This is a genomic window from Ruminococcus bromii, from assembly GCF_002834225.1.
Taxonomy (GTDB): Bacteria; Bacillota; Clostridia; order Oscillospirales; family Acutalibacteraceae; genus Ruminococcoides; species Ruminococcoides bromii.
In genome coordinates this window covers 1-57,671 of record NZ_NNSR01000032.1, presented here as the reverse complement: position 1 = coordinate 57,671, position 57,671 = coordinate 1, and the positions used below count along the sequence as shown (strand labels likewise).

The 57,671-nt window shown below is 41.9% G+C and carries 42 protein-coding genes and 1 rRNA gene (1 of these 43 running past the window's edge); 35 read left to right on the top strand and 8 right to left on the bottom strand.

Annotation, left to right across the window (positions count from 1 at the left end; translation table 11 throughout):
- A protein-coding gene (locus RBATCC27255_RS03205) for a bifunctional riboflavin kinase/FAD synthetase (RefSeq protein ID WP_101028717.1) crosses the window boundary here: on the top strand, nt 1-384 show its final stretch. Its footprint begins 549 nt before the window's first position; 384 of the gene's 933 nt are visible here — the last part of the coding sequence; its start codon lies beyond the left edge, outside the window; its stop codon occupies nt 382-384.
- A gap of 372 nt (nt 385-756) precedes the next feature.
- Here RBATCC27255_RS03205 and RBATCC27255_RS03200 read toward each other — a convergent pair whose 3' ends face one another.
- Both RBATCC27255_RS03200 and RBATCC27255_RS03195 read right to left on the bottom strand, forming a co-directional pair.
- A complete protein-coding gene (locus RBATCC27255_RS03200; RefSeq protein WP_101028716.1) occupies nt 757-1,572 on the bottom strand; it encodes a DUF4037 domain-containing protein in 816 nt (271 codons plus the stop codon).
- Nucleotides 1,573-1,615: 43 nt separating this feature from the next.
- Nucleotides 1,616-3,025: an MATE family efflux transporter gene (locus RBATCC27255_RS03195; RefSeq protein WP_101028715.1), complete on the bottom strand. Its 1,410-nt coding sequence runs from the start codon at nt 3,023-3,025 to the stop codon at nt 1,616-1,618.
- A gap of 266 nt (nt 3,026-3,291) precedes the next feature.
- On the opposite strand from RBATCC27255_RS03195, the gene RBATCC27255_RS03190 reads away from it, so the two are divergent.
- From RBATCC27255_RS03190 to RBATCC27255_RS03140, 12 genes are all read left to right on the top strand, one after another.
- Complete coding sequence (locus tag RBATCC27255_RS03190; RefSeq protein WP_101028714.1) at nt 3,292-3,885, top strand: LOG family protein; 594 nt, start codon at nt 3,292-3,294, stop codon at nt 3,883-3,885.
- Nucleotides 3,878-4,051 carry a DUF6472 family protein gene (locus RBATCC27255_RS10400; RefSeq protein ID WP_169923223.1) on the top strand — a complete coding sequence of 58 codons (174 nt, stop codon included), beginning with the start codon at nt 3,878-3,880 and terminating at the stop codon, nt 4,049-4,051. Before RBATCC27255_RS03190 ends, RBATCC27255_RS10400 begins: the two co-directional genes overlap by 8 nt.
- Before the next feature lie 367 nt (nt 4,052-4,418).
- Entirely contained in the window at nt 4,419-5,237 is an 819-nt protein-coding gene (locus tag RBATCC27255_RS03185; protein WP_101028713.1) for a hypothetical protein, read from the top strand.
- A gap of 156 nt (nt 5,238-5,393) precedes the next feature.
- Nucleotides 5,394-6,200, top strand: a complete 807-nt coding sequence (locus RBATCC27255_RS03180; protein WP_101028712.1) for a hypothetical protein — start codon at nt 5,394-5,396, stop codon at nt 6,198-6,200.
- 114 nt (nt 6,201-6,314) lie between these two features.
- Nucleotides 6,315-7,136 carry a hypothetical protein gene (locus RBATCC27255_RS03175; RefSeq protein WP_101028711.1) on the top strand — a complete coding sequence of 274 codons (822 nt, stop codon included), beginning with the start codon at nt 6,315-6,317 and terminating at the stop codon, nt 7,134-7,136.
- Between the two features lie 63 nt (nt 7,137-7,199).
- Nucleotides 7,200-7,943: a signal peptidase I gene (locus RBATCC27255_RS03170; RefSeq protein ID WP_101028710.1), complete on the top strand. Its 744-nt coding sequence runs from the start codon at nt 7,200-7,202 to the stop codon at nt 7,941-7,943.
- 312 nt (nt 7,944-8,255) lie between these two features.
- Nucleotides 8,256-9,791, top strand: coding sequence for a hypothetical protein (locus tag RBATCC27255_RS03165; protein WP_101028709.1), 1,536 nt, complete (start codon nt 8,256-8,258; stop codon nt 9,789-9,791).
- A gap of 93 nt (nt 9,792-9,884) precedes the next feature.
- The gene (locus RBATCC27255_RS03160) at nt 9,885-12,431 is read left to right on the top strand and encodes a coiled-coil domain-containing protein (protein ID WP_101028708.1); all 2,547 of its coding nucleotides are present in this window, start codon (nt 9,885-9,887) and stop codon (nt 12,429-12,431) included.
- A 9-nt stretch (nt 12,432-12,440) separates the two neighbouring features.
- On the top strand, nt 12,441-13,445 hold the full coding sequence (locus RBATCC27255_RS03155) for a hypothetical protein (protein ID WP_101028707.1): 1,005 nt from the start codon (nt 12,441-12,443) through the stop codon (nt 13,443-13,445).
- Nucleotides 13,446-13,472: 27 nt separating this feature from the next.
- Nucleotides 13,473-15,389 carry a hypothetical protein gene (locus tag RBATCC27255_RS03150; protein ID WP_101028706.1) on the top strand — a complete coding sequence of 639 codons (1,917 nt, stop codon included), beginning with the start codon at nt 13,473-13,475 and terminating at the stop codon, nt 15,387-15,389.
- A 28-nt stretch (nt 15,390-15,417) separates the two neighbouring features.
- Entirely contained in the window at nt 15,418-18,612 is a 3,195-nt protein-coding gene (locus tag RBATCC27255_RS03145) for an InlB B-repeat-containing protein (RefSeq protein WP_101028705.1), read from the top strand.
- Between the two features lie 35 nt (nt 18,613-18,647).
- On the top strand, nt 18,648-19,892 hold the full coding sequence (locus RBATCC27255_RS03140; RefSeq protein ID WP_101028704.1) for an Ig-like domain-containing protein: 1,245 nt from the start codon (nt 18,648-18,650) through the stop codon (nt 19,890-19,892).
- Nucleotides 19,893-20,027: 135 nt separating this feature from the next.
- On the opposite strand, the gene RBATCC27255_RS10280 is transcribed toward RBATCC27255_RS03140, so the two are convergent.
- The gene (locus tag RBATCC27255_RS10280; protein ID WP_169923222.1) at nt 20,028-20,420 is read right to left on the bottom strand and encodes a hypothetical protein; all 393 of its coding nucleotides are present in this window, start codon (nt 20,418-20,420) and stop codon (nt 20,028-20,030) included.
- 15 nt (nt 20,421-20,435) lie between these two features.
- On the opposite strand from RBATCC27255_RS10280, the gene RBATCC27255_RS03135 reads away from it, so the two are divergent.
- The 5 genes from RBATCC27255_RS03135 to RBATCC27255_RS03115 all read left to right on the top strand — a co-directional run bounded on the left by RBATCC27255_RS03135 (nt 20,436) and on the right by RBATCC27255_RS03115 (nt 27,745).
- Nucleotides 20,436-21,179 carry a signal peptidase I gene (locus tag RBATCC27255_RS03135; protein ID WP_101028703.1) on the top strand — a complete coding sequence of 248 codons (744 nt, stop codon included), beginning with the start codon at nt 20,436-20,438 and terminating at the stop codon, nt 21,177-21,179.
- A 225-nt stretch (nt 21,180-21,404) separates the two neighbouring features.
- Entirely contained in the window at nt 21,405-22,217 is an 813-nt protein-coding gene (locus RBATCC27255_RS03130) for a Cof-type HAD-IIB family hydrolase (protein ID WP_101028702.1), read from the top strand.
- 261 nt (nt 22,218-22,478) lie between these two features.
- On the top strand, nt 22,479-24,734 hold the full coding sequence (locus RBATCC27255_RS03125; protein WP_101028701.1) for an alpha-amylase family glycosyl hydrolase: 2,256 nt from the start codon (nt 22,479-22,481) through the stop codon (nt 24,732-24,734).
- 287 nt (nt 24,735-25,021) lie between these two features.
- Nucleotides 25,022-26,386 carry a citrate/2-methylcitrate synthase gene (locus RBATCC27255_RS03120; RefSeq protein WP_101028700.1) on the top strand — a complete coding sequence of 455 codons (1,365 nt, stop codon included), beginning with the start codon at nt 25,022-25,024 and terminating at the stop codon, nt 26,384-26,386.
- Between the two features lie 594 nt (nt 26,387-26,980).
- Nucleotides 26,981-27,745: a zinc ribbon domain-containing protein gene (locus RBATCC27255_RS03115; protein ID WP_101028699.1), complete on the top strand. Its 765-nt coding sequence runs from the start codon at nt 26,981-26,983 to the stop codon at nt 27,743-27,745.
- A 68-nt stretch (nt 27,746-27,813) separates the two neighbouring features.
- Here the strand turns inward: RBATCC27255_RS03115 and spoVAC are convergent, their stop codons facing one another.
- The gene (spoVAC, locus tag RBATCC27255_RS03110) at nt 27,814-28,269 is read right to left on the bottom strand and encodes a stage V sporulation protein AC (RefSeq protein WP_101028698.1); all 456 of its coding nucleotides are present in this window, start codon (nt 28,267-28,269) and stop codon (nt 27,814-27,816) included.
- A gap of 114 nt (nt 28,270-28,383) precedes the next feature.
- On the opposite strand from spoVAC, the gene RBATCC27255_RS03105 reads away from it, so the two are divergent.
- From RBATCC27255_RS03105 to RBATCC27255_RS03090, 4 genes are read left to right on the top strand one after another with little or no spacing between them, the layout of a single operon-like run.
- Nucleotides 28,384-29,547 carry a cysteine desulfurase family protein gene (locus RBATCC27255_RS03105; RefSeq protein WP_242958566.1) on the top strand — a complete coding sequence of 388 codons (1,164 nt, stop codon included), beginning with the start codon at nt 28,384-28,386 and terminating at the stop codon, nt 29,545-29,547.
- A 41-nt stretch (nt 29,548-29,588) separates the two neighbouring features.
- Nucleotides 29,589-30,770, top strand: a complete 1,182-nt coding sequence (gene thiI / locus RBATCC27255_RS03100) for a tRNA uracil 4-sulfurtransferase ThiI (RefSeq protein WP_101028696.1) — start codon at nt 29,589-29,591, stop codon at nt 30,768-30,770.
- 23 nt (nt 30,771-30,793) lie between these two features.
- Nucleotides 30,794-32,746 carry a class B sortase gene (gene srtB / locus RBATCC27255_RS03095; protein ID WP_101028695.1) on the top strand — a complete coding sequence of 651 codons (1,953 nt, stop codon included), beginning with the start codon at nt 30,794-30,796 and terminating at the stop codon, nt 32,744-32,746.
- Between the two features lie 11 nt (nt 32,747-32,757).
- Nucleotides 32,758-33,177, top strand: coding sequence for a hypothetical protein (locus RBATCC27255_RS03090; protein ID WP_101028694.1), 420 nt, complete (start codon nt 32,758-32,760; stop codon nt 33,175-33,177).
- Between the two features lie 321 nt (nt 33,178-33,498).
- Here RBATCC27255_RS03090 and RBATCC27255_RS03085 read toward each other — a convergent pair whose 3' ends face one another.
- Nucleotides 33,499-34,344, bottom strand: coding sequence for a metallophosphoesterase (locus RBATCC27255_RS03085; protein ID WP_101028693.1), 846 nt, complete (start codon nt 34,342-34,344; stop codon nt 33,499-33,501).
- 241 nt (nt 34,345-34,585) lie between these two features.
- Between RBATCC27255_RS03085 and RBATCC27255_RS03080 the strand changes: the two genes are divergently transcribed.
- The gene (locus tag RBATCC27255_RS03080) at nt 34,586-36,463 is read left to right on the top strand and encodes a polysaccharide biosynthesis protein (protein ID WP_101028692.1); all 1,878 of its coding nucleotides are present in this window, start codon (nt 34,586-34,588) and stop codon (nt 36,461-36,463) included.
- Nucleotides 36,464-36,481: 18 nt separating this feature from the next.
- On the top strand, nt 36,482-38,311 hold the full coding sequence (glmS, locus tag RBATCC27255_RS03075) for a glutamine--fructose-6-phosphate transaminase (isomerizing) (RefSeq protein WP_101028691.1): 1,830 nt from the start codon (nt 36,482-36,484) through the stop codon (nt 38,309-38,311).
- Nucleotides 38,312-38,546: 235 nt separating this feature from the next.
- On the opposite strand, the gene RBATCC27255_RS03070 is transcribed toward glmS, so the two are convergent.
- Complete coding sequence (locus RBATCC27255_RS03070) at nt 38,547-39,386, bottom strand: DNA-3-methyladenine glycosylase family protein (RefSeq protein WP_101028690.1); 840 nt, start codon at nt 39,384-39,386, stop codon at nt 38,547-38,549.
- 241 nt (nt 39,387-39,627) lie between these two features.
- Here RBATCC27255_RS03070 and RBATCC27255_RS03065 point away from each other — a divergent pair, with 241 nt between their 5' ends.
- The 5 genes from RBATCC27255_RS03065 to RBATCC27255_RS03045 all read left to right on the top strand — a co-directional run bounded on the left by RBATCC27255_RS03065 (nt 39,628) and on the right by RBATCC27255_RS03045 (nt 44,117).
- Entirely contained in the window at nt 39,628-40,119 is a 492-nt protein-coding gene (locus RBATCC27255_RS03065; protein WP_101028689.1) for an HD domain-containing protein, read from the top strand.
- A 266-nt stretch (nt 40,120-40,385) separates the two neighbouring features.
- Nucleotides 40,386-42,623, top strand: coding sequence for a formate C-acetyltransferase (pflB, locus tag RBATCC27255_RS03060; RefSeq protein WP_101028688.1), 2,238 nt, complete (start codon nt 40,386-40,388; stop codon nt 42,621-42,623).
- Entirely contained in the window at nt 42,623-43,378 is a 756-nt protein-coding gene (gene pflA, locus RBATCC27255_RS03055) for a pyruvate formate-lyase-activating protein (protein ID WP_101028687.1), read from the top strand. The genes pflB and pflA overlap by 1 nt, the downstream gene beginning before the upstream one ends.
- Nucleotides 43,379-43,534: 156 nt before the next feature.
- A complete protein-coding gene (locus RBATCC27255_RS03050; RefSeq protein WP_101028686.1) occupies nt 43,535-43,765 on the top strand; it encodes a hypothetical protein in 231 nt (76 codons plus the stop codon).
- A 133-nt stretch (nt 43,766-43,898) separates the two neighbouring features.
- Complete coding sequence (locus RBATCC27255_RS03045; protein ID WP_101028685.1) at nt 43,899-44,117, top strand: hypothetical protein; 219 nt, start codon at nt 43,899-43,901, stop codon at nt 44,115-44,117.
- 21 nt (nt 44,118-44,138) lie between these two features.
- Here RBATCC27255_RS03045 and RBATCC27255_RS03040 read toward each other — a convergent pair whose 3' ends face one another.
- Together RBATCC27255_RS03040 and rrf are read right to left on the bottom strand one after the other, a co-directional pair.
- Nucleotides 44,139-45,206, bottom strand: a complete 1,068-nt coding sequence (locus tag RBATCC27255_RS03040; RefSeq protein WP_101028684.1) for an FkbM family methyltransferase — start codon at nt 45,204-45,206, stop codon at nt 44,139-44,141.
- 119 nt (nt 45,207-45,325) lie between these two features.
- A 5S ribosomal RNA gene (gene rrf, locus RBATCC27255_RS03035) occupies nt 45,326-45,442 on the bottom strand.
- Nucleotides 45,443-45,746: 304 nt separating this feature from the next.
- Between rrf and RBATCC27255_RS03030 the strand changes: the two genes are divergently transcribed.
- From RBATCC27255_RS03030 to RBATCC27255_RS03005, 6 genes are all read left to right on the top strand, one after another.
- Nucleotides 45,747-46,982: an ATP-binding protein gene (locus RBATCC27255_RS03030; RefSeq protein WP_101028683.1), complete on the top strand. Its 1,236-nt coding sequence runs from the start codon at nt 45,747-45,749 to the stop codon at nt 46,980-46,982.
- A gap of 17 nt (nt 46,983-46,999) precedes the next feature.
- Complete coding sequence (locus RBATCC27255_RS03025) at nt 47,000-48,277, top strand: peptidoglycan-binding protein (RefSeq protein ID WP_101028682.1); 1,278 nt, start codon at nt 47,000-47,002, stop codon at nt 48,275-48,277.
- Nucleotides 48,278-48,604: 327 nt separating this feature from the next.
- Nucleotides 48,605-50,560 (top strand): hypothetical protein, encoded by a 1,956-nt coding sequence (locus RBATCC27255_RS03020; RefSeq protein ID WP_101028681.1) that lies wholly within the window; start codon nt 48,605-48,607, stop codon nt 50,558-50,560.
- A gap of 27 nt (nt 50,561-50,587) precedes the next feature.
- Entirely contained in the window at nt 50,588-51,853 is a 1,266-nt protein-coding gene (locus RBATCC27255_RS03015; RefSeq protein ID WP_101028680.1) for a dihydroorotase, read from the top strand.
- 197 nt (nt 51,854-52,050) lie between these two features.
- Complete coding sequence (locus RBATCC27255_RS03010) at nt 52,051-53,031, top strand: aldolase catalytic domain-containing protein (protein WP_101028679.1); 981 nt, start codon at nt 52,051-52,053, stop codon at nt 53,029-53,031.
- A 319-nt stretch (nt 53,032-53,350) separates the two neighbouring features.
- Nucleotides 53,351-57,517 (top strand): Ig-like domain-containing protein, encoded by a 4,167-nt coding sequence (locus RBATCC27255_RS03005; protein WP_101028678.1) that lies wholly within the window; start codon nt 53,351-53,353, stop codon nt 57,515-57,517.
- Nucleotides 57,518-57,671: the final 154 nt, after the last annotated feature.

Sequence of the window (57,671 nt, the reverse complement as noted above, 5' to 3'; positions counted from 1 at the left end):
TTTTCTGCCGTGATCACCCACGGAAAAAGACTCGGCAGAGAACTCGGCACTCCGACAATCAATCAGAAACTTCCCGAAAATCTTGCCGTGCCGAAATACGGCGTTTATGCGTCTGCCGTTACGCTTGAAGACGGAAAGGTCTATTGCGGTGTGACTAATATCGGTGTAAAGCCGACAGTCGGCGGAACGAAACTTTTGAGCGAAACATGGATGCCTGACTTTCACGGTGGTGAAATATACGGTCAGACAGCCGATGTCCGTCTGCTTGATTTCATTCGTCCCGAAAAAAAGTTTGACAATATCACCGAATTAAAAAATGCCATAACCGACAATGCAGTTACGGCAAAAGAGATTTTTGGTGAGATGTATAGATACGGAGCCTGAAGTAAGCGTAGTATTTATCTATGGTTGACATCGCAATTTCAGCTTGATACAATATGATACGAGAATACAAGGAAGTTTAAGGCGGTTAGCACTCCCGAAAGGGGGTGATATGCATGACTGAATCGGTTTTGCTGATAATTTTACTTATAGCACTCGCAGAAGTCATCAATAGCATAAAAAAATAATCGCCCGACAGCCTCAAATATCGGACGATTATTTTATATTCGTTTTAAAACTTTGGGACTAACCGCTTTTAACGGTTTTCCTTGTGTTCTTATTATATATTATGCAAAAAGCAATGTCAATATTCCATTTGAATTTTATATGGCTGAAAATGCTGAGCGGTGACGGAACTTTCCGACACCGCTTTTTTTATTTGAATTCATCATTAAGAATTTCATCAAGGTTATTGACCATTGCTGTGACGATTTCGTATGAACCGCCGTCTGAGATTGACTTCATAAGAGCGTTTATGTTTTCTTCAAAATTCTTCGGCAAGAGGGTACAATACTTTTTGCAGAGCTGAACCTGTCTTTTCTCACCGGGGTGTGTCTGACGGTTGAGTGCAAAGATAACATCAAAATAGCTTTCGAGGAATGCCGTGATTCTGTGATTGACGCTGACGATATCACCGCGCTCCTGCATTTTCTTAATCTGCCTGTCATATGACGGAAGCTTTCCGCTCAAAAGGCTGCGGTTGTTTTTGATAATAGCTCTGCGGAGATTTTCGGGATAGTCAATCTGCGCCATATCTCTGAATTTTGTAAAAGTCCCTGTCTTGTCAAAGAGAACCTTGCTGTTCCTGATGTTGTGCCAAAATGCGGTTGTATAGCCGTTAAAAGCCTTGCCGCCTTTGATTACCGTATCAATATATCCGCCGAACCTGTCAATTTCGCGGTAGATTATGTCAACAGGAGTACCGTTGTTCATAACCGTGTTGTCTTCGCTCTCCCAGTAGTGATTGCCAAATTCGGCAACGGAGCAGTATTTTCCCAGAAGATTTTCTCTTGTTTTGCCGGTCGGTATTTCTGAGCAGTAAACATAAATATCATAGTCTGAATTTTCATCGGCTTCGCCTGTTGAACGGGAGCCTCCGAGTGCGACAGCCTCAACCGCATCAAGCGACTTGAGTGCAAGCAAAATTTCTTCGAGGTTTTTATCATTAACATTGTATTCCGTAAAGTTCATAGTTTATTCCCTTTCGTTATATGGTATCATATCTTTTGTCGGATTATGCCGTAGCCTTTGCCGTTCCGTTTGAGTTTGTTTTTTCTTCAAGCACCACTCGTTTGCCTCTCCAACCGCCTTTTATCCAGCGGATAAGCACGACAACACCTCTGAAAATCTCATCTGCCGCCATAGCAATCCAAATTCCCGTAAGTCCCATTCCAAAGAAAATGCCGAGCAGCCAACCGAGTCCGACGCTCAAAATCCACATCGAAAAGATAGCAAGTGCAGTCGGAAACTTAACATCACCGGCGGCTTTCATACTGTTGATGATAACAAGGTTTGTTGTTCTGCCAAATTCTAAAATAATTGCAATGAACATAACCGTTGAACCGAGTGCGATAACCGCCTTGTCGCCTGTGAAAAGTCCGAGTGTAAATGGCGAAATCAACCAGTTTATAATTGCAACCGAGATTGAAATTATCATACCGAAACGCAAAGTTTTCAGCACCCTGCGGTATGCAAAATCGTAATCGTGAGCGCCTATGCTGTGACCCACAATAATCTGTGTTGCATTTGCAGCGGCAAGAGCAATCATATATGTGAACATTGAAAGCATATTTGCGTAGATTTTTGCGTTGATTGCAACGATACCCATTGTATTGATGAATGCCTGTAAAAACAGCTGTGAACAGTCGTAGGAAATGTTCTCGCCTGCTGTCGGAATGCCGAGTTTAAGAAGGCTTTTGAGAACATCATACGGAAACGGGCGAAGATATTTAAGGCTGAACTTGCCTTTGATAACCGTGTAGAAGTATATAACAGATGCAATTACCGCAATAACTCTGCTTCCGCATGTGGAAACAGCCGCACCCGACGCACCGAGTCCGAGAACCTGAAGCGGTCCGTAGAGCAAAAGAGCATTTCCGCAGATATTGATAATGTTCATTCCAAGACCGATAATCATACCGAAAACGGTTTTGCCGTTGCTTGCAAAAATTGAGTTAAAAGCGTTGATAAGCGCCTGAGTAAAGATTGTACCGCCGACTATTCGCATATACATATCGGATTCGTCAAGCATTGCCGCAGGCACCTGCATTGCCTCAAGCAGATTTCGGCTGAATATGAAAACAACAAGGCTGATTACAATACTCAGCACAAAGTTGAATGACAATGCAACCGTGTAAATCATATTCATCTTTTCTTTTTTGCCTGCACCAAGGTACTGGCTGACGATAATGCCGGTTGCACTTGATATAATGTTAAAGGCAAGGGTCAAAAAGCCGAGGACCTGATTGGCGTTGCCAATTGCCCCAACTGCGGTACTGTTGTAGTTTGAAAGCATAATCGTGTCAACATAGCCGAGTGAAACGCCGAGCAACAGCTGTAAAAATATCGGCCATGCAAGCTTTATTACTCTTTGATTCATAACAGAATCGTTCGGATTTTTGAGTTTTGAAGAAGTAGCAGACATAAATATACCCTCCGTTGAATAAAATGAATAGTAAATTATTTGTTAATAATGCTTGTGTTTACGATTGTTTTGATAAAATAAAATCTGTGTAAATTGTGTATTGCCGTCGTTTTGACTGCTTGACCGCTGTGTATTTGAGATGTATAATCTAATTGCGGATGACTGCGAACTGTCGCAATATCCAAGCTAAGTTCAGATAACTGACGGTTGTTTCAGACAAAATCAGAAAAATACAACGCAGCTGCGAATGCGAAAGGATAAAAAGTATGAATATATGTGTTTTTGGCTCATCAAGTGAGCAAATTGACAAAATCTATCTTGAATCTGCCGAGCATCTCGGCAAGAGAATTGCCGAAAAGGGCTACAACCTTGTTTTCGGTGCGGGAAAATACGGGATTATGGGCGCATCCGTCCGCGGCGCATACAGCGCAGGCGGTTACACAATCGGAGTTACACCCGATTTTTTTATTGATGTGGGTGTTGTTTTTGACAAATGCTCCGAACTTATTGTAACAGATACAATGCGTGAACGCAAAGGTATTATGGAAGATAAAGCGGACGCTTTTGTAATCTGTGCCGGCGGTATGGGCACTTTTGAAGAATTTTTTGAGGTTCTCACACTAAAGCAGCTTAACAGACACACAAAGCCTATCATTATATACAATGTAAAAGGCTACTACAACTCAATGCTTGCGATGCTTGACAATGCCGTAAGTGAAAAGTTTATGACCAATGCCTGTAACAGACTTTACACGATTGCCGATACCGAAGATGATGTTTTTAATCAGCTCGAGAATTATGTTCCGTTCACCTACAATAAATATGGGTTTCTCAAAAAGGACGGTGAGCAGAATGGCTGACAAATGCGAATTTTGTGCAAACTTTGTGAGCGACGATGAATTTGGCGATTATTGCAGCATCAACCTTGATGAGGATGAAATGGCAAGGTTTCTTTCACAGAACACAGATTCATGTCACTATTTCCAGCTTTATGATGAATACAAAATAGTCAAAAAGCAAAATTAAATAATGCAACACAATCTTACAGTAATTTACAACAAGACAGGTTACAAATTTGTAATAACTATTTAAAATTTAATAAATGTCATTTGTTATTATTGTAAACCTAAAGTCCCTTTAAATAAAGGGACTTTTTTGTCTTCTTATGCCATTTTAAAGGGAACAATATGAATAAAGGACAAAAACTCAAAAATTTATAAAATATTGATTAAGTAATAAAAAATTAGAATATTGCACAAATGAAATGTGAAAATCTTGTGAATTCATCCAAAAATGGTGACAGTCGAAGAATTAATATTGCAAATTGTGCGTTTAGGGTATAAAATACTATTATATTTTGGCGCAGATGTGTGCTTATGAGGAGAGTGTTTGCATGGGCCTTTTTAACAGGATTATTGATAAAATGGTCAGTGATAAAGTTCCATTTAAAAAGAGAAAAAGGCTGATTGTATTTGTGGCAATCATAACCCTTCTTTCTATGACGACAGCTACGGTTGCGTGGTTCTCAGTAAACACTTTCGCGGGTGTTGACAAGCTTGACCTCAATATCAGCCTTGCCGCACAACTTAAAGTCAGTATGGAAAACCACGGCAAAGACCTTGAAAAATACGGCAAGGTAATCACAAATGAAATGATTGACGATTACCTTAAAAAGCACGGTTCAAGCCTTGAAGATACGGTGCTTGACCCTGTTACAACAAGAGAGGGTACAGAGTTCACCAATCAGCGCGGCACGGTCAGAGAGCCTAACAAGCACAGCTACCTTGAGTTTGAATGTTACTTCATCGCAACCGAGGAAATGTGGGTTCACCTCACAACCGAAAGCACAAAAGCAGGTGCTGATGACGGTACAAAGGTATCGACAGAATCAACCGGCGCAAAGGCTGATGTAGTAAATTGTGCAAGAGTTGATTTCTCAGCCGAGGGAACAGGCAACGGCACAACAATTTATGAGCCGAACAGAAGTAATCCCGTAAACGGACAGACAACTTTTGATTTGCCGTCAGGTTCAATGGTTTACTCAAACAACACAAGGCTTTTTCATCTTAATCAGCTCGAACCGGTTAAGGTAACAGTTCGTCTTTGGATTGAGGGTAACGACCCCGAGTGTGATGACGATGTTCAGGATGCACAGCTTTCTGTACAGCTTGGCTTTATCGGATGCGATAAGGACAATAAACCAATCTCATAATTAAATTAAACAATGTCCCGTAGTGGCGGTCATCGGCCGCCCGCCCTGGAGGAGCTGTCATTCAACGCAGATTTCAGACAGGAGAAAAATTATGGGTTAATGAAATACGCACAATCCGACAGTTAAACGGATACAACTTTGAGGGGAGAGAAAAACTTGTTCGGAAAAAAGAAACCAAAAATTGAACAACCGATTACTCCCGAGGAGTTAAGTCGCTTAAATGATAAGAAAATGGCAGATTCCGAGATTGAACATTTTCATGTAAAAAATGATTCAATCGAGATTGTAAAATACAAAAAGCGCAGACGGCTTTTGAGTATTATCCTTTCGGTCTGCATAATCATTCTTCTTATTCTGTTCATTGTTTCAACGCTTGTAACGCAATGGGGCGACTTGATTATCAGCATTGATTCTCCTGCCGTAAAAAAAGGTATCGTGCTTAGCGAAGACGCTGACTTCAAAACTCAGTGTGCTTCACTTACTGCGAAGCAGGTTAAGGATGTTACAAACATTACATATGCATGGCTTCCTGTTGACCTTGACACAAGCAAGGACGGTGCGCACAACGGCAAAAACTATGTTGCTTATACTTTCTATTGTAAAAATAACGGAGAGGTTGAGCTTGACTATGACGCAGTGCTTGAAATCACAGGTGCGGCTAAGTCGGCAGATGAAGCAACCCGAGTTATGATTTACAAAAACGGCAAGAGCTCAATTTACGGCAAAGGTCAGTACAAAGACAGAAGCAAAGCCGAAACCGATTGCACAAAGTTTGTAAGCGATAAGGAAGTTTATAAAACATCAACCGAAAAATTCAAGGTTGGCGATATTGACAAATACACAATCGTAATTTGGATTGAGGGTAACGACCCCGAATGTATCGACGATATCCGAAACGGTCATGTAAGAATGAGAATGCTGTTCTCGGTTCGTGACGATGAAGAATCCACAGCAAAACCGTAATTTTCGGTACAGTATTACATCAACTTGGTATTATGTGCCTCGGCACTGATATAGCAAAAAATCCCTATGGTGTTTTAGGGACAAAAATTAATTTTATTTAGGAGGAATTTCTCTATGAAAACAACATCAAGAAAGAGATTATTAATCTCTTCCGTAGCAATGCTCCTCGTGGCAATGCTCGCACTTGGTACAGCAACATTCGCTTGGTTCACAACTGACACAACAACTCAGGCAACAGGTATCTCTGTTCAGACATCTAAGAAGTCATTGCTCTTAGTATCAAGCAGAACTTCTGATTGGACAGACAACCTCAACTATAACTTTGGTACAGATGCAGCTAAAAAGCTTCTCCAGCCGGCATCATCATATGACGGTGCAAACTGGTACAAAGCTCAGGCTGTAAATGGTATGTCAGGTGCTGCTACAAACGGTGAGAAAATTACTGGTGTTGGTACAGCTACTGCTGAAGGCAATGTATTCTGCAATATGCTCAATGTTAAGAACACAGGTGCTGAGACTGCTACTAATGTTACGATTACAGCAAATATTTCTGAAACAGCTGTTACAAGTGGTAAAAACTACCTCCGTGTAGCTCTTGTTCCTTCTGATTGTACAGCAGACACCGGTCGTGGTACTGCAACGGTTGCAAGTGCTCAGGAATTTAGAGATAACATTTACAGTGCTGGTGCTGACGCTGCTAAGCCTGTTGAATATGTTGGTGCAGGCGTAGCAGACAGAGAAGGTGCAATCAAAGCAGCTGCTTCAGATGTTTCAACACAGGGTAGCTCAATCTCTGTTAATGCTGGTGATCTTAATCAGAATGATGCTAAGTACTATATGCTTATCGTATGGTTTGAAGGCCAGGATGTGGATTGCCAGGATGCATATGCTGGTAACGATATGCCAAACATCACTTTCACAATTACAGCTGACTAATTTATAAATTAACAGTTAGTAAAACATAATATTAAGCAAATTATTTGATCGGAGTCCCCTTGCATGAAAAAAGTGTTAAAAAAGATAATCAATGTTATTATAGATATTGTTGTTATACTGGTTTTGGTAGTATCAGTACTTATTGTTACATTATCATTAACATCTAAATCATCAGGGGTCCCCAATATTTTCGGCATTGCACCCCTCAGCGTTCAGACTGATTCAATGGAGGACACAATTAACGTTGGTGATTTAATTTTCAGTGATGTTACAAATGACCCTTCATATGAATATCAGAAAGGTGACATTGTTACATTCCCAATCACAGTCAACGGTGAGTCCGTTCTTAACACCCACCGAATTGTTGAGGTTGTTAAGGATGACAACATTACCTACTACAGAACACAGGGTGACAATAAGAAAACCAACCCCGAGCCCGATAAGGATCTTCAAACCTCTTCGACTATTGTTGCCAAGTACACAGGTACGAAGATTGGCGGCGTGGGTAACTTTTTAAGCTTTATCAGAACTCAGCTTGGATTTTTCCTCTGCGTTCTGCTTCCGATGATTATTTTCTTTGTTTATGAAGCGGTTCGTGTTGTTCTCAACCTGCTTGCCTACAATAAAGAAAAAACTCTCAAAGAGGCAAAGCTTGCGGTTGATTCCGCCGAGCTTACCGAAGAACAGAAAAAGAGAGCTATTGAGGAATATCTTGCCTCCGTCGGAGAAAATCAGGACAAGGCGGAAAATGAGCCTGAGGTACAAACACCTGCTGACGGCAATAATTCCGCTGATAATTCCGATTAAGTTATGACAAATTTGTCCCTAACGCATTCATAGCGTTTATCGTAACGGTATATTTCTTTCTCAGCATCAAAGCTGAGAAAGAAATACAGTTACAGCTTACAGTAAAAACATAACAGAAATTATCAGTTAATTGCAGTGGCGAACCGAGTTCTCCCGTCTGAAATACAGATTTTCTGATAATACAAAAACAAATCATTAACACAAAACCGTTTCCGTCGGAAACGAACGGCGATTACCTATCGCCGCAGTATAAGGCGATGAAATTTCGCCTAAAGAAGATGAGAGTAGATTTTTTTAAGGAGACGAAGTACCGTGGATACAGTATTTAAATTTCTTTTTGAATTTCTCGGTCAGTTTTTTGGCTCATTATGGTCAATAATCACCGGGTTATTTGGCGGAGTAGGCAATGCCTTTGATTTTTCCGCTTATGTAAACATTATTAATGCCTATACCACGGAGCTTGGCGGCCTCGCATGGGTAATTGCGATTATTGCCATTGTGCTTCTGGTAGCTGTGCTTGCACTTTGCGTATGGCTTATTGTCGTCGCTGTAAAAAAGTTTATTCGTTCGCACAGAAGAAGAAAAGATACAGATTCTCTTGTTAAAGAGGTTCAGGCACTCAACAAAGAGGTTATGAGACTTAACCTTGAAAAGGATAAGATTCTCTCTATGAAGGTTTCACAGATTGGTCTTAACCCCAACGAGATTTCAGAGCTTACAGGCGAAGAAATCGAGTCACTCAAGAACGGCGAAGAAGAGGACACAGGCGAAAGCCGTTTCTACAAGCTTACGGAAATCGACCATCTTTGGGCAGATTATGTTCCGCCGGTTTATGACAACGATATCACACTTCCCGAGTTCTGTGAGCGTTTCAGACTCTTTGCTTGTTCACAGCTTGGTCTTTACTACGATATTAAGCTTATCAGACTTTTTGTTGCTGCGTTTGCGTCTACCAGACTCATTATCCTTCAGGGTATTTCAGGTACAGGTAAAACTTCACTTGCTTACGCCTTTGGTAAGTTTGTAAACAATCCTTCAATCGTTGCTTCCGTTCAGCCGTCATGGCGCGACAGAACAGAGCTTTTCGGTTACTTCAACGAATTTACAAAGAAGTTCAACGAAACTGAGCTTCTACGTGCAATGTATGAGGCATCGTATAACGAAAACATCTATGCGGTAATCCTCGATGAGATGAATATCGCTCGAGTTGAGTATTACTTTGCCGAGATGCTTTCAATTCTTGAAATGCCGTCAAGAGATGAGTGGGTTGTTGATATCATCCCGAACTCTTGGCCGTCTGACCCGAAGCATATCGTGAACGGTCAGCTCAAAATTCCGCCGAATATGTGGTACATCGGTACTGCGAATAACGATGACTCGACATTTGCTATCACAGATAAGGTTTATGACCGTGCTATGCCGATTAACATCGACACAAAGGGTGTTCCTTTTGAAGCACCTCTCACAGACTCTGTATACATTTCATACAAACATTTTGAGTACATCCTCAATGCCGCTAAGGTTCAATTTGTTGTTTCGGAAGAGAACCTCAAAAAGATTGCCCTTCTGGATGATTATGTTATTGAGCATTTCCGCATAGCTTTTGGTAACCGTATTGTAAAACAGCTTCGTGACTTTGTTCCTGCTTATGTCGGAACAGGCGGTACAGAGCTTGACGGTCTTGACTATGTTCTTGCCCGCAAGGTATTTAGAAAATTTGAGTCACTCAATCTTTCATACATTCGTGATGAAATAGATGGCCTTTGTGCGTATATTGACGAGCTTTTCGGCGAAGAAAATATGACTGAGAGCAAGGATTATCTCCGTATGCTCAAGAAGCTTGTATAATTTTAGCAATTCAGGGCGAACTCTGTTCGCCCTTTGCTTGGTGAAAGGACTTTGTCCCTTTAGCGGTAAAACTATCTGATTGGAGAAAAATCAATGGCTGATTTTGGTAAATATTTCAGAGCATATATGTATATGCAGGACATTCTGAAAAATGATTTTACTTACAATTACATAACAGAAGGCCTTAAGGACGGCGATAAGGGCGAGGATAAGCTCGACGGTAAGACCAACGAAAAGGTAATTGATATGGAATGGGTTGTTGCCATTGAGGAAACACTTCCGTACATTCAGAAAGCAATAGACGAACAGCGCCGTTTTATTAAGCAGGTTGACAATGTTGTTAGAGTTGAGCTTGCAAAAAAGATTGGTCCCGAGTCTGTTAAGCACCTTTCGCAGCACACTAACTTTATCGCCAAGGTTGAGGGTGATATGGTAACGCCTAACAAAATCCTCACAATTGAGCGCGAAGAAAGCTTTGCTATTTATGAAAACCGTGTGCTTATGACGCTGATTCGCAAAGCGCTTCACTTTGTTGACGACAAGTATTCAAAGATGAAGGATGTGCCGAACGACAGCTATAATAAAATTTCTATGGTTCGTCACATTGATTTTAATGAGAAAAAAGTAGATTTTAATCTTAACTATATAAATGAATCTCACGAAACTCTTGCGGATGACCTTGATGTTCTTGATGTTTCTCAGCTTTCGGACTTTGACCGAATCAGAAGAATCAGAACAACCCTTAATGAGTTTTTAAACACTCAGTTGATTAAGGAAATCTCAAAAGAGCCTGAGGTTCGTCCTCCGCTCATGCAGACCAACCTTCTCAAAAAGAACCCCAACTTTAAAAGAGTGGTTGAGCTGTGGAACTTTCTCGACAGCTACAAGCGTAAAGGCTTTGAGGTTGTAAGCGAGGAATACAACGGCAAAATGACAGATACTGTTCAGCAGGATGTTTACTTTGCGATGGGATTCCAGCATTTTATGATGTCTATTGCTACAAACCCGGCACTTCGTTCAATCCTTAAGGAACAGTACGACGCTGAAAATGCACGAATTGCCGAGGAAGAATCAAAGCCGCAGAAGACCCGCGAGGCGGTTATGAAGGCACAGCTTGATGCTGTTCGTAAAGAGGAGATGGAAATCCGCCTTCGTGAAATCCGTGAACGCGAAAAGAAAATTCTTGACCTCACGAATGAAATCAAGAATTTAAAGGTTATAATTGATCAGAAAGAACAGCAGATTCTCACTCTTAGGGGCAGGGTTTCTGCTCTTGAAGACCAACTTGAAGAGGTTAAGAAAGAGCTCCAGCAGACAAAACTCAAGTTGATGGAGGCAGAAAAGAGAATTGCCGAGCTTGAGGAAGAAAATCAGCAGTTAAAAGATACTATTGAAGAGTTGAATAAAACGATTGATGAACTCAATCAGACTATTGACACACTCAATAAAAAAATAGTAGAATTAAATAACAGAATTCTCGTGCTTGTGCAGGAGAATGCTCGTTTGCAGACAAAGGTGAAAGAGCAGGAAGCTGTTATCGCCGAGCAGAAGGCTCATATTGCAGAGCTTGAAACTCAGGTTGCCGAGCAGCTTGCAAAGATTGCCGCTCTTACACAGAGCCTTGAAAAGTGCCATGCGCAGATTGAAGAGGATAACCGCAGGATTACCGACCTAACCGAGAAAAATGAAAATCTTACGGAAACACTTCAGAATGAGCGTGTTCAGCACAGGGACACTGTCAATAAAATGAATGCCGATTTTGCTGATGAAAAGCAGCAAATGACAGATGCTCACACAGCCGAGGTTGAATCGCTCAATCATAAGATTGCGGATGCTGAGGTCGAACATAATGATTATGTTGCCAAGCTTAATGCGGATTTTGCCGCAAGGGCAAATGAAACCGAGCAAAAGCATCTTAAAGAGCTTGCAGATAAAGAAGAAACTCACAAGAAGGAACTTGTTGAAATTAAGGAAGCCAACCTTAAATCATCAGCAGCAAGCAATGCCGCTCACGCTTCTGAGCTTAAAAAGGCTTATAAGTCGGTTGACAAAAAGGTTGAGCTTGCAGAAAAAGCTTGTGAAAAGCGTATGAAAGCCAAGGTTGCCGAGGTTAAAAAAGAGGCTCAGGCTGAAATTCGCAAAGCCGAAAAGAAAGCAAGCGAAAAAATCAGCCTTGTTAAGGATGAAATTAAATCTGTCAAGGATACAGGCGATTTGTTCGTTCGTGACTACGGCTTCGGCAGTGTTGCAGTTGTTTCAAAATATGCCGATGAGCTTGTTAAGTTCGGCAAAGCTACTGTTGCAGACGAGCTTATAAACGCACAGAAAAGCGTAAGATCTCTTTGCATATGCAGAAGTAAAAAGGGTGTTGTGCTTGCAGGCTTTTCACAGAGCGGCGCAAGCGTATATAATGTTTATAAAAAGCAGGCAGATCTTACTGTTGCATTTAACGATTTGTGTTCAATGCTGAAAGGTATGAGCAATCTGCCGATTGTAATTACATTCTCCGGTGTTGACAGACCGTTTGTGATGAATTTTGAAAACATTGTAAGAGATGCAACCAAAAGAAAAACAACTGTTTTCCATAACAAAACTCTGAAAGCAAACGGATTTGTTTCAGTTTATTTTGGTAAAGAATAAGGGGCAAAAATGAAAAACTCTACTGCGCCCAACAGAAAAACGGGCAGAATGATTGCTAAAAATTTAATAGTTCTGTTCACTGTTGCACTTGCCGGCTTTTGCGGCATTCAGGCGTGGTTTACGGATAAGAATTCAGTTGATGCCAACGGTATAGAGGTTGAGTGTCAGGCACCTGACGGTATTGAAATTGCTGTTGTTGGGCACGGTGCCCCTGCTCCTACCGCATATAAAACGGGTAATATTACGCTTAGTAAAGCTAATTGCAATTTTCTTGATAAACTTCAGTTGACTGAAATAACCGGTGACGGCACATATTTTAGCAAACCGTCTTTGATTCAATCAGGCGGCCAAGCCCATGTTAATCCAGATGGAGAGTGGAGTAAGCCTACTGAAAATTTGCATTATTTGTCGTTTGACCTTTACATTCGTGCAAAATCGCAGTATAATATATCAATAGGCAAAAAATCAACAATAAAACCGGATGCTCCTCAACTCACAACTCAAGACGGTACGGGCATTAAAAATAAAAGCAAGTACGGTAATTTTTCAAGAGATTCCGTAGTTGGTGCAGTAAGATTCTCGGTTGTTGACTATAAGCAGGATCCTCCTTCTAAAAAGCTCCTGTGGTTGCCGGCTCCGAATATCTTGTTGAAGCAGGAGACTGACGAGTACACTTTGTCAGACAATATGCCAAGCGGAGTTTCGTACAGTCATGTATACTATGACACGAAAAAGGCACAACAAACAATCAGCGATTCTAAAACTGATAGTGCGTTTGTTGTGAATAAAGATGGTTTTGTTGACGGAAAATTTACCTATGAGCTTGGTAAAAACCAAACCATTGCACGACTTGAAAAGCCCTCAGGAACAGGTCAAGAAGATGATCAATTCTTCAGTGCTATGGTAACCTGTAATATGTGGATCGAGGGCGAAGACGCAGAGGCAAGACTTGCCCTTGTAAACGGAAAATTTAATGTTAATCTTGTATTGACAAAAGAGACAAAAGAAAGTTGATTTTAAAGTAGGAAAGGGGAATTTTTGATGAAGTTGAAAGATAAGTTTTGTAACTTTCTCAACGGTTTAGTTGACTCAAGACTGAATAACACAAAAAAGGTCACGACTTCATATGTTGCTCTTTTTCTTGTTTTAAGTATTTTCGCAGTATCTACTTTTTCATGGTTCACAATAAGAGATACGGCAACTATTGATTCAGATCCCTTTTCTCTTGAATCTGCTGCCGGAATGAGAGTTAATAAGGGTGAAGAAATAAGAAATACAATCACCGTAAAACAGGCAAAGCTGAAAGAAGCATCAAGTGTTGACGGTCGTAATATGTTTTTCCCTGTAGATCGCGGATACGGCGATAAAGGACAAAGCGTTGGCACAAGCGAAATGAAATTTCGTGAAGGCACAGTAGGAGATAAAAATAACGGATACATATACGGCGATTTTACCCTTACCGGTCAAACAGGCGGTCAGGTTGAAGTATATGTAAAAAGTTACAAAGTTGAGGTAAAAAATAAAAATACAGGTAATACAGAAGTTTATGACGGTGCAACACATATTACTGTTGACAGCAACAACAAGCCATCGACATATCTGGCATATCAGAATCCTTGTCCAATAAGGATTGCATTCATCAGAAACAGTGCTGAGGCTTCGACCGTTATTGATCCCACTGCAATTATTGACAACTACGCTGACGAATGTCAGGCAGTAAGTTCTGTTAATTCGCTTGGCTCGGCAACAACCACTAAAGCAAAGGGCAGGTCATTTTCCGACTACTATTTCGGTACAGGTGCTCCTCTTTTTACTCTTGACGGTCTTAAATCTCAAAACATAACCATGGTTGCGTGGCTTGAGGCAACCGGAGAGAACTGTGACGCTTACGAGGGTCAGGATGTGTCAATTACAGTTGAACTTGAAAGTAACTGGAAAGATATGGAATATGTTACTTTCGTTGACAAAACAAAAGGTGATGCTGACAATGACCAAGATACGGAACTCAGGTGGGTTGGCAATGCCGGATGTTTCCTTGTTATGACCTATTATGACGAAAACTTTCAAAATCCAAAGTCAGTAGTAATGAGTGAGTCAAAGAGTGATGGAAAAAAACCTATTGAATGGATAGCTTATCTGCCAAAGGATAAAATAACAAACATATCTTTTATGCGATATAGTAAAGTAAAAGAGAAAATTAAGCTTGACGGAACTAATGATGTTGAGGTAGGCAGAATATATAATGTATGGCATACAACAGCTGAAGTAAATACATGGATTGCTGCAAATAAAAGTGGCAATGGTAAAAAAGCATATGATTGGTCACTTGACATAAATAAAAACGGTCTTCAGACATACCGCACAGATGACGGAACTGCAACCGGAAATAAAGAAAATACCTATTATGCCGTACACGGTAACGGTTACGGCGATACCCCTACTGTTGCTGAAAATGTTGCCCCGTGTATCGGATATTGGGGTACAAAGTATGCCAACAGTTCAGGCGGCAGTGTTGAACCGACTACAACCGAACAACTGCCGATAACCGGAGAGACCTACGCGAGAGCGGATATTCAAATTGATTACAATTTATGGTTAAATGAATATAATTCATATAACGGCGGCGGAGGTCTGAGAAATCTGCTTAGTCAGGATGTTTTGGTACTAAAAGCCGTTTTCGATTCAAACGGTACAGAAACCGCTTATGAAATGAAGCCGCAGGGTGGCGGAGATAAGTGCGTGCTGTCAAAGACAAGCGTCAAAAGCGGTTCTCGACTTGTAAGATTTGATTTGTATGATCCTGCAAAAGAAGATCCAATAATAAGGAATTATCTAGTGCCTACAAACATTCAGCATACATTTACTGAGAGTGCGGGTTCTAACGAATATATCATATCTTATAGTTTGGTAAATCAAGGATCAGGTATAGTTGAAAAAGCAGGCAATTGGGAAAATTAATTGATTAACACATTAAGGAGGTGTCACGATGAGAGAAAGACTTGCTCTTTTAAGGGAGTATTTGAAAAACAGACTTGCATTTGGCAAGAATAAAAAAACAAGAAAAGGTTTTATACTCACTATGGTGGCACTTGTTGAAGTACTCGCCATATCGGTTGTGTCCGTTTCGGCTTGGGTTGAAACTATTTCAACAATCACAATTAAAGCTGAGGGCGCAAAAATTGACAACTATGTTTATACTAATGCCGATATTGGCAGTGGTGATGGTTATTCAAACAAAATCATTGACTTGACTAAATATTTCCGTGCTGCGGGTGGAGTGCATCTTGCTTCGGCTTCAAGTGCTGACGGTGAAAATATATTTTTTCCAATAAAGAAATCAGGTGCTTCTGAGTTTGGTGTTGGCTCTTACAGATGTGCGGATGTAAACGATAAGAATGTTAATTATATTGACTTTTCATTTAATGTAAAGGTTGATGAAACCTTTAAAGCGGATCATGCAGAATTTTACCTTGATCAAGTACCTAAGATAACTATAGGTGGTGAAAATGTTTCAGGAAACCTTGTAAGAATGGCAATTACAGATACCGATACTCAAAATACGGTTGTATGCGGTTCTAATGCCGGTGACGGAAATGTTGTAAATAAAGCAGATGGCACTAACGCTCCTGAGAATGTTCAAGCTTTTAGCGATTTTGTTGTTAGTTCTGAACCTAGACCAACGGAGTTGTTTCGGGTTGATAGAGGAAGCAGTAAAACAATAAATATTAAAGTGTGGCTTCAGGATGATAATGCGGCTACTGCATATGCCGGTAAAACTGTTTCAATAACTGATGTTAATATTGTAACTCAGAACAAAAAAGGCAATAAAGTGTATTTTGTTGACCGTACTGTAAATGATACCACAAAAAATTGGACAAAGAATGTAACATTTCAGCAGGGTAGCAAAACTTCTGTAGCGATGAAGTTTGATGCGAAGTCGCATACATATTACTGTGATTATACACCCGCCGCTGACGGTACAAAAGTTAAGTTCACCTCGGAAAGTGTTACTTGGACTACTGATATGAAGTCGCTCAATTCTGGCGACAGTATGTACTACACCGCCTATGGCGATCATAATAACAGTAATGCCGGATACGGTACATGGGGTGAAGTGATTGAAATCAGTGTTTCAAGCAAAACCGCCGATGTACTCCCTGATACAGGCAATGTTTCAAGTGTATATATGGTTCCGGATAAAAATGACTCTTACAGTAAAGTTAGAATGCCATTTACTGCTGACAAGAAAAACTGGGTCGGTTATATTGCAAAGGAAAAGGCAGACAACATGACTTTTTCTTTTACAAATAACGGTAATACATATAAAATTCCTGCTCCTAACAGAGGCAATTCAACGCTTTTTGTTGTTACTTCTGCTACAACAGGTTATTGGGATCCACCTGCTACTATTACTGTTACTGCAGGCAAGAAAGATGCAGGAGATCCTAAAGTTAGTTATGATGGTTTGACAAGTACTACAATTTCTGTAACCCCAGGTACAAAGGTTAAGCTAATAGCAAATCCTAAAAAAGGTTTCGTATTGAAAAACTGGGTAAACAGCGATACAAGTGCCGTGGCAGACGGTATTGACAGCAACGGTTATTTTACCCCGACAGCTTCAGGTAACTATAACTTTACAGCCGTTTATGTTGAGTCGTTGACATTTGAGGCTTATGTCAGAACATATGACGGTGCAAACCTTTCTGAAAGCACAAATGGCGGCTCAGTTGAAATTAAGTGTGGAAACCAAAACTCGACTGTAGATTCCAACGATGGAACACACATTACACTCAATGCTGTTAAGGGCAGCACAGTTACATATTACGCAAAAGCTAAAGACGGATATGTTTTTGAAGGTTGGTACACAGATGAAGCCTGTGAGAGTATTTCGGAGAGTTCGAGCGATAAATATGAATTGGCTAATGTTGAGGTTTCCAAGAAGTTGTATGCGAAATTCAAAGTTGATACTTATACTGTAGAAGCATACACTCAGCACGGTAATAACGCTCCCTTTGATAAAGCCGGTAAGGTGTCTTTTGACAATAATAAATATGCGTCGAAAGTAACAACAACGGTAAATCGTAACGGAGAAGTAACTTTTTATGCTAAGCCTGAAAGCGGCTATGCTTTTATCGGTTGGTATGAGAGTAAAGATGCAGCAGATCCGAAGGTAGCGGTTAAAGATTGTATCTTAGATAACGGCGTCTATTCTACAAAAATGACGATACAATATTCTGATGTAAAGACATATGCACTGTATGCAAGATTTAAGGCTTTGTATACGGTAGAAGCCAAAGCGATGTACAACAACGGAAATGTTGTTACAGCCGGTACTGTACAGGTTGGCAACGAAAAAGCCGATAAAATTTCGAAAGCTCCCGTTATGGAGGGCGAAAATGTAACAGTTAAGGCAAGTGCCAATAACGGTTACAAGTTTGCCGGTTGGTATAAGGACGAGGCTTGTAATGAACCGTATTTCGATGAAAACAACAATGTTTCACCTATAACCTTAAATAAAGTTAGCAAGGGAATCACTCTGTATGCTAAGTTTGAGTTGGAGACTACTGAGTCAACAACAACAATCTATTTTGAACCCAGAGATGGATTCAGCACTTATAATGCATATGTATACAGCGATTCAGGGACTGAATACAAAGGTGGATGGCCGGGTAAGGTTGCTGATTATGATGATATTACAGGCTATTATAAATTAGAATTTACAACTTCTGATAAAGGTAAATTCAGAGTTATTGTAAACAATGGTAGTGGCACTCAGTATCCAAGCAATAGTGGACTTGAGGGTACAATCGGCAAGACATACCTCTTTGAGAGTGGCTCACCTGAAGCACTTGTAGAATATGTTCCGAAACCTAAACCTATTACTTCGATTGATATAACCCTGGTCGACAGTACTGATAACAGTGCTGGTAGTAAATGGATATCAAACTCAACCCCCAAAATGAGACTTGTATTACCTGACGGAAGTTATCGTGATCTTAGTTCGATTAAAGGTCAAACCAATTGGACATGGAAGGATATACCTGCTAATGTAACTTCGTTTACAATTCAGCGTATAAATCCTAATACTGATAATGAGGTTTGGAATAGTTGGAATACAGGTAACAGAGGCACAAAGACAATCTACACGGCAACCGGAGATGGGACGGGTAACTGGCAGTAAATCTGCAAAACAAGTAATTCAACGGAGGTGAAACCATGAAGAAATCTAAATTTACACTTGTTATTGTGCTCGGACTTGTACTGTGTTTGTTGTGTGGAACAACTACGACTTTTTCGTGGTTTAATCGTCCTGATGTGCAAAAGGGCGACTCCCTCTCTTGGAGCGGAGATTACAATGTGACCAACGGAAAAAATATTACTGCTGTTACTTATGTTGCTACAAAAGATGACGGCAGTGAGTATAGTACTGATCCGTTTAATTTTAGTGGTTTGACAACTGTTTCCGCCCATGAAACAAAATATTTCTGTACAGAGGTAAAGAACACGGGAAATGCACCGCAGTCAATTTCTTTGTTCCTTAATAATTCGGAAACTAACAAACTTTCTGTCGGTGTGAACAGCCCCCTCAGAACCTACAAGAGATTTACCTCCGATTCACAAACATCCTATGTTTCCAAGACACAGTGTAATGTGAATAAGAAGAATGTGTATGTTGGTTTTGTTACTGCTGATTCTTTACCCGAAAATTTGAAAGCTGACCGTAATAGTTTAAATCCCGGTGATTATTTTCTGCATAGTTGGAATGGTCAGGGCGCCGTTGAAGCAGGCGTGAATAATAGCTTTTTAAAATCAGATGTGGAATATACTCTTGCTACACCAGGTTATTCAAATTTTAAAGCTAATTATGATATTTCTTATTGTACAATCCCATATAATTATAATAATGTAAAAATGTACAAAAAGAATACAGTTGGTGGTAAAGAATGGTGCGAAGGCAGTGATAATACTAATGTAGATACATATAATACTGTATTGTGGTTTCATTGGGACAATAAATTCCGAACCGTTTATGAACAGACCAAGGTGAATGGTGAGCTTGCTAAAGCTGCCGGAATTTCAAGTTTTTATTCTAATGCAGAAGCTGTAGTAGGTAAGACATTTGATTTAAGCGCAAAGGCACAGGGTACAGTGACTTACACATCGTCAAAAACTGATGTTGCAACAGTTGACGGTAAAGGTCAGGTTATTGCCAAAAAGGCAGGCAAGACTACTGTTACAGTTACATCTACGGGTGCGTACGGTGATAAAATAACTGCAAAATGTGAGCTTACCGTAAGCAAAGAACCGGCTAAAAGCTCGTATATTCCGATTGTTACGAATATGAAGATTGAAGGCAAAACCGACAGCGATCCTGTTGTCACAAAGGTGTATTGGTATATCAAAAACGATACAGCATCCAGCGCTGCATATTCACTTGGCGATGTACAAATTTCACTTTAAAATTTTAAAATTTTAAATTTCCAAAAGGGTTGTTTTTACAGCCCTTTTTTATTATAATTTATAATCGGCGGCAGAGAATAAAATCCGCCCGTTTTGACGAATATATACGCATTTTCGTTATATAAAATATGTTCATTAACGGATAGCTTGTGTTTGTACGAACGATTGCAATGTTACATTCGGGGAAATATGTTTTGAATTTAACAAACTGTCTTCACGAACTGGGAACGGTGGCTCACCGCCACGAATAATTACGCAAACCACAAAACAACGCTCGGGGGAAATATGTTTTGAATTTAACAAACTGTCTTCACGAACTGAGAGCGGTGGCACACCGATATGAATGAAAGTAAAGACCGATACAAAGTAACGCTCGGGCGAAATATGTTTTGAATTTGACAAACTGTCTACACGAACTGAGAACGGTGGCACACCGCCACGAATAATTACGCAAACCACAAAACAACGCTCGGGCGAAATATGTTTTGAATTTGACAAACTGTCTTCACGAACTGAGAACGGTGGCACACCGTGGAGGAATTTATGGATAAAAATAACGATTTTGAAAATGCGGTTGAAGTGACATCTGTAACAACCGAACACCCCAAATCAAAAAATAGAATAAAGAAAAGGCATGAATCAAAGCTTCGCAAAACCCTGCGGATAATTAAAAATATAATTTGCTGGGGAGTGCTTGCAATACTTGTGTTGACCGTAATTGTCTTTATGGGTTCAAAGGTGAACGGAAAAACACCTTCGCTTTTCGGATATTCCGTGCTTCGAGTTTCAACGGGCAGTATGCAGCCCGAGCTTATGATCGGCGATGTTATTCTCGGAAAGTGCGTTGACAATCCGACCGCCCTCAAGGTCGGCGATATTATCACCTATCGCGGCAGTGGGCAGACCGAGGGACTTCTCGTGACTCATAAGGTTGTAGTTGCACCGTATAAAACAGCTGACGGCACATATAAGCTACAGACAAAGGGCATTGCAAACGATACTCCCGACCCGGAAATTTCAACCGAAGATGTGCTTTATATTATGGTGTGCAAGCTCGGATTCATTGATACATTGTACAACCTTTTCTTCTCACCGTGGGGACTGCTGATTTTTATTGCGGCGCTGCTGCTGATATTCATTGATGAGCTTGTCGTTATAATACGAATACTTACGGGACATGACAAATCACCGAAGGACAGCGACATCAACGAAATTATAGACCGTTTGCAGAAGGAAAAATTACAGCAAAAGACTGAATCCGACAACGATACAAAATCGGAAGAATAAATAAAAGCTGAATATATTTAATTTCGGACGAAAGGAAAATTCTCTTTTCGTCCGTTTTTTGTTGGCAAAAAAGACAAAGCGGAAAAATGGTGAAAATAGCTTTTATATGGGCTAAAAGCGGCTTTTTAGTTGCATTTTTGGGCGATTTGTGTTATATTTTATACGGTCAAATTTGACCGTAACATACTGATTGTGTTTAGAAATTGATATGTTAAGGGTGGTTTCATGGATTACAAATTAATAGCGCTTGACATTGACGGTACGCTGACAAACTCCCAAAAGGAGATTACTCCCCGTACAAGATATGCTCTTATGGAGGCGCAGAAACAGGGCAAGAAAATTATTCTTGCGTCAGGCAGACATCCCATAGGAATAATGCCGATTGCAAAGGACCTTGCGCTTGACCGCTTTGGCGGTTTTATTATGGCATTTAACGGCGGCAGGATTATCAACTGCGAAACAGGCGAAACTATGGTCAGCAAGCAGTTTCCGCTTGAGTATCTTCCCGATATCGTAAATGTTCTTAAGGATTCAAACATTACAATCAACACCTATGATGACAGGAGAATTATCTCTGACAACAAGGTGAACGACTATACCTATGTTGAAAGGGACGTTATCAAGGCTGAAATGGTTGTTGTTGACGATTTTATATCATCTGTAAGATTTGCTATCAACAAGATTCTTCTTGCCGGCGAACCCGATGAGCTTGATAAGTATCAGAAAATTCTTGCAGACCGTTACGACGGCTTGCTTGATGTGTATAAGAGCGCGCCGTATTTTCTTGAAATTATGCCCTTTGGCGTTACTAAAGGCTCAATGCTTCCGCTGCTGCTTGATAAACTCAAAATGAAAAGGGACGAGCTTGTTGCATTCGGCGACAACTATAACGATATGACTATGATCGGCTACGCAGGCTTTGGTGTTGCAATGGGCAATGCTGAGCCTGATATTAAGAAAATTGCCGATTATATCTGCGAGTCAAATGATGAGGACGGAATTGCGAACACACTTGAAAAATATATTTTGAAGTCGTAACCGCAAGGCTTTCTGCTTTAAAAATAACTGAAAATCGAAAAGGGAAGGCTAAGGGAGTGTCGTTTTCGTCAGCAATTCCGTGTTGGAATGCGTGAAATGGAAATTGATACTCCTTTTTGTATATAATAGCCAAATTAGGGGACTAATCTTTGGCATATCAATTTTGTGATTATTCCATAAAAGAAAAATGAAATTTGCTCTCTAAATTATAATATGATTGTATGTTATGTTGTACGAAATATAACAAAAGGAGGAAAATCTATGGCAAAAATTAAAAAATTGCTAGCATTGATTTTGTCGATTTGCGTAATTTGTACGGTATCTGTTATGTCCGTTAGTGCGGCTAATACAGATGACGACAACGACACTTCGGCATCAAGCACAATCACAGTACATTACTACTGTGAGGAAGGCACGCCCACAATCTATTATTGGAACAGCCTTCCGAAAAACATCAGCACGGAGTACCCCGGCGTTAAGATGACTTCCGAGGGAAACAACTACTACAAGTACACTTTCAACGATGTAACAAAAATCAATATGATGTTTGTTACAAACGGAAAGCAGTCTGCCGAGCTCACAAGGAACACAGGCGAGTGGTGGTATAAAAATAAGAGATGGTCAAGCAAAAATCCTGAGGATATGCAGGATTTTGACCGTGTTGACATGCGTGAAGACACAATTTATTTTGTAATCACAACCCGTTTCTATGACGGTGACACAGGTAACGATGTTCATTGCTGGGACGACTCACAGGCAAACAACCCCGACAGCGATCCCGCATGGCGTGGTGACTTCAAAGGTCTTATCGACAAGCTTGACTACATCAAGGCTCTCGGATTCAGCGCAATCTGGATTACTCCTGTTGTAACAAACGCATCGGGCTACGATTACCACGGCTACCATGCAATGGACTTCTCAACAGTTGATGTTCGTTATGAGAGCGACGGCGCTACATATCAGGATCTTATTGATGCCGCTCATGAAAAGGGCATCAAGATTGTTCAGGATATCGTAGTTAACCATTCAGGTAACTTCGGTGAGGCAACTCTTGCTCCTATGTTTACAAAGGAATATGACTCAATTCAGGATCTTGCTTCTGTAGATTGCATGAAGGTTATTGAGGGAAGCGACTTTGCTAAAACATTCCCGAACTACGATGACCTTGAGCCTAAGTATCAGTATGCCGCAAGACTTAATATCATGAAGGATACTAAGGAGCTTGACTCCGGTAATCACGACACGGAAAACAACTATCACCACTTCAAAGACCTCAGCTGGGAAAGCCCGACTGTACAGACAGGTCAGATTGCCGGTGACTGCGTTGATATCAACACAGAGAATCCTACAGTTGCTAATTACCTTAACGACGTTTATAACAACTATATCAACATGGGCGTTGACGCTTTCAGACTTGATACTGAAAAGCACGTTTCAAGACTTACACTTAACCAGTATTACTTCCCGTCATGGCTCAAGACAGGCGGTAAAAACTTCTTCATCTTTGGTGAGGTTTGTACTCGTGTAAGTGAGTTCTGGAACCACAACATTCCTGCAATTTCAGCTCCGTTCTATACATGGGCTGAATCAGACAGCCAGTACATCAATTCGTTTACAAATGATCAGGCTTCAAATATTGATCTTACACTTAAGCACTATGACAGCAACGCAAGTACAGCAAATCAGCCAACATCTGATAATGTTTATCTTGACGGTCTTAAGTATCACACACCTGATTACAGCAAGGCAAACGGCACAAGCGTAATCGACTTCCCGATGCATTGGAACTTCTCAAATGCAAGCAACGCATTTACCCGTGCTTGTGAAGAAGATCCGTACTACAATGACTCATCATGGAATGTAACATATGTTGATTCTCACGACTACGGTCCTGATATGGACAGCCGTTACGATGGCGGTACACAGTCATGGGCAGAGAACCTTGATGTACTCTTTACTTTCCGTGGTATTCCGTGTCTTTACTACGGTTCTGAGCTTGAGTTCCAGAAGGGTGTTCCTATGGATGTTGGTCCTAACGCACCTCTTGCAACAACAGGTCGTGCATACTTCGGTGACTACCTCGAGGGCGACGTAACAGCTACAGACTTTGGTACATATACTAATGCAAGCGGTGCTGTTGCAAGCACACTTGAAGCACCTCTCGCTGTTCATATTCAGCAGCTCAACCAAATCAGAAGAGCAGTTCCTGCACTTCAGAAGGGTCAGTATACAAGAAGCAAGACTTATGTTGACGGTAATATGGCATTCGTTCGCCGTTACACACAGGGCGCTACAGACAGCCTTGCTTGTGTAACTATCTCAGGCGGTGCTACATTCAAGAACCTTCCTAACGGTAAGTATATTGATGCAGTTACAGGCGATGTTAAGTATGTTACAGACGGCACACTTACAGTATCTTCTGTTGGTAGGGCTAATATGAGAGTTTATGTTTGCTGTGCAGACGGTTTCACCGGCATTGACGGTCAGATCGGTACTAACGGTACATATCTCAAGTAATAAAATAATGTTGTTTTTACGGAGCAGGTTTTCCTGCTCCGTTTTTTTGTCAAAATGAAGGATTGTCATTTTTTATCCGTCAAAATTCGGGACAATTAAGGGCATATATTCGTAATACTGCGTTGCAATGAATAAGAAAACAGAAAATTATGCAAGTTCTACATATAAGAGTGAAAATAGATGTGACACTTCTGCAAGAATTGTACCTTTTCTTTTTTTTAAAAATGTGCTATAATACATAAAATATAGTTTCAATTTATTGTGAATTTTAAAAGGGAGTGTTTTTTATGACAAACAACGAGTATTCGGATGTTACACCGCAGATTCATGCGCTGGCTCAAAAAATGGCCCATAACTCCGTTATTGATACAGATTTATACAGTAAGTACAATGTAAAAAGAGGTCTCCGTGACCTTGACGGTAAGGGCGTTCTCACCGGTCTTACAGATATTTCTACAATCACACAGAATAAGCTTGTTGACGGAAAGCTTGTTCCTTGCGAGGGTGAGCTTCGTTACAGGGGCTATAATGTAAAGGATATCGTTGACGGTATTCTTGAGGATGACCGTTTTGGTTTTGAAGAGGTTACATACCTTCTTCTCTTTGGCGATATGCCCAACGAAGAGCAGCTTAAAGACTTTAAGAAGCTTCTTGTTCAGTACAGAACCCTTCCTCAGCACTTTGTTCGTGATGTTATCCTCAAGGCCACAAGTAACGATATGATGAACTCAATAGCAAGAAGTGTTCTCACACTTTTCTGCTATGATAAGAACGCTAACGATACATCTATAGATAATGTTTTAAGACAGTGCATACAGCTTATCTCTGTATTTCCGCTTTTGTCGGTTTACGGCTATCATGCATATAATCACTATCAGCGTGACAACAGCCTTTATATTCACCGTGCAGAGCCTACAATGTCAACAGCCGAGGTTATTCTGTCGCTTCTTCGTCCCGACAGACACTACACTCCGCTTGAAGCAAAGGTTCTTGATATGGCGCTCATTCTCCATATGGAACACGGCGGCGGTAACAACTCAACATTCACAACTCATGTTGTAACATCTTCAGGCACAGATACATACTCGGCAGTAGCTGCGGCACTTGCGTCACTTAAAGGTCCTAAGCACGGCGGTGCAAATGTTAAGGTTTACTATATGTTTGAGGATCTCAAAAAGCATGTTAAGGACTGGGAAGACGAGGACGCTCTTGAAGATTATCTTGAGAAGCTCCTTGACAAGCAGGTTTTTGATAAAAAGGGTCTTATCTACGGTATGGGTCACGCAGTTTATACAATTTCCGACCCCCGTCAGCAGATTCTTCACGGTGCTGTTAAAAAGCTTGCGCTTGCCGAAGGTCACAATGATGAATTTGACCTTTATGAGAGAGTTGAAAGACTGGCTCCGAAGGTTATCGGCAGAAAGCGTAAAATCTACAAGGGAGTTGCCGCAAATGTCGATTTCTACAGCGGACTTCTTTACAGTCTTCTTGATATTCCATGTGAGCTTTATACTCCGCTTTTTGCAACAGCCCGTATCACCGGTTGGAGCGCACACAGACTCGAGGAGCTTATCAACTGCGGCAAAATCATCCGTCCTGCATATATGAGTATTTCCGAAAACAAGGAATATGTTGATTTGAAAGACAGGTAATACGGAGAACATATTTGTTTATATATCAAACTGTCTGCACGAATGGGGAACGGCGGCTCGCCGTGCGGGCGTCCAATGAACGCCCCTACAAAATTGCGAAAACAATTGAAATGCTACGCTCGGGCATAATATGTTTTTTTACATTACAAACTGTCTTCCCGACATTAATTTTCCATTTTCCATTTTCAATTTTACATTTAATTAAAACTGTCTGCACGAATAGGGAACGGTAGCACGCCGTGCTGGCGGATAATATCCGCCCCTACGAAATTGTGCGAACGGTTGCAATGCTACGCTCGGGCATAATATGTTTTTTTACATTACAAACTGTCTTCCCGACATTAATTTTCCATTTTCAATTTTCAATTTTACATTTAATTAAAACTGTCTGCACGAATTGGGAACGGCGGCACGCCCTTACAGAGTTGCAGAGGTAAATACTGTGTTACGCTCGGGAAACATATTTGTTTATATATCAAACTATCTTCACGAATGGAGAACGGCGGCACGCCGTCACGCCGTCACGCCGTGCAACAGCAGGTTGCTTGTGAAAAATCACGCTCTGCATTATAATATAAGCAAGAGGTGACGGCTATGGATACAAAAGAAATTTTATTGAAATTAAGAACAAAATCGGGTTTTTCTCAGGATGAGCTGGCTGAAAAACTGTTTGTAACAAGACAGGCGGTTTCTCGTTGGGAAAACGGCGACACGGTTCCGAATACGGAAACATTAAAACTGCTCTCAAAGCTTTATAATGTGTCAATCAATACCCTGCTCGGTTCACCCCGAAAATTGATATGTCAATGCTGTGGTATGCCGTTGGAAGATGAGATTATCAGCAGAGAAAAAGACGGCTTTATGAACGAAGACTACTGCAAGTGGTGCTATGCCGACGGAAATTATATGTACAGCGATATTGATGATTTGATTGATGTCTGCGTCAAAAATATGGCTGACGAGGAACATTCCGAAAAAGAGGTGCGTGAGTATCTGTTGAGAACACTCCCAAAGCTTGACTATTGGAAAAGATATAAGGAACTCGGCGGAAACAAGGCTTTTGAGGAATTTAAAAATACTCTGATTGACGAGATAAATGCCTTGAATGTTGTGGGTATGCCAAAACTTACAAAGCTGAATGCGCTTGTCGGAAGTTATGTCAATCTTGGATACAGACTTCCGAATGGCAACAAGGTTAAGTTTTTGGATGACAACGCAACATATCTCGGAAATCAGCTTGAATGTGAGTTCGGCGGTGACAGATATTTCGGAATTGTCGCAAATACGGATTTCATCCTGATTTCAACTTATGAAGAAAATGTAAAAAATCCCGAGCTTGTTTTGTACAAGAAAAGATAATAAAATAACAGACAAAGAGGTGTCGGCAATTTGCGGCACCTCTTTTTGCGGTTTAAATTATTGAAAAGTCAGAACAAGGTAATCCCGAACATATGCAGTACCCACAAAACAGCTCCGAAAACAGCTGATGCGGTAATTCCGTAAACTATGACAGGTCCTGCAATGATGAACAGCTTTGCGCCGAGTCCTGTAACATATCCCTCTGATTTGAATTCAATCGCAGGCGAAGAAACCGCATTTGCGAAGCCTGTAATCGGAACAAGCGTACCTGCGCCGCCGTGTTTTGCAATTTTGTCGTACACACCGATTGCCGTCAGCAAAATTCCTATGAAAATCAGCGTTACCGAAGTCAGCGTTTTTGCATCATCTTTGCCGATGTCAAGCAATGAATAGCTGTCGGTCAAAATCTGTCCGATAAGACAGATGAAACCGCCGATGAAAAATGCCTTAGTCCCGTTCACAAAACATTTACTTTTCGGTGAATTATTTTTCACAATCGTGCTATATTCTTTTTTTGAAATCATAAAATGCCGCCTTTGTACCAAAAATAAAGTTTGTATTTATTTTTACCACATAAATTTCAATTATGTTTGAATTATCACTTTATTTTTTTTGACTGCTGTAGTATAATTATTAGTATGTACAGCTATGTAAAACGAAATGAGGGCAAAGTAATGGAGCATTATCTTGATAACAGCGCAACTACTAAGGTGTCGCAAGGTGCGGCAGAAAAAGCGTTTGAGATAATGACCGAAAATTACGGCAATCCCTCGTCACTCCATTTGCGTGGAATGTATGCCGAGCAGGAGCTTGTAAAGGCTCGAAAAGAGGTTGCCGGAAGGCTCGGTGCAACTGCCGATGAAATCTATTTCACAAGCGGCGGTACAGAGGCGAATAACCTTGCAGTTTTCGGCGTTGCCGAGGCTAAAAAACGCAGAGGCAGGCGGATTGTTGTGTCTGCCGTTGAACACAGCAGTATTATGGAATCTGCGAAAAAGCTTGAGGATAACGGCTTTGATGTTGTCCGTATTATGCCCCGTGAGGACGGCACAATTCACAAAGAAGATGTGCTTGAAAATGTTGACGAAAACACAATTCTTGTGTCTGTAATGTGCGTCAACAACGAAACGGGCGCAATTATGAATATTTCGGATATTTTTTCCGCTGTTAAGGCGAAGAACAGCGATGTAATCTGCCACACGGACGCCGTTCAGGCTTTCGGTAAAATCTCGCTTTCCGCATCAAAACTTCATGCGGATTTAATCAGCGTGAGCGGTCACAAAATCCATGCCCCGAAGGGTGTGGGCGCAATCTTCGTGAAAAAGGGTGTAAGGCTTGTTCCGCTTCACTACGGCGGTGAACAGGAGAAAAAACTCCGCCCCGGCACAGAGGCAATTCCGCTGATTGCCGCAATGGGAGTTGCGTGCAGTGAATTTAACATAGATAAAAATTACGGTTATGTTTCAAAGCTTAACAGCTACGCAAAGGAAAAACTGCTTAAAATTGACGGAGTGGTTCTCAACTCTCCCGAAAATGCGCTTCCGTATGTGCTGAATATCTCGGCAGGAAAAGTCAGGAGCGAAACGATGCTGCATTTTCTCGAAAATCTCGAAGTTTATGTATCATCGGGAAGTGCCTGTGCAAAGGGCAAACCGAGTTATGTGCTTGAGTCAATGAATATCGGTCGTGACCGTGCCGACAGCGCACTGAGGATCAGCTTTTCAAAGCTGAATACGGAGGAAGATATTGACGCACTTTGTGAAGGTATTGAAAAGGGACTGAAAACCCTTGCCCACAAATAGGAATAGTATGAATACATATTTAAAATAAAGGAATACATTTTATGAAGGAAATTTTACTTTTGAAAGACGGCGAAATCGTTCTTAAGGGACTTAACCGCCGTTCGTTTGAGGATGTTCTCAAAAAGAACCTTAAACACGCGTTGAGGAGTGCCGGTCGTTTTGAGATTACATCGGCACAGTCCACAATTTATGTAAAACCGCTTGATGATGATGCAGACCTTGAAAAGGCTTGCGAAATCGTTTCGAGGGTGTTCGGAATCATCGCTTTTTCAAGAGCAGCCGTTTGTGAAAAAACAATCGAATCCGTTCTTGAAACCGCCCCGAAATATCTTGAAAATCAGCTTAACAATATTAAAACCTTCAAGGTTGAGGCAAAGAGAAGCGACAAAAAATTTCCGCTCAAATCTCCCGAAATTTGCAGAGAGGTCGGCGGTGAAATTCTTTCAAAGTTTCCGCATCTCAAGGTTGATGTTCACAACCCCGACCTTGTTGTAAATGTTGAAATCCGTGACTTCGGCGCTTATGTTCACGGCGAACCGATAAGAGGAGCAGGAGGTATTCCGGTTGGCACAGGCGGCAGAGCCGCAATCCTCATCAGCGGAGGTCTTGACTCCCCCGTTGCCGCTTATATGATGGCAAAAAGAGGTATCAGACTTACTGCAATTCACTTTGCAAGTCCGCCCTACACAAGCCCCAGAGCAGAAGACAAGGTTGTCAGACTTCTCCGCAGAGTCAGCAGATATGCAGGTGATATGGTTATGTACACCGTGCCGTTTACAAAGCTTCAGGAGAAAATCAAGGACGAATGTCCCGAAGAACTTTTCACAATCATTATGCGCCGCCTGATGATGCAGATTTCCGAAAGAATTGCCGAAAAGTACGAATGTCAGGCACTTATCACAGGTGAAAGCCTCGGTCAGGTTGCAAGCCAGACAATCGGTGCGCTTTCTTGTACAGATGAGGCGACCGATATGCTCGTGTTCAGACCGCTTATTGGTATGGATAAGCAGGAGATTATCGACATTGCCTACAAGATTGATACCTACGATATTTCAATTGAACCGTATGAGGACTGCTGTACCGTGTTCACACCGAAGCATCCCCGTACAAGACCTGTTCTCAAATATGTAAAAGAGGCTCAGGAAAAGCCGAATTTTGAACCTCTTGTTGAAGAGGCTCTTCAGAACCTAAAAGTTACAAGAATTTCGGCTGATGATGAATAAAACTGATTGAAAGGGGAATTGACATGGATGTTGAGATTTTTTCCTTAACGGGCAAAAATTCCGCTGACCTTTCTCAAACAAGCGGTGAAATTGCAAAAAAGCTTGAACAAAACGGCTTTTCCGTAACCAAAGTAAAAAGCGTTTCACCTTCATATTCTAAAATTATTTCTGCACTTAATGAGCTTGCGAAAAGCGAAAAAGCGCCTGATCAGGTTGTGATTGCAGAGGCTCTTACAACAAAGGACAGCACATCGTTCCGCAAAAAGTTTGCCGAGGTTGTTGCGGCATCCGAGAAGTATGAGAATACTCCCGTGCCGAAGGACTATTGGCGAAAGAGAAATCTTGATTTTCTCAATGCCAAAAAGCGTAAGGCAGACAAGGAAGAGATGGAACAGCTCAAGGACAAGTACAGAATGTTCCGCAAAAAGTCAAGAGTTTTCAGTCTTAAGGATATGGGCAGCGGTTATCGCGGCTACTGTTTTATGTACCGTGGTATTCAGGTTGCAGTTCTTCCGAAATCATCGCTTGCAGGCGAAAATCCCGAGGATATGGTGTGCCTTGCTTGTATCCGCACGAGGTCTAATTTTGAAAATTCGCAGGAGGATTATCCGAACGGTTTCAGCAATCAGGAATTTGTACCTGCAAAAACAGGCTTTGTCAACAACTATATTCCTTTGCGCGGTGACGGAGCAAAGGAGGTTACACGAAAATGTGTTGTAATGGTTTCGTTCCTTGTGTTCCTTACGGCGCTTTCGCTGTTGTTCTACAATATGATTTACCTCAGCCTGAGAAATGCCGAGCTTAACGGAGAAATTCAGCGAATTGCTCACAGTGTCGATGACTCCGACACAACCCCTGCAAAGAAAAAGGACGATACAATCAACTGGGATAAGCTTTTGAAAATCAACGATGAAATTGTCGGTTGGATTCAGATGAAGGACACCCACATTGACTACCCTGTTTTGTGGCATAAGGCAGACAGCACACCGCAACAGTATTACCTTAACCACAACTACAAGAATGAGTGGGACGGTTTTGGCAGTGTGTTTGTTGACTACCGTTCAACAAAGGGTACAGACGGCAAGAACCTTGTTCTTCACTCTCACCACATTCAGGACGGTTCAATGTTCGGTGATCTTATGAAGTTCGGCGGAACAACAGGGGATCTCGATTTCTACAAAGAAGTTCCGACCTTCCGTTTTGACACCCCAAAGGGCAAGGGTACTTATAAGATTATCTCTGTGTTCAAGACAAACACTCTTACCGCACACGGCGAGTTCTTCAACTATATGATAAGCGACTTTGAAAATGACAAGGATTTTATGAACTATGTCTACAATGTTCGTATTCGTTCGCTGTTTAACTGTCCTGTTGATGTAAATGAGGATGATGAGCTTGTTACGCTTTCAACCTGTTCGTATGAGTTCACAAATTTCAGAACAGTAATTGTTGCAAGAAAGGTGAGAGCAGGTGAATCAACAAAGGTTGATGTAAAAAAGGCATCTCTCAACAAGAATGCTGTATGGCCGCAGGTTTATTATTCATCCTACGGCGGTACAAGACCGACTGTTACAGACTTTGACACAGCCTACAAAAAGGGTCAGATTACTTGGTATGACGGAGACTACGGCTTTAAAAATCAGAAAGTAACTCCGAAAACAACGGAGTCAACAACCGCAACCGACAAAAAGGGTCAGACTGTAACAAAGAAGCCACAGCCTACAACTCAGGCAAAGGTTTATTGCAATGTAACCTTCATTAACTATGACGGTTCTGTATTGTCAAAGCAAAAGGTTGAGTACGGAAAGTCGGCGGTTGTGCCTAAGACCATACCGAAAAAACCGAGTGATGAGTATTACGATTATACTTTTGAGGGTTGGGATACTACCTATGACTATACAAAGGTAACGGCTAATTTGAGCATTGCACCGAAATTTAAGGCAACGCTGAAACCCGAATACGCAAACGCACAGTAGGAGGACGGAAAATGAATTGCAGGCTTGTTTTTTTCGCTGCTCGCAAAACCTCGTTTTGCGAAAGAGCTTTGCAAAAGTCCTTTTCGGAGCTTGATCTTGAGCTTGTCAAAACCTGTTTTGCAACCGATTCCGAACAACTCGGGGTCGAGCTTACAGACGCTTTTAAAAAGCTGAATGTCGTGTTTGTTGTCGGCGGACTCGGATTTGACGATGAAAAGGGGATAAAGAGCATAATCTCGCGTGCATTGTGCGAAACCCCTGTTAATGACTGCAAAAAGCTGAAAAATGAATACGGTGACGACGGTTATGTCATCAGAGCCGCAAACCAGCTGCTTGTTCTTCTGCCCGACGAACCCGCTCAGATTGAAGAGATTATGCACGGTCCGCTTAAGAAGTATATTATGGCAAACTCGGTAATGCAGCAGTATTAAGGCTGACAGTGAAAAGTGAACAGTTAAAAAGCTAAGTAAAACGATATAATCCCCTTAAAGCAGACGCTTGAAAAGATAAAATTTCAAGGACGCTTTAAGGGGATGTTTTTGTGTCAAAAAAGCTGTAAAATCTAAACCTGCGGCAGAAAAAGCTCAGGTTCAAATCGGGAAAAGGAGAAATTCATAATGAAGAAAAGCCGTACAAGAGAAACGGGCAAAAGACGGTGCGTATGATTTCAAACCGGAGAAAACGCCATTTGCAGCATTTATAAAATCAATTAAAAAACTCCGCCGTTTTTTGCAGTCATACATTGAATCTCCTTAACTTATGTTTATTACTCCTATTTCAACCTGATTATTGATTCTGGGGATGAATACGGTGTTGCTCAGACCTGCGCAGACAATCATTTTTGTGCCGTCAAGGTCAAATTCGCCTTTGTCATATTTCGGAAAAAGGCCCTGATTCGGAGCGATTACTCCGCCGATGAACGGCAGTTGAATCTGTCCGCCGTGGGTGTGACCGCAGACGATTAAATCTATGTCGGTCTTTTTTGCATCCTCGGCAATGTATTCGGGCTGGTGGTGCAGAAGAATCGTAAAATTATCCTTTGCCTTTTCGGCAAATTCTTCCCAAAGTGTTCTTGAAGGAACATCGTCCTCGGGAGTGTAGAATTCATAATAAGGGTAATCGCTCATTCCGCCGATAAGCACACTCTTGCCGTTTTTGGTGAATTTTATATATTCATCGTCAAGCAATACGGCGCCTGTTGAGTCAATCTCACTTTTAAAGTCTGTGCCAAATTCGGCGGCATTGTCACGCTCATGGTTGCCAAGACAGCAGTATGTGGGCGCAATATCCGCAAGCTTTTTCAGCACATCCTTCATCTTCGTTGTGTCGGGATCGCTACGGTTGACCATATCTCCGCAAACCGCGATAAAATCGGGATTCTGTTCCTTTACAAGCTCTGCAAGGTCTGCGTTCTTTTCTCCGTATTCCTTGTTGTGCAAATCCGTGATGACAACAAATTTCAGCTTTGCGTCGTTCTTTGTGTTGTTTACGCTGTAATTTGTGATTGCAATTGTGTTGTCACAGTAAACGCCCCATATTACGAGAGCCACAAACAGCACAAGTATTATTGCTCCGATAATTATAAAAAACTTTTTCATTTAATTTACCGCCCATATTAAGTATGGTATTATTTTAGGCTCGTTTTGTGCGGTTGTCAACAAATGTGTGTCGAACAAGTCTGATTATTACTGTTCCTTGTGCTTCGGTTGTCGGGATTTTAAATTGATTTAGGAATTGCTTTGTTTGACATTCCTTTTGCACTGTTGTATAATGAATCATAATTGTATTTATATGTTACTCGGGAAATTTACACAAAGTTAAACAGAAGAGGTATGGGTTATGAAGAAGATTAATTTGCGTAAGATGTTTCTGGCTCTCGCAGATGTGTTTATTATCGTTGTCAGCGGTATTCTTGCAAATTACATTCTCTCACTTGTCGGTTACATAGGCACTGTTGCAAGCAAAGGACTGTTGAGTTACATCGTTATCAACCTTGTAATGTGTCTGTTTACACTTTATATAAGCGGAACATATTCAAAATTGTGGCGATACTTTAACGCAAAGGACTATATGGTGTGCGGAATTGCCGTTTTTTCGGGGTTTACGCTCGGCTTTGTAATCTCGTTGTTTTTGCAGATTCCGCAGAGAAAGATTTTTTGTATAGTATATTTCGCAATAGCCCTTGTCGGAATTCTTGCATTCCGTTTTGTTTTCAGAAAGGCTTTTCTTGACCTTACCGAGGCAGGAAGGGCAGAGGGCGGAGAGCGTACACTTATTGTGGGCGCAGGCAATGCCGGCAGAATGATTATCCGTGAAATTCACAATGCGAATGAGCAGAATGATGTTAATAACCCGTCAAAAAATATTATTCCGGTATGCTTTGTCGATGATGATTTGAAAAAGCTGAATCAGAAAATCGAAGGAATCCCCGTTGTCGGAACCTGTCCCGAAATTGTTAAAATATGTGATGAATACCGCATAGACAATATTATAGTTGCAATTCCGTCATGTGAGGAAGAAGAGAAGAGGAAGATTCTTGACTACTGTTCCGCAACAGAGTGCAAAATCAAGATTATCCCTTATCTCGGCGAGCTTTTGTTTGATGACGGGCATACACAGCTTATTTCACAGGCAAAGGAAATCAAGATTGAGGATCTTCTCGGCAGAAAACCGATTGAGTTTGACCGCAAGGAGATTCATGACCTTATCAACGGAAAGGTCTGCCTTGTTACAGGCGGCGGCGGTTCAATCGGCAGTGAGCTTGTAAGACAGATTGCAAAGAATAATCCGAAACAAATCATCATTGTTGATATCTACGAAAACAACGCATATGATATTCAGCAGGAGCTTGTGCTTGAATACGGCACAAAGCTCAACCTTGTAACGCTTATTTCATCGGTTCGTGATTACGACAAAATGGAGCTTATCTTCAAGACATATCGCCCCGAACTCGTATTCCACGCTGCCGCTCACAAGCATGTTCCGCTTATGGAAACCGTTCCCGAGGAGGCTGTAAAGAACAACATCTTCGGCACATTCAATGTTGCAACCCTTGCAGAAAAGTACAAGGCAAAGAAGTTTGTTATGATTTCAACCGACAAGGCTGTTAATCCGACAAATGTTATGGGCGCAACAAAGCGTGCGTGCGAGATGATTATTCAGTACAAGGCGCAGCACAGCACCGATACCGAATTTGTAACAACAAGATTCGGTAATGTTCTCGGCTCAAACGGCTCGGTTATTCCGCTGTTTCGCCGTCAGATTGAAAACGGTGCACCCGTTACCGTAACACATCCCGATATTATCAGATATTTTATGACTATTCCCGAGGCTGTTTCGCTTGTTCTTGAGGCAGGTGCAATGGCAAAGGGCGGTGAGATTTTTGTTCTTGATATGGGTGCTCCCGTCAAGATTACAACCCTTGCCGAGAACCTTATCAGAATGTACGGTAAGGTTCCGTACAAAGATGTTCCGATTATTTTCACGGGACTTCGTCCGGGTGAAAAGCTTTTTGAGGAGCTTCTTATGGACGAAGAAGGTCTTAAGTCAACACAGAACAAGAAAATTTTCATAGGAAATCAAATTAAAATAGACGAAACAGATATGCTGTCAAAGCTTGAGGTTCTCAAAAAGACCGCAGAAAACAATGACAGTGAAAAGACAGTTGAACTTTTGGCAGAACTTGTACCTACTTTTTGCCACAAGGTCAATGATTAACCGAAAAGGAGAAATTTTATGTGCGGTATTGTAGGTTATGTAGGACCTAAGGATTGCAGTGAGGTGCTTGTTAATGCTCTCACAAAGCTTGAATACAGAGGCTATGACTCGGCAGGTATTGCGGTTTTTGACAACGGAGAAATCAAGACCGTAAAGACCAAGGGTAAGCTTCAGGACTTAAAGGATAAGCTTGCAGAGGTCGGCACTCCGAAAGGTCATGTCGGCATAGGTCACACCCGTTGGGCAACCCACGGCGAGCCTTCGGATGTAAACTCACATCCACACAGCGGTGCAAGGGTTACAATCGTTCACAACGGTATTATTGAAAACTATATGGAGCTTAAAGACTTCCTCATCTCAAAGGGAAGAACTTTTTTAAGCGACACAGATACAGAGGTTGTTGCTCAGCTCCTCGACTATAAATACAACGGAAATCCGCTTGAAACAATCGACAGTGTAATGGCTGAGCTTAAGGGTTCGTTTGCACTCGGAATTATGTTCAAGGATTTCTCCGACAGAGTTTTTGCGGTTCGCCGTGAAAGTCCTCTTATCGTAGGCGTTGCAGAGGGTGAGTGCTTTATTGCGTCCGATGTTCCTGCAATTCTTCAGTACACAAGGGATTATTATCTTCTTGACCATGATGAAATCGTAACACTTTCACCTGACGGTGTTTCGTTCGTTGACGAACACCTTGATCCGATTGAAAAGGAACTTCAGACAGCCGACTGGGATATGGAGGCTGCCGAAAAGGGCGGTTATCCGCACTTTATGATTAAGGAAATCAACGAACAGCCCGAGGCTATCAGAACAACGATTATGCCGAGAATCAAAGAGGGACTTCCGTTTCTTGAGGAATGCGGCATCACAACGGAAACAATCAAGGATTTCAAAAATATCACAATTGTTGCCTGCGGTACTGCCATGCACGCAGGTATGGTCGGCAAGTATGTTATTGAGGATCTCGCAAGAGTTTCCGTAAATGTTGACATTGCGTCCGAGTTCCGTTACAGAAATCCGATTGTAGGCGAGGGCGACCTTGTAATCATCATTTCACAGTCGGGCGAAACAGCCGACAGTCTTGCCGCAATGCGTCTTGCAAAGCAGAAAGGTGCAAAAACTCTTGCAATCGTAAACGCAAAGGGCAGTTCAATTGCCCGTGAGGCGGATATGCTCATCTACACACTCGCAGGTCCCGAAATTTCCGTTCCGTCAACAAAGGCATACATCACACAGCTTTCTGTTATGTATCTCTTTGCCTTTGAGCTTGCTCTTGCAAAGGAAACAATCAGCACAGCCGAGTGCAAGCGACTTGTTTCGGCTCTAACAAAAATGCCCGAGGCAGTTCAGTATGTAATCGACAACTGCGAGGAAATCTGCAAGTTCGTTGCCACAAAGCTTGTTGCAACCGACAGCCTGCTTTACATAGGCAGAGGTCTTGACTATGCCCTTTCAATGGAGGGTTCGCTCAAGCTCAAAGAGGTTTCGTACATTCACTCAGAAAGCTATGCCGCAGGCGAGTTAAAGCACGGCACAATTTCGCTTATTGACGAGGATGTTCCCGTTATCGCCGTTGCAACTCAGACAGGTATTATCCCCAAGACAATCAGCAATGTTGTTGAGGTTAAGTCAAGAGGCGCAAAGGTTATTCTTGTTTGTACAGACGCCTGTGCAAGAGAACTCAAGGACGGTGTTGCGGATTATGTTATCGAAATTCCGCATACAGACGAGCTTCTTATGCCGATTACAGCGGTAGTTCCGCTCCAGATTCTTGCTTATTACACATCAATCAACAGAGGTATTGATCCCGATAAGCCAAAGAACCTTGCTAAGTCGGTTACTGTAGAATAAACGGTGCTTTATGTTCGGGAAGTTAGTCTGCAAAATGTGAGGGCTGAGCTGCCCGAGCGGCAGTCTTGTTTTTAATTGAAAATTGAAAATTGCGGTCGGCGTTGTGCCGCCGCAGTTCTTTTGAGATTATAGTCAGATAAAAAATTGCATTGATGCCCGATACGGCATTGATGCAATTTTTGCTTTATATGAAAGTTAATGCCTGACTGTAAGGTCTTTGCCGGATAACAGTATTTTATTTTTCAAACAACTCAGGGTGCATTCTGCTGTAGTGAAAAATATACTGTTGGGCGATGCCTGCGTACTGACCGAAATCGTCACCGCTCATATTCGGGAACAGCTTTTCCATTGCCCGCTTCATCCACACATCAATCGGGAAAGCCTCAATTCTGTGCATACCGAAAAGAAGCGTGCAGTCGGCTACCTTTTTGCCGACTCCTGTAATTTTCATAAGCTCTGTTCTTGCGTCTTCATAATCAAGCGTGAAACAGCTGTTAAGGTTCACATCACCGCTTGAAACCTTTTGTGACGCGTCAATAATGTAGCGGTTGCGAAATCCTGCCCTGAGCGGTGCAAGGTCATCGGGCGAGAGCGTGGCAAGTGTTTCCGCTGTAGGAAACGCATATTCTCCGTCGGCAAGCCGTGTGCCGAAGTTTTCGCACAAACGCTCAACTATGCCCTTGATTCGCTTGATGTTGTTGTTCTGCGAAATAATGAATGTGCAGAGCGTTTCAAACGGTTCTTGCCTCAAAATTCTTATGCCGGGGGCATACTTTGCCGCCTCGTTCAGAACGGGGTGAATTGTGCTGATTTCTTCACGGATTTTTCTGTAATCAAGTGCAAAATCAAAGTAGCTGTACCAAATATTCTTGAAATCGTCAGCCGTTGCATTTTCAATGTACATATCGGTTTTGTCAAGTTTGACGCTCACGCTTTTGCCGTAAGCAACACCGTGGAATGAACCGTCAGCCTGCGGCTTCCAACGAAAGCTCTGACCGCAGTCGAGAGTCTGCGCAAGGTTAAGGTCATGCACATCTGTTACTTTGATTTTGTTGTTAAGTTCAATACATTCCATAATTTTCACCGCCGAAATTTTCTTAATAAAGTATATCACATTCGGTAGATTTATGATATACTAAATTTTAAATTACAGCCTCATTGGGAATCCGATGCCGGACGGTTAAGGATAAAACATTGCATTTTGATATTGATATGAAATTGTATTTGCAAAATTTCCGATATAATGTGTTTATAAAAAATTTGCAGGGCATTAAGCTTTTGAGCTTCACGGTGCTGCAAAGCGAAGGAGTGACAATATGAAAACCGATAAAGTAATAACCGCAACGGTTGAATATTTTGGAAGTGACAAGAAAAGAATTCACCATTTTCTCAAGGTTTATTCATTCGCAAAGACAATCGGCGAAAGCGAAAATCTCTCCGCCGACGAACAGGAGCTTCTTGAAATTGCCGCAATTGTTCATGACATCGGCATAAAGGTCAGCGAAGAAAAGTATAATTCTTCCGCAGGAAAATATCAGGAGCTTGAAGGACCCCGTGAGGCTGAAAAGTTGCTTGCCGCTCTCGGCTACGAAAAAACATTTATTGACAAAGTTTGTTACCTTGTGGGACACCACCACACCTATGAAAATATTGATACTTTGCCGTACCGAATTTTGGTAGAGGCAGACTTCCTTGTGAACCTTTACGAGGACGATTCAAGCCGCAGTGCAGCAGAGCAGGCATATGAGAAAATTTTCCGTACAAAATCGGGAAAAAATCTGCTGAAAATAATGTTCCTCATACCCTAAAATTGTACTCATTTACCATAGTGTTTTGAGTGTGAAAAAGTGGTGTAAAAAGTATCTCAAAATGCTTGACAACGCCCTTAAAAAGTGTTATTTTAATGGTGTTGGTTATATGATTATAAAAGTGAATAAATGACAGTATACAAGGATGTATGACGATTTTTTCAAGGAGCTGACCTTACCGGGCGTCTGCTTGGAATTGAGTCGGCATTTTTTTGTGTCATATACAAAATTCAGTATTAATTATCATTATCGGAGGTTTTACAGTAATGAGAGAAGAATGGACAAATTTTGCAGGTGGCAAATGGGAGTCCGACATTGATGTCAGAGACTTCATTCAGAGAAACTACACACCTTATGACGGCGACCAGTCTTTCCTTGAAGGTCCTACAGAAGCAACAGACAAGCTTTGGGGCGAGCTTAAGGAACTCCAGAAGGAAGAAAGAGCCAAGGGCGGCGTTCTTGATATGGAAACTGAGGTTGTAAGCGGCATCACAGCTTACGGCGCTGCATATCTTGATAAAGACCTTGAAAAGGTAGTAGGTCTTCAGACAGACAAGCCTCTCAAGCGTGCATTTATGCCTTACGGCGGTATCAAAATGGCTGAGCAGTCATGCCAGATGTATGGCTACACTCCAAGCCCTAAACTCCACGAAATCTTTACAAAATATCACAAGACTCACAACCAGGGTGTATTCGATATCTACACTCCTGAGATGAAGCTTGCCCGTCACAACAAGATTCTTACAGGTCTTCCCGACACATACGGCAGAGGCAGAATCGTCGGTGACTACAGAAGAGTTGCTCTTTACGGTATTGACCGTCTTATCGAGGGCAAGAAAGAGGACTTTGCAGAAACAAACCGTCAGGGTATGAGAAGAGGCGACTTCCAGCTTCGTGAAGAAATCGCCGATCAGATTCGTGCTCTTAACGATATGAAGGAAATGGCACTTTCTTACGGCTTTGATATTTCACAGCCTGCTAAGAATGCCGCAGAAGCAGTTCAGTGGCTCTACTTCGGCTACCTTGCTGCCATCAAGACTCAGAACGGCGCTGCAATGAGCGTTGGTCGTGTATCAACATTCCTCGACATCTATATCGAGCGTGACCTTGAGAACGGTACACTTACAGAATCACAGGCTCAGGAACTTGTTGACCACTTTGTTATGAAGTGCCGTATGGTTAAGTTCGCAAGAATCGAGTCTTACAACCAGCTCTTCTCAGGCGACCCTGTATGGGCTACACTCGAAGTTGCAGGTCTTGGCATTGACGGCCGTTCAATGGTTACAAAGAACGACTACCGTTTCCTCCACACACTTGAGAATATGGGACCTTCACCTGAGCCAAACCTCACAGTTCTTTATTCTTCAAGACTTCCCGAGAACTTCAAGAAGTATGCTGCTCATATTTCAGTTACAACAAGCTCAATTCAGTACGAGAACGATGATGTAATGCGTCCTGTATGGGGCGATGATTACTCAATCTGCTGCTGCGTATCCGCAACACAGACAGGTAAGGAAATCCAGTTCTTCGGTGCAAGAGCTAACCTTGCTAAGTGCCTTCTCTACGCTATCAACGGCGGTGTTGATGAAAAGACAAAGATGCAGGTTGGTCCTGAATATACACCTATCACATCAGAGTACCTTGATTATGACGAAGTTATCAAGAAGTATGACACAATGATGGATTGGCTTGCTCACCTCTATGTAGGCACACTTAATATGATTCACTATATGCACGATAAGTACTACTATGAGGCAGCAGAAATGGCTCTTATTGATACAGATGTAAGAAGAACATTTGCAACAGGTATTGCAGGCTTCTCACATGTTGTTGACTCACTCAGCGCTATTAAGTACGCTAAGGTTAAGGTTATCCGTGACGAGGACGGCATCGCTGTTGACTTTGAAACAGAGGGCGACTTCCCAAGATACGGTAACAATGATGAGAGAGCAGATAAGATTGCCGTTGATCTTCTTAAGACATTTATGGCTAAGCTTAAGTACTGCCACACATATAGAGATTCAGAGCCTACAACTTCTATCCTTACAATCACATCAAATGTTGTTTACGGTAAGGCTACAGGTTCACTTCCTGACGGCAGAAAAGCAGGCGAGCCGCTTTCACCGGGTGCTAACCCATGCTACGGTGCAGAGAAGAACGGTCTTCTTGCTTCACTTAACTCTGTTGCTAAGCTTCCTTATGAGTACGCTCTTGACGGTATTTCAAATACTCAGACAATCAACCCGGGTGCTCTCGGACACAACGATGACGAGCGTGTTGACAACCTCGTAAATGTTATGGACGGTTACTTTGATCAGGGCGCACACCACCTCAATGTAAATGTATTCGGTACAGAAAAGCTCATTGACGCTATGGAGCATCCTGAGAAGGAAGAGTACGCTAACTTCACAATCCGTGTATCGGGTTATGCTGTTAAGTTCATCGACCTTACAAGAGAGCAGCAGCTGGATGTTATTGCCAGAACCTGCCACGACAGAATGTAATGTCGGACAACGCTGTTAAAGGCTTTGTACACTCAATAGAAACTTTTGGTTCAGTTGACGGTCCGGGCGTGAGATTTGTGATTTTTCTGAGCGGCTGCGCAATGCGTTGCCAGTTCTGCCACAATCCCGACACCTGGAAACACGATGAAAACACCGTGGAATACACCGCTGACGAACTGCTTAATAAAGCGCTTGCATACCGCCCATATTGGAAAAATAAGGGCGGTATCACAGTAAGCGGAGGTGAGCCGCTTTTACAGATTGACTTTTTGCTTGATTTGTTCAAGAAGGCTAAAAAGCAGGGCGTTAATACCTGTATTGACACAAGCGCCAACCCGTTTACAACCAAAGAGCCGTTCTATTCAAAGTGGAAAGAGCTAATGGAATATACGGATTTGCTGTTGCTTGATATAAAGCATATCGACAACGAACAGCACAAAATCCTTACAGGACAGCCAAACACCAATATTCTTGAAATGGCAAGACAGCTTTCCGATATGGGCAAGCCCGTATGGATAAGGCATGTTCTTGTGCCTGAAAGAAATGATAAGGACGAGTATCTTTTCAGACTTGCCGACTTTATCCGTTCGCTCAAGAATGTTGAGCGTGTAGAGGTGCTTCCGTATCACACCCTCGGTGTGTACAAGTGGAAGGCTCTCGGTTATGACTATCCTTTGGAGGGCATTGAGCCCCCGACAAAAGAGCGTGTTAAGAATGCGGAAATGATTCTTAACGGTGAAAAAACAAGAGAATAATTTTGTTTATAATATAAGGAACGGCAGTATCGCTTTTGGTACTGCCGTTTTTGTTTTGATTTTTATTTGTTATTCTGCTTTTGTAGTTTCTTCTTCAGCCAAAATTGATGAATCAAAGGTGTATTCAAAGATTTTTAAGCCGTCCTTGTTGAGAAATTGTCACAGTCGGTTCAGACTGCTCCGACGGGTGAGCCTGCAACTGTCGGTACAACCTCTGCAAATCCGACTTCGGCAACAGGCGGTGCCGCAACATTGGACAGCACTCCTTCACAGCCTGATAAAAACGGCAGTGTTCAGACAGGAGTGACAGCAACGGCTGTTATGATGCTTGTTGTAATTTCGGGCGGAGTGCTTTTTGCCCTTGCAGAGCGTAAAAAGAGAATATAACACACTGACAGCCATTTGTGCAAAGATTATCAGTTGCCTATTGCAAAATTTGTAAAAAAGATATAAAATAGAATCAGACAAAAAAATATGGCTTTTTCGCTACATTATATCAATTATGAAAGAGGTGCCAGAAATGGATAAAAACAAAAAATTATTCTACACAATTATCGGTGCAGTTTCTGCACTTGCGGCTGCCGTGGCAGCACTTCTCGCTTTAAAAAAGCACAGATGTGCAGAACAGAAGCTTATTGAGGAAATTGACGATATTGTTTCCGAAAAAGAGCCCGAAGAGGTTGCAAATGAAGAACCGCAGGCAGAAGTTACAGCCGATGAGCTTGCCGAGGAAGAATAATCAGCGGCTCGCCGTAGTATTTCATATGCAATATAAATTTGTGTCCCATGCCGGAATGTAGGGGTGGTGGCGGAGAAAGATTTTGTAGCTTGGGTTCACGCTGTGAATATACAACGCAAGTCGGAAAATGTCTTCAAACCTGTGATATGCCGAAAAATTCAGCTTCGGTTTGCAGTTTCTCATAGTTTTCTGCATACCGACAAGAGTTTCCATATCCGCCCCCTCGACATCGGCTTTAATATAGCCTGCCGCCATTCCGCAGAGAATCGTATCGACTGTCGCAACCTTTGTTGCAACGCCCTTGTCGGCAATTGCGCTGTTGCGACCTGCCTTGTTGTTGAATATAAGCTCCGTGTTTTTGCTGTATGAGCCGAGCTGCCAAAGCGACACATTCGCCATACCCTTGCAATGAAGCTTCAGCTTTTCAAAATTTTTTGCGTTTGGTTCAAAGGCAATTATACGCTTGTACTTGCTGTTTGTGTAGTGCAGAAATTCGTCAATCGTGTCGCCGTTGTATGCGCCGAGGTCAACATAGCTTTCGTTTTCACCAAGATTCAGAATGTTGGCGAAAGCCTCGTCCTTGTCGGTTGTGACAGGGGGGAGGAGGTCAATTCTGCCGGTAAAGTAGAATTTCAGAAGATTTTCGTAAACCTTTTTTGAAAGGTCGTCGGCAAGCAGACTGTACGCACTTTCAATTTGCTCTTTATTTTCGGTAATAAAATCACCGTCAAAAAGTCTGTCGCCAAAAACAGGAACAGAGGGGACAAGCGTTTCGTGTTTTTCGGAAATTTTCGTAATGTGTGCCATAACATCCGGGAGCTGGCTTGCAAAGCAGAGGGCGATAATAACATCACCTAATTCTGCCTCAACATCGGAAAGCTTTTTAACCGTAAAACCGTGGAATTTTTGACCGCGCACGAAATCGTCGCTTGCAATAACGGCAGACGCTTTAATTCCGTAACGGTCAAATGCGGCAAGAACCTTATCAGCACCGTCACCCATTCCGTAAAGCACAACAGGCTTTGCGGAATTTTTTAGTTGTTCCCATACAGATATTTCGTTTTTTAAAAGTTCGGTTATATTAAACATAAGGATACTCCAATTAGTGTATATGGCATTGTAATTGTTTTCGCAATGAACGCCCCTACGGGTTTGCAAAGCAAAAAAGTATAAAAAAAACGCCCACCCTATTGGGTGGACACTTTATATGTCGGCATCTCCCTATTTTTCCGGGCCGTCACCAGCCAAGTATCTTCGGCACCACTGAGCTTAACTTCTGTGTTCGGTATGGGAACAGGTGGACCCTCAGCGTCATCAACACCAACTTATTAACTTTTTCTTCTCTCTTGAGAACAGTATTGATTATACTACGGGCTGCACCAAATGTCAACACTTTTTTTAAAAAAATTTAAAAATTCTTTTAAAACCTTGAAAAGCCCGTATTTATCCCGATTTATCGCCGTTTTAACCGTCATTGAACCCAATGTATACTTGATGCGGTGAAAAATTATACATATTTTGTCACAATAAAGTGTAAAAAATAGGTTGCCGCAGTTTTTCGTAAATTATTGACTAAACGGATAAAAATGTGTACAATTAAATAGATTAGAATAGATTGGGATGTTTAGAATGAATAATGTAAATAAGTGTAAAATGCTTTTGTCATCACTCTCTGTATTCAGAGGTATAATGAACAGAAGCGTTCCGAAAGCCTTTTATGAACTTTTGCTTTCGCTTGACAAAAAGCCTGAGGAATTTCTCGGTGCATACGGCAAGCTTTGCTCAATGCTTTGCGAAAGAGGCTGTGCGGATAAGTTCGCATTTGCAATCAGCGAAACGGCTCTTTTTGACGATAACTGTTTTGCCCGTGCCGCAACAGCAGGCAAGCAGGACGAGTTGCCCGAAAATGTTATCTCTGCTGTAAAGACAGACTGTGACGCTATTTTAACAGCCGCAGAGCTCACTTCGGACGAGGTGCTTGAAGCATATGCCTATGCCGACAAAATCAAAGAACTTATTCCGATTCTCCCAAAGTGGCAGACGGGCAAGTGCGCTCCGTGCTTTGACGGCTTTGACGGTTCACTTGACAAGCTTTCTGCTTATTATAAGGAAAACGGCTGCGGTATGTTTGCCCGTTACAAGGCATTCATCTGGCGTGACGGCGACATTCAGCCCGTTGAGCATCCTGACAAGATTGATATGGATACATTTACGGGATATGAGCGTCAGAGAAGTCAGGTTGTCAACAATACGATTTCGTTTATTCAGGGCAAGAGCTGCAACAACTGCCTGCTTTACGGTGATAAGGGTACAGGTAAAAGCTCAACGGTTAAGGCTATTGCAAATGAGTTCCGCAAAGACGGACTCCGCATTGTTGAAATGCCCAAGGACAGACTTATTGACTTTCCGCTCCTTGTTGACAAGATTGCCGCTCTTCCGCTTAAATTTATTATATTCATTGACGATCTTTCGTTCCAGCATCAGGATCAGAGCTATACAACCCTTAAAGCAGTTCTTGAGGGCGGACTTGCGGCTCGTCCCGATAATGCGTTAATCTATGCAACATCAAACCGCAGGCATCTTGTTAAGGAAAGCATTTCCGACAGAACCCACACAGTTGACGATATAAATGTTCGTGATAATATGCAGGAAAGCCTTTCGCTTTCAGACAGATTCGGTCTTGCGGTTTGTTACACAGTTCCTTCAAAGAACGATTTTCTTGAAATTGTATATTCTCTTGCAGAGCAAAGAGGCGTTAAGATGACTCATGAAGAGCTTGCCCTCGGTGCGGAGCAGTTTGCACTTTCAAGAGGCGGTCGTTCACCAAGATGCGCAAGACAGTATGTTGAATCACTGTTTTGCTGATAAACCGGAGGTAGTTTATGAAAACAAAAATAATTTCAATTGCTCTTGCAGTTGCTGTAATGCTTTCGGCAGTTGCTCTTTTGAGCGGCTGTTCTGACGGAGAGTACCCCGTTGAGGTGGCAAATCTTAAAATTGAAAGTAAGCCGGAGAACATTGTTGTTCTTGACGCACCCACAGCCGATATTCTTATTGCCACAGGCTATGACAGATACATTGTCGGCAGGAGCGACGAGGTTGACCAGAAGTCCGTTGAAGTTGCTCCGAGTATGGGTTCAAGCGAAAAGCCTGACGCCGACAAGATTATAGAGGCAGGGGCAGACCTTGTTTTTGCAGGTCCGACAATTGATGAGAGCGTAAAGAACAAGCTTAGCGACAAGGGTATTCAGGTCATAAAAATGTCACACGGTGATACTCCAAAGCAGGTTGAAACAAACTATATAACGATCAGCAAGATTTGCGGCGGCACAAAAACAGGTGCAAAGAACGGTGAGGATACTTACAATGACTTGCTTGACAAGATGAACAACTACAAACAGCAGGTCAACAGCAGAAATTCAGGTATCCTTGATACTGTATGCTATTTATATACGGAAGATGATCAGCTCAGAATTATGTCAAACGGAACATACGGCGATATGCTTCTCGGCTATACGGGTGCGGTTAATGTTGCAGTAAACATTACAGACAACGCTGTTGATGTTGCAACTCTTAGGGTTGCAAATCCGAATTTTGTATTTTACGCAGATGACGCAACTCTTAAAAAGATTAAGAGTGACGCAACGCTTGCAGGTCTTGGAGCGGTAAAGAACGGAAAAATTCTTGAGGTTTCCATTGAAGAAATGTTACGCCCCGGCAATACATCTCTTGAGGCACTTGAAAAAATGGTTTACTTTATGTATCCGGATCTCAAGCCGAAATCGGTAACAGCCGAAACAACCCAACCTGCAAAAGATTCATCTGCATCGAAAACTACCGCAACAACAGCCACAACCGCAACTCAGGCGGCAACGGCTGCAAACAGCTCAAAGTCGGTTGCGGATAAATACAAGCTTACCATTACATCCGACCTTTCACTTAAGCAGGAGGATGAAAACGATACGGTTAAAGCTATGCAGCTTCGCCTTTATAACATCGGCTACATCACCGACAAGGACAATGTAACAGGCTATTACGGCGAGGTTACAGCCGAGGCGGTCAAGAAATTCCAAAAGCGGAATGGCTTGAAGGAAACAGGCACAGCCGATAACGCAACGCTTGTACTGCTGTTTGACAGCAGTGCCAAGAAGGCTAAATAATACGGCAAATAGCTTTACAAATTGAAGGCGGAAAACGAATGCGGGCGATGTGCCGCAACTTTCCGCATTAAAAGCGGTCGCAGGGTTATTATTTGACAAGACATTAGATGAAGGATTGCACCAATGCGCGGCAAGGCGTTGGTGCAATTTTTGTGTTCATACGGCAAGACTGTCCGCACAGGCATTGAGCGGCAGTCTGCAATAATCGTAAGGTTTTTACCTGTCAGACCTTGTATTTTTTTGACAGATTATGTATAATAAATTAGATATACATTCTGAAAGGCAGTATTATTGATTCTAATTTTAGTTTCGGGGGAATATACAAATATGATGAAAACTGTTTCAAAGCGAGTTGTGACACTTGCAGTTTGTGTTGTGACGGTGTTGTGTGGTATTTTTGCGTGTGCAGGTGCAACAAATGATTATGAAATTCCGCAGATTGACGATATGACGCTTTCAATGCCTGAAGGTATGAGTGCCATTACAAGGGACAGCAAAAGTACTGACAAATATTTTTCGGTTTTCGGCATTGATTACGAAACTACAATGAAAAGCTTTGAAAACGGAAATATATATCTGCAGGGCATGGACAGTATGTCATCGGTTATTTTGACCGTGACTATGACTAAAAATGAAAGCAGCGAAAATGTTTCCAATTATGCTCAGCTTTCTTCAAGTGAGCTTGTTAATATTCGCAACAACTTTTTAAACTCCGGAGAATACAAAAGCTGTACTCCGGATCAGCAGGAAAAGGTTGTATGGCTTGTGTTTGACGCAACTGCTCAGGGCGGCAGCGGCAATGTTAAGACCTTTGTGGCAAACACGGTGTACGACGGTATGAATATCAATATTACAATGCAGAGAACAGAGGGCAATGTTACTTCTGTTGATTATGATACATTTTCTAAGATTGTGTCATCGGTGAAATTCAGCGATTTGCCGTTTTCAAAGGGAATCATTCCATATATGATTATCGGCGGCGGTATTCTCATTGTTATTCTGATTATCATTATCATTATCTTTGCCGTCAGAATCAGAAAACATAAAAAAGCAAAGAGAAACAATGCTGTTCTTGAAGAACTTGCGTCAAAGTATAAGCTTGGCGACAAGGGCGGCGATTATGATATTGATAACTTTGACGATCAGCCAAAGCCCGAAAAGCGTTCAAAGAAAAAGCAAAGATATGTTGAAGAGGCTGAAGAAGAACACGCACCGGAGGGAAGAAGATATGCTCCCGAGGTGATAGCCGATTATGACGAGCATGACGGTTCGGAGTATGATCATTCAACCTTAGATACGGGCTATGCAAGCGACAGCGAGATTGATGAGATTATCAATTCGGCAAGAGCTTATAAAAACGAGCTTGAGCGTGAAGTATACAAAAACAATTACGGTTACGAGGAAAACAGTACTGAGGACGAAAAAAAAAAGGAGCCTACCGAAGCAGACACCTCAGAGATTGAAACCGAAAAGAATAACAAAATCGAAGAGGGTAACGCGGAAACACCTGAAGAATACGAAGACATAAGTTCTTCATCGGGTCCGACGCTCGTTATCCCGGAACCCGAGCACGACCTCTTTGAAACAAGCGAGCCTGACGATATTGACCGTGAGGATGATGCCGATGTTGTGGATGCCGAGGAAGTTCCCGAACAAAAGCACCCGCTTGAGAAAAAGGTTGACGAGTACGCAAACATCATTTTCGGAAGCGATGAGCCTGAGGAAGAGATTGACGATGAAGAGCTTGTGAGAGCTAAGGCTAAGAAAAACAAGTTTGACAGCGGCTATGATTTCTTTGAAGAAGCTCCCAAAAAGTCAATGGGAGTTATCAAAAGCTCCGACCTCAGAGACGCCGAGGATGTCGATGTTATCGGCGAGGTTGAAAAAAAGGCGGAAACAGTCAGGAAAAATGCACTTGAAGAAGAGCATAATAAAGAAAACGAGAGTGAACCGACCGATAAACGGTCAACGGAAGAGGTTCTTGCCAATGTAGGCAAAAACATCGGTAACGCTCTCAGGGGCTTTGCAGGCGGAGTTAAGAATTTTGGCATTCATTGCGGATACTTCTGCAAGAATGTTTCGAGAATGATAAAGCGTAAGCGTGCAATTGCCAAACGCAAAAAGGCAGAGGAAGAGAGAAGAGAGAGAGAAAGGCAAAAAGCGGAGCGTGCAAGAAGGCGTGCTGAAAGAGACGAAAACGACGGACTTGTTCAGGTCCACAGCAGAACCGACCGCCGCCCCCAACAGAATCACCGCCCCTCAAACAGAAACAATAGAAGATAATTCTTTTCTTAACGGAGAAAAAACACAATGGAAATGCTAATTAAAAATGCAGTGGTTGTTTCCCCTGCCGACAATCTTAACGAAAAAGCAGATATTCTCATCAAGGACGGTGTGATTGCCAAAATCGGCAGCGGCATCACATCAGACGGAGAGATTATTGACGCAGACGGTCTTTGTGCCGTGCCGGGCTTTGTTGATATGCATGTGCATCTTCGTGATCCCGGTCAGACTCACAAGGAGGATATTATCACCGGCTGCAAGGCGGCTGCCGCAGGCGGTGTTACAAGCCTGCTTGCAATGCCGAACACCAACCCCACAACCGACAGTCCCGAGGTTGTAAGGTATATTCTCGACAAGGCTAAGGGTGCAGACAGCCGTGTTTATGTTGCGGCAAGCGTTACAAAGGGACTCAAAAGCGAAGCACCCACAGACATTGAAGCCGTGAAGAACGCAGGTGCAATCGCACTTACCGATGACGGCAGACCTGTTGAAAACACAAAGTATTTAAGTGACGCAATGAAAAAAGCACCAAGGCTCGGTATGACAGTTGTTGCACATTGCGAGGACTTGTTTCTTGCCGACGGAGGCAAAATTAACGAGGGCGAGGTTTCGGAAAAGCTCGGTGTCAAGGGAATCCCTGCCGGTGCCGAGGACTGCGGAACTGCCAGAGAAATTGCACTTGCTGCCGCTCTTAACGAGCCTATTCATATCTGCCATGTCAGCACCAAAACAAGCGTTGCGCTTATTCGTGACGCAAAAAAGAGAGGTGTTAAGGTGACCGCCGAAACCGCTCCGCATTATGTTTCGCTCACGGACAGAGAGCTTTTAAGAGGCGACGCTGATTACAGAATGAATCCGCCTCTCAGAACTCAGGCTGATGTTGACGAGATTATCAACGGACTTTGTGACGGCACACTTGATGCCATTGCAACCGACCACGCACCGCATACCCCTGAGGAAAAGGCCGATTTTGTAAAAGCTCCCAACGGTTCAATCGGTATGGAAACCTCATTTGCGGTCTGCAACACATACCTTGTTAAGACAGGAAAAATGACGCTTTCACAGCTTGTTGAGAAGATGAGTGTTAATCCTGCAAGAATTTTGAAAATCAACGCAGGCACACTTTCAGTCGGTGCAAATGCCGATGTTGTTCTTGTAAATCCCGATGAAGAATGGACAGTTGATGTCAATAAACTTCACGGCAAAAGCAAAAACACACCGTTCAAGGGCAGAACCCTCACAGGCAAAGTCAAAAAGACAATCCTCGGCGGTAAGGTAGTTTTTGAGGATTGAGCAAATAAAACCCGTAGGGGCGGATATTATCCGCCCGCAAGTAATAGTGCGAAATTGTTGTTAAAACAAATTATATAAATGAAACAAAGATAATGATATACTGTAGCGGCGAACCGTGTTCGCCAATCGGTTAAAATGGCAGTCAATGACTGTCGGTAAATAAACAGAAAATTTATTTAACATAAAGGAGTAAAATTATGGCACAGAAGGGCGACCTCCTGTCGGTAAGACAGGACATCAGAGTAGTAGACGCAACAATCCGTGACGGCGGTCTTTGCAACGATTTTAGATTTGACGACAAATTTATCAAGGCTCTTTACAATGCAAATGTTAAAGCCGGCGTTGATTATATGGAATTCGGCTACAAGGCTTCAAAAGAAATCTTTAACGAAGAGGATTTCGGCAAGTGGAAATTCTGTAACGATGCAGATATCAGAAAAATTGTAGGCGACAACAAGACTCCTCTTAAAATCGCTGTTATGGCTGATGTCGGCAGAACAGATTTTAAGAAAGACATTATTGCAAGAAAAGACAGCCCGATTGACCTCATCAGAATTGCAACATATATCAACGCAATTCCTGCGGCTGTTGAAATGATTGAAGACGCCGCTAAAAAGGGCTACGAAACAACAATCAATATTATGGCTGTTTCAAAGGCAAGAACCGAGGATATTACAGCCGCTCTTGAAACTCTCGGCAAAACTCCCGTAAACGCTTTCTACATTGTTGACAGCTACGGCGCACTCTATCCCGAGGAGTCAAGACGACTTGCAGACCTTTACTGCTCAATTGCCGATAAGTACGGCAAGTCGGTCGGTATCCACGCTCACAACAACCAGCAGCTTGCTTTTGCCAACACAATCGAGGCTATGACGCAGGGCGTAAGCTACCTTGACGCAACCGTTGACGGCATGGGCAGAGGCGCAGGCAACTGTGCGCTTGAGCTCCTCCTCGGTTTCCTCAAAAACCCGAAGTATCAGGTTGCTCCTATTCTCAAAATCATTGAGGAGTACACCCACAAGTTTAAGGCTGAGGGCGTTAAGTGGGGCTACGATATTCCGTATCTTCTCACAGGTCAGTACAATACGCACCCCCGTCCGGCAATTCAGTTTGTAAAAGAGGACAGACAGGATTACTACAAGTTCTCAAACGAACTTTATGATATTATCAACAGCTAAGGTAAACAGCTTTGCGGCTGCCGTCGGCAGATAAGGAAAGCAAAATTTAATATTCCGGATTCACTAAAGCCAATTTCGAAAGAAATTGGCTTTTTGCGTTTTTTCCTATTCCCTCCGAAAACTCACATCAAATTTCCTGCCGTGTTTATTTTAATGTTCTTTCTGTATTCCTACACCGTTACTAACAGCTGTAGTTTTTAAAATCAAGTCAAAAGAATAATACTTTATATTGACAACTAAAAGAGATAAAGTTATAATTTAGTTGTAACGGTATAGAAATATACTTCGGTAAAAATTACTGTTTGAAAGGGGAAAAAGTATGAAACTCAAAAGAATCTTGTCATCATTTCTGGCTGTTGTAATGGCTTTCGGAGTTGTTTCATTGGCAACGGTTGATGAAAACGGCAACATTTTCGGAAACACACTCACCGCAGAGGCTGCGACAGAAAAGACGGCAACAAAAATGCCCGACAATGCAATCACATTCAGCAGTACCTATAGCGACGAGCTTGAAATCATTCCTGCTGCAAGCAAAAACGGTATGTATTACTATAACAACAAGGTCATTTATTTTTACAGCGTTGCAAACAACACTTTCAGAAAAATTTATGATTACAACGATAAAGGCAGAAACAAAGACACTGTTATCTGCGTTTATGCCGATGCCGAAAAAGGCAAGTTTTATATAGTATGGCTTGACTCATCAAATCGAAATAAAAAATACTATTATCTTGATGAATTCGATGTTAAGTCTGAAAAGTTTGTTTCAACCAAGGATATATCATCGCTTGTCGGAAGCAACAACCTTTCACATCCGGAATCTATTGGTGTTGACAGTCAAAACAGATATTACCTTGCCGTGTATGACAGCAATCAGGATAAGTATATTATCAATTTGATTTCAGCCGATATGAAGCTGTTGTCATCAGCTGTTGCCGGTGACGCAGTTTATAAATTCAGCGGTTTTGACAAAACAAACGGCAATTTCTATTTTGAAGGCTACACAGACTGGATTTATTGGGGATACAGCCACGATACGCAGTCGCTTAAATGCGGTAATGTAAAAAACAACAAAATAAGTATAAGCAATTATTATGTAGATATTTTATATCAGCAGTATTATACTCCGCATTATGACAATGCAGTAATGCTTACAAACGGAGATTTCGTGTGGACTTCTACCATGTCAGGTGCTGTCAGAGTGCTTGATTCGGCTAAGTTTGACATTGCCGACAAAGATTCTTCACTGCCACTCAAATTAAGCGTTTCAAGAAGCGGTTACGAAATTGATGACAGATATGCAGACAGTATCGGCACAAGAACGGTGTATAATGCAGCTACAGGCGATTACCTTATGTATGTAAACGATAATACTATTGCTGAGCTTGATTCAGAAGGCAATAAAAAATCGACCTTCAAAACAGCTTATCCTGTTTTTGCAATGTATAACTACGGCGACAGCGTACTTGTTATTGAAAAGGATACAGGCGAAAATTTTTATGTTGAAAATCTGAAATGGGCATATCCGACCAAAATCACATTGTCAAAAACTTCTGCCACAATCAAAGTCGGCGAGAGCCTTTCGCTCAAGGCAACAAGTGATTCGGTTCTTGATATTTCATTTACATGGTCAAGCAACAATAACTCCGTTGCGTCTGTTACAAAGGACGGCAAGGTTTACGGCAACAAAGCAGGCTCTGCAACGATTACAGTAAAAAGTAAAAACGGAATTACGGCAGCCTGTAAGGTTACGGTTCAGAATAAAGCAAACAATCCCGACAGCGGCGAGGTTAAGCAGAACGGTGCGTCGTCGAATAATATTTCCGCAAATGATTATTACACCTGGTCATCGGTAGTAAAATCAAATCTTACCGAAAACAGCGACAAAACGCTTACAAGGGTTGAAAGCACATCAAAAGGCGTTCTTGTTGAAAAGTATTCCGCAAACGGCAAAACCTTGATTTCAAAATCAACAATCAAAAACGAACTTCCTATTTACGGCGGTTATTTCTCGGGCAAGAATAACAACTATATTGTTTTCGGTCAGAACAACAAGGGCGAAAAGGATTCCGCAGAAATCGTAAGAATTGTAAAATATTCAAAAAGCTGGTCAAGAGTCAGCGACTGCAAAATTTACGGTTCAAATACCTTTGAGCCTTTTGAAGCAGGTTCACTTCGTATGATTGAACTTGACGGAAAGCTTTATGTTTATACCTGCCACACAATGTATGCAGATTCAAACAAATTGAATCATCAGGCAAATATGCTGTTTACCGTTGATGAAAGTACAATGAAAACCACCGATTCAATGTATGAGGTGTCAAATCTTCAGGACGGATATGTCAGCCACTCGTTTAATCAGTTCATCAAAACTGACGGAACTTATATTTACAGGGTAGATCACTCCGAGTCAAACAATATGATTATGAGCGGGCAGTATCTTACTGTTAACGGAATTACACTTTCAAGATACAACAAAAACAGTTCCTCAACAAATGTTGCGGTTACAATTCCGCTGAAATTTGATATTCACTCCGGAAACTACACGGGTGCGTCAATCGGTGGATTTGAAGTTGGCAGCGGAAATTGTCTTATTGCATATACAAAGGATATTTCATCTTCATGCAAAAGCAGAAATGCTTACATCAGTGTGACCGATGAGTACTTTAACAAAACAAATAATGTTGCACTCACGAACTATAAATCGGGTACGAAAGTAAGCTGTCGCACTCCGCAGCTTGTTAAGATTAATGAAAATCTTTTCCTCGTTATGTGGGAGGAGTATAATTCCTCAACAAAAAAGGTTACAACAAAAGCAAAGACAATTGATTCGAGTGCAAATACAGTTGCATCTGCAACATTGTCTGTCAGACTTTCGGATTGTCAGCCTGTTATGTGTAGTGACGGTACGGTTAAATGGTATGTTTCCGACAATTCTTCACCGAAATTGTACAGTATAAATCCGTATGATTTGACAAAGCGTCACGAACATACTTACACATCTGTTGTTACAAAACAGCCGACTTGTACAGCAACAGGTGTCAGAACATATAAATGCACAACCTGCGGTGCAAAAAAAACAGAAACAATCAAAAAGCTTGCACATTCATACAAGCAGTATGTAACACCTGCTACAACAAGTGCAGACGGTTCAATTAATAAAAAATGCACAGCTTGCGGCTATTCGTCTTCAAAAAGCAAAATATACAAAATAACGAGCGTAAGCCTTTCTTCAACGGTGTTTACATACAGCGGAAATAACATTACACCGAGTGTAACCGTCAAGAACAGTAAGAACAATAAGCTTGTTAAAGGCAAGGATTACAAAGTTATTTACCCGACAAACAGCGTAAATGTCGGAAGATATTCCGTGAAGATTCAGTTCATTGGCAACTATTCGGGTACGGTTAATAAATATTTTGATATTGTGCCGATAATCACAAGCCTTACCAACACAACAGGCGGTATAAAGGTTTCTTGGAGCAAGGTTAATGGTGCGTACGGTTACAGAGTTTATCAGAAAACTTCAAACGGTTGGAAACGAATTAAGGACACAACCGCAACAAGCTTTACGGATTCAGCGGTAAGTGCAAATCAGACAAAGACTTACACAATCCGTTGTATTGACAAAAAAGGCAAAACCGTCAGCGGTTTTTATTCAAAGGGTTGGTCGAAAAAATATACACCTGTTGCTCCGACAATTTCAAAGCTTGAAAACACTTCAGGCGGTATCAAGCTCAGTTGGCACAAAATTGCAGGAGTTTACGGTTACAGACTTTACTACAAGACCTCATCAGGCGGTTGGAAACGCTTTAAAGACACAACCGCCACATCGTTCACCGATTCGGGAGTAAGTCCTAACAGAACCGAAACATATACAATCCGTTGTATTGACAAAAACGGCAACACCGTCAGCGGTTTTTATTCAAAGGGCTGGTCAAAGAAATATACACCTGTTGCTCCGACAATTTCAAAGCTTGAAAACACAACAGGCGGCATTAAGCTTAGCTGGAATAAAGTCACAGGTGTTTACGGCTACAGAGTTTATCAAAAGACTTCCACAGGTTGGAAACGAATAAAAGACACAACCGCAACAAGCTATACAGATTCGGCGGTAAGTGCAAATCAGACAAAGACCTACACAATCCGTTGTATTGATAAGAACGGCAAAACCGTCAGCGGTTTTTATTCAAAGGGCTGGTCAAAGAAATACACAGCCGCAACACCGAAAATAACAAAGCTTACAAATACATCAAAGGGTGTAAGTGTGACATGGAATAAGATTGCCGGAGTTTATGGCTACCGTCTTTACAGAAAATATGACAGAGGAAGCTGGACAAAGGTAAAAGATACAACTTCAACCTCTTTCACAGATTCAGGTGCTAAAAAGGGTAAGAAGGTAACCTACACAGTCCGTTGTATTGACAGAAAAGGCAAAACGGTAAGCGGTTTCAACTCAAAGGGTTGGTCAATTACAAGAAAATAGTATAATTCACTATGCCAATTTGTAAATATTTAAAGGTGCTGTCGCATTAAGACCGCCTAAAAAGGAAAAATGACCAATCCGAAAGGGTTGCCCGTTCAACAAAACAGTGGCTGTGAAAAAACAGCCTTACAAAAACAGGAAGGCACATAACCGA

Bases quoted from the DNA above. Each gene is read 5' to 3' on its own strand.
- RBATCC27255_RS03200 (WP_101028716.1), bottom strand. From the start codon at position 1,572: ATGAACTTTACGGAATACAATGTTAATGATAAAAACCTCGAAGAAATT.
- RBATCC27255_RS03195 (WP_101028715.1), bottom strand. From the start codon at position 3,025: ATGTCTGCTACTTCTTCAAAACTCAAAAATCCGAACGATTCTGTTATG.
- RBATCC27255_RS03190 (WP_101028714.1), top strand. From the start codon at position 3,292: ATGAATATATGTGTTTTTGGCTCATCAAGTGAGCAAATTGACAAAATC.
- RBATCC27255_RS10400 (WP_169923223.1), top strand. From the start codon at position 3,878: ATGGCTGACAAATGCGAATTTTGTGCAAACTTTGTGAGCGACGATGAA.
- RBATCC27255_RS03185 (WP_101028713.1), top strand. From the start codon at position 4,419: ATGGGCCTTTTTAACAGGATTATTGATAAAATGGTCAGTGATAAAGTT.
- RBATCC27255_RS03175 (WP_101028711.1), top strand. From the start codon at position 6,315: ATGAAAACAACATCAAGAAAGAGATTATTAATCTCTTCCGTAGCAATG.
- RBATCC27255_RS03170 (WP_101028710.1), top strand. From the start codon at position 7,200: ATGAAAAAAGTGTTAAAAAAGATAATCAATGTTATTATAGATATTGTT.
- RBATCC27255_RS03160 (WP_101028708.1), top strand. From the start codon at position 9,885: ATGGCTGATTTTGGTAAATATTTCAGAGCATATATGTATATGCAGGAC.
- RBATCC27255_RS03155 (WP_101028707.1), top strand. From the start codon at position 12,441: ATGAAAAACTCTACTGCGCCCAACAGAAAAACGGGCAGAATGATTGCT.
- RBATCC27255_RS03150 (WP_101028706.1), top strand. From the start codon at position 13,473: ATGAAGTTGAAAGATAAGTTTTGTAACTTTCTCAACGGTTTAGTTGAC.
- RBATCC27255_RS03145 (WP_101028705.1), top strand. From the start codon at position 15,418: ATGAGAGAAAGACTTGCTCTTTTAAGGGAGTATTTGAAAAACAGACTT.
- RBATCC27255_RS03140 (WP_101028704.1), top strand. From the start codon at position 18,648: ATGAAGAAATCTAAATTTACACTTGTTATTGTGCTCGGACTTGTACTG.
- RBATCC27255_RS03135 (WP_101028703.1), top strand. From the start codon at position 20,436: ATGGATAAAAATAACGATTTTGAAAATGCGGTTGAAGTGACATCTGTA.
- RBATCC27255_RS03130 (WP_101028702.1), top strand. From the start codon at position 21,405: ATGGATTACAAATTAATAGCGCTTGACATTGACGGTACGCTGACAAAC.
- RBATCC27255_RS03125 (WP_101028701.1), top strand. From the start codon at position 22,479: ATGGCAAAAATTAAAAAATTGCTAGCATTGATTTTGTCGATTTGCGTA.
- RBATCC27255_RS03120 (WP_101028700.1), top strand. From the start codon at position 25,022: ATGACAAACAACGAGTATTCGGATGTTACACCGCAGATTCATGCGCTG.
- RBATCC27255_RS03115 (WP_101028699.1), top strand. From the start codon at position 26,981: ATGGATACAAAAGAAATTTTATTGAAATTAAGAACAAAATCGGGTTTT.
- spoVAC (WP_101028698.1), bottom strand. From the start codon at position 28,269: ATGATTTCAAAAAAAGAATATAGCACGATTGTGAAAAATAATTCACCG.
- RBATCC27255_RS03105 (WP_242958566.1), top strand. From the start codon at position 28,384: ATGTACAGCTATGTAAAACGAAATGAGGGCAAAGTAATGGAGCATTAT.
- thiI (WP_101028696.1), top strand. From the start codon at position 29,589: ATGAAGGAAATTTTACTTTTGAAAGACGGCGAAATCGTTCTTAAGGGA.
- srtB (WP_101028695.1), top strand. From the start codon at position 30,794: ATGGATGTTGAGATTTTTTCCTTAACGGGCAAAAATTCCGCTGACCTT.
- RBATCC27255_RS03090 (WP_101028694.1), top strand. From the start codon at position 32,758: ATGAATTGCAGGCTTGTTTTTTTCGCTGCTCGCAAAACCTCGTTTTGC.
- RBATCC27255_RS03085 (WP_101028693.1), bottom strand. From the start codon at position 34,344: ATGAAAAAGTTTTTTATAATTATCGGAGCAATAATACTTGTGCTGTTT.
- RBATCC27255_RS03080 (WP_101028692.1), top strand. From the start codon at position 34,586: ATGAAGAAGATTAATTTGCGTAAGATGTTTCTGGCTCTCGCAGATGTG.
- glmS (WP_101028691.1), top strand. From the start codon at position 36,482: ATGTGCGGTATTGTAGGTTATGTAGGACCTAAGGATTGCAGTGAGGTG.
- RBATCC27255_RS03070 (WP_101028690.1), bottom strand. From the start codon at position 39,386: ATGGAATGTATTGAACTTAACAACAAAATCAAAGTAACAGATGTGCAT.
- RBATCC27255_RS03065 (WP_101028689.1), top strand. From the start codon at position 39,628: ATGAAAACCGATAAAGTAATAACCGCAACGGTTGAATATTTTGGAAGT.
- pflB (WP_101028688.1), top strand. From the start codon at position 40,386: ATGAGAGAAGAATGGACAAATTTTGCAGGTGGCAAATGGGAGTCCGAC.
- pflA (WP_101028687.1), top strand. From the start codon at position 42,623: ATGTCGGACAACGCTGTTAAAGGCTTTGTACACTCAATAGAAACTTTT.
- RBATCC27255_RS03045 (WP_101028685.1), top strand. From the start codon at position 43,899: ATGGATAAAAACAAAAAATTATTCTACACAATTATCGGTGCAGTTTCT.
- RBATCC27255_RS03040 (WP_101028684.1), bottom strand. From the start codon at position 45,206: ATGTTTAATATAACCGAACTTTTAAAAAACGAAATATCTGTATGGGAA.
- RBATCC27255_RS03030 (WP_101028683.1), top strand. From the start codon at position 45,747: ATGAATAATGTAAATAAGTGTAAAATGCTTTTGTCATCACTCTCTGTA.
- RBATCC27255_RS03025 (WP_101028682.1), top strand. From the start codon at position 47,000: ATGAAAACAAAAATAATTTCAATTGCTCTTGCAGTTGCTGTAATGCTT.
- RBATCC27255_RS03020 (WP_101028681.1), top strand. From the start codon at position 48,605: ATGATGAAAACTGTTTCAAAGCGAGTTGTGACACTTGCAGTTTGTGTT.
- RBATCC27255_RS03015 (WP_101028680.1), top strand. From the start codon at position 50,588: ATGGAAATGCTAATTAAAAATGCAGTGGTTGTTTCCCCTGCCGACAAT.
- RBATCC27255_RS03010 (WP_101028679.1), top strand. From the start codon at position 52,051: ATGGCACAGAAGGGCGACCTCCTGTCGGTAAGACAGGACATCAGAGTA.
- RBATCC27255_RS03005 (WP_101028678.1), top strand. From the start codon at position 53,351: ATGAAACTCAAAAGAATCTTGTCATCATTTCTGGCTGTTGTAATGGCT.